This window comes from Cellulomonas sp. P4_A2 (genome assembly GCF_056402515.1).
Map to the genome: position 1 here is coordinate 1 of NZ_JBFUHG010000014.1, position 56,942 is coordinate 56,942.

Sequence of the window (56,942 nt, forward strand, 5' to 3'; positions counted from 1 at the left end):
TCGCGGCCACGCCCGCGCCGGTCCCGGCGACGCCCGCCCCGGCGCCCGCACCTGCGGCCGCGCCCCAGGCGTCCGGCAGCTACCTCACCCCGCTCGTCCGCAAGCTCGCGGCCGAGAAGGGCGTCGACGTCTCGACCCTCACGGGCACCGGCGTCGGCGGGCGCATCCGCAAGGAGGACGTCCTCGAGGCGGCCGCCAAGGCGGAGGAGGCCGCGAAGGCCGCCGCCGCTCCGGCGCCTGCCGCGGCTCCGGCCGCCGCACCGAAGACGGCCGCCGCGACGGTCTCGCCGCTGCGCGGGACCACGGAGAAGGCCAGCCGACTGCGCCAGATCATCGCCGAGCGCATGGTCGACGCCCTTCACTCGCAGGCGCAGCTGACCACGGTCGTCGAGGTGGACGTCACCAGGATCGCGCGCCTGCGGGCGAAGGCGAAGGCCGACTTCTCGGCGCGCGAGGGCGTCAACCTCACGTTCCTTCCGTTCTTCGTTCTCGCGGCGATCGAGGGCCTCAAGGCGTACCCGAAGATCAACGGGGTGCTCGAGGGCAACACGATCACGTACCACGGCGAGGAGAACGTCGGCATCGCGGTCGACACCGAGCGCGGCCTGCTGGTGCCGGTCATCCGTGACGCGGGCGACCTGAACCTCGCCGGCATCTCGCGCAAGATCGTCGACCTGGCCGGTCGCACGCGCCAGAACAAGGTCACGCCCGACGAGCTGTCGGGCGCGACGTTCACGGTGACCAACACGGGGTCCGGCGGCGCGATCATCGACACCCCGATCGTCCCCGGCGGCACCTCCGCCATCCTCGGCACCGGCGCGATCGTCAAGCGTCCGGTCGTCATCCAGGACGCGGACGGCGCCGAGGTCATCGCGATCCGGTCGATGTGCTACCTGTCGCTCTCCTACGACCACCGCCTGGTCGACGGAGCGGACGCCTCGCGCTACCTCAGTGCGCTCAAGGCCCGCCTCGAGGAGGGTGCGTTCGAGTCCGAGGTCGGTCTCTGACGCTCCGCGCAGCCTGACCGCGGCCCGGTTCCCCTCGTGGGAGCCGGGCCGCTGTACGTCGTCGGCACGACTCCCGCCGGAGTGATCCGGCGCCTCTTGTGACGCCTGGTGCTGATGGGACGGACGAGACACCTCACCGATCCCAGCAGTCGCTCCCGGCCCAGGTGGCGCTAGGTCGATGCGTCCGCCGTCGTCCCACCGGCCGCGCGACGCCGGCTCACCGGGCCGCGACGGCGACCCGAACGTAGGGTGAGCGCCATGCAGGTGGTGGTGGCGGGGTCGCACGGGTTCATCGGTGGCGCGCTCGTCCCCCAGCTGCGTCGCGACGGGCACCTGGTGCGCACCCTGGTGCGCGGCGAGACCCGCAGTCCCGACGAGATCCGCTGGGACCCGGACGCGCGGCAGCTCGACCCAACGGCCCTGGAATGGGCCGACGCCGTGATCAACCTCGCGGGCGTGAACCCCGGCACGCGGCCCCTCACACAGGCGCGCAAGCGGCTCGTGGTGTCGTCGCGGGTCAACACCACCCGGTTGCTGGCCCGGACGCTCGCGGGTCTCGGCGACCGACCGCGCGTGCTGCTCCAGGCGTCAGGGATCGGCGCGTACGGCTCCCGGGGCGACGACGTCCTCGACGAGGACGAGCCGATCGGCACCACCTTCTTCGCGACCGTCGTGCGGCAGTGGGAGGCGGCCACGGCTCCCGCGCGCGAGGCCGGCGTCCGGGTGGTCCACCTGCGCACGGGCGTCGTGCTCAGCTCGCACGGTGGAGCGCTCGGCCGGCTGCTCCCTCTGATCAAGCTCGGCGTCGGTGGTCGGTTCGGCGACGGGCGCCAGTTCTGGCCGTGGATCACGCTCACCGACGAGGTCCGGGCGATCGAGCACCTGCTGACCTCGCAGGTCGAGGGGCCGGTCAACCTGGTGACCGCGGCGGACCGCAACGCCGACGTGGTCGCCGCGCTCGCCAAGGCGGCGCACCGACCGGCCGTCGTGCCCGTCCCCGCGTTCGCGCTGCGAGCCGTGCTCGGCGACTTCTCCTCGGAGGTGCTGGGCTCCAACCGTGCGGTGCCCGCAGTCCTGGACGCGGACGGCTTCGTCCCGACCCACCCGGACCTGGCGAGGGCCGCGGCCTGGGTGGCGGCGGGCGGCTGAGGCGGTCAGCCCGCGGGCTCGGTGACGTCCCAGACGCGCCACCCCTCGTCGGTCCAGCGCAGGCCGAGCACGACCGTCCGCGTCGCCGACCTACCGGAGGCCGTCGACATGGCGGCCGTCACGGCCACGTCCGTCGTGGACGGTCGGGACCCGTCGACGAGCCAGGCGTCCTGCACGTCGACGGTCAGCCCCGCCGACGGGGAGGCCGACTCGAGCAGCGCCGCGTCCGCGGTGTGCGCGGGGCCGTCGGCAACCTCGACGTCGCCGAGCCGCGAGACGTCCGCCTCCCCCACGACCGCCGCCCGGATCCGGCTCAGCTCGACCGCCGCGGCCACGGGGTCGTGCGCATCGGTGAGCGCGTCCTGCGGCGGCGCCGAGAGCAGCCGCCAGCCGACCGCGCCGAACCCCACGACCGCGACGCAGGCGAGCGCGACGAGCCGACCGGGGAATCTGCGCCGGGTCGAGCGGCGGGTGGGCGTCGGCGGCGCGTGCCGGGCGCTCGAGAGGAGCGCCGACGAGGCGAGCGACCCGGCGTCGGGAAGCTGGACCGGCTCCGGCTCGGCGGCCCGGAAGCACGCGTCGGCCAGCCGGGCCGCGTCGACGTTCGGGCCGCCGAGCACGTCGACGAGCGCGTCCCTCAGGACGAGCCCTCCCGCCAGCAGGTGCACGTCGTCGTTCGGCAGCTGAGCGATGACGGCCGCCGCCAGCGCGGTCAGGTCCTCGGTCGGCCCGGCCGCTCCGACGACGACCCCACTCAGGTCGCGCAGGATCGGGCGACCGTCGGGCCGCACCAGGATCGTGGACGCGTCCACCGCGCCGTGCGCCAGGAGGGCATCGTGCAGGGCACCCAGTGCACCGGCGACCGGGATGGCGACCGTCGCGGCCTCGCCGTCGGTCAGGGGCGACCGCGCGGCCCGGACCTGCGCGAGGGAGAGCCCCTCTGCGTGCTCGACGAGCAGCCCGATCCGGCCCGGCGTGAGCTCGGTGGCGTCGAGCAGCCGCGTCAGGTGGTCGTGCCGGACGCCGCGCAGCCGGGCCACCCGGGCGACGAGGGTGTCGTCCTGGACGTCCGCGTCCATCGCGTGGAGCTCGATCCGGTGGCCGGTCCCGTCGAGCGTGACCGCGAGCCAACGGTCGCGGCCGAGCAGGGTCGTCGCCCGGAACCCGAGGCGGGCGAGCGCGTTCTCGATGTCTGCGGGCACCGCCGTCGCGTCCATCCCGCCATCCAAGCGAGGTCGCGACGGACGCGTCGGCGGTCGTCCACAGGTCAGGGCATGCGTACGGTGCGGCCCTCGTCGGCGGACACGCGCGCGGCGTCGAGCACCTGGGCGGTCCGGGCGGCGTCGTACGGGTCGACCGGTGCCGGTCCTCCGTCGACGACCCAGGAGACGACCGCGCGGTAGAGGTCGACGTGCCCTCCGCCGGCGCGAGGCACGGGCACCCGCTCCGAACCGTGGACCAGCCAGCCCTCGTGCTCCGGCTCACCCGGCCGACGGGTCTCCTCGTAGGCGTCGTCGAGGGCCGTGAACGGTGACGCCTCGCCCTCGAAGCTCGTCACGAGATAGGCGCCCCCGTCGCCGAGCACGCGGGTCCGGGGCCCAGGGGCCCCGACGACGGCTCCGGCCTGCAGGTGGCTGATCACCCCGGAGGTGTGGGTCAGCGCCAGGAAGACGTCGTCGACCGCGGGCGTCGAGCGCGCGTGCAGCTCGGCGTAGACGGACGTGACGGGACCGAACAGCTGCGTCGCGGAGTCGACCAGGTGCGCCCCGAGGTCCAGCAGCAGGCCGCCGGAGAGCGGGTCGTTCTCCTTCCACCGGTCCTGGGGCACCGGCCGGAACCTCTCCCAGCGCCGCTCGAAGCGGTGCACGGTCCCGAGCGACCCTGAGGCGAGCAGTGCCTGCAGAGTGAGCTGCTCGGTGTCCCAGCGCCGGTTCTGGAAGACGGTGAGGCGACCGTCGCCGTGGGAGGCCAGCAGCTCCGCGTCGTCGGCGGTCGTGGCCAGGGGCTTGTCGACGATGACGTGCAGGCCGGCGTCGAGCACGGCCAGGGTGTGCTCGACGTGGTCGCCGGACGGGCTGGCGACCACGACCAGGTCGAGGTCGGCGGCGTGCGACAGCAGACCCGCCACGTCGGGCTCCACGACGGCGCCGGGCCAGTCGGCCTCGACCTGCTCGGCGCGGTTGCGCGTGACCACGGCGGTGACCTGCTGGCCAGCCTCCCGCAAGAGCCGGGCGTGGATGCCCCGACCCGCTCCGCCGTACCCGACAAGGCCCACACGCAGCGCACTCATGGCGCTCACTCTAGGTCGGCGTGGTGGGCCTGCTCGTGGGGGCGCGAGAGGGCGCTGGGCCACCACGTCCGCCGGTCCAGGTCGTGCACGAGGGCCGGTACGAGCAGGCTGCGCACGACGAGCGTGTCGAGCAGCACCCCGAACGCCACGATGAAGGCGATCTGGGCGAGGAACAGCAGCGGGATGATGCCGAGCGCCGCGAACGTCGTCGCGAGGACCACACCTGCGGACGTGATGACCCCGCCCGTCACCGCGAGGGCACGGACGACTCCGGCTCGGGTGCCGACGACGACCGACTCCTCCCGGACGCGCGTCATCAGGAAGATCGAGTAGTCGACCCCGAGCGCGACGAGGAACACGAACGCGTAGAGCGGCACGACCGGGTCCGCGCCCGGGAAGCCGAGGACGTGGTTGAAGACGAGGGCGGCCACCCCCAGCGCGGCCGCGAACGACAGGACGTTGGCGACGAGCAGCAGGGCCGCCGCCGCGACCGAGCGCAGCAGGAGCATGAGGATCAACCCGATCACCAGCAGCACGACGGGGACGATCACCCGCAGGTCGCGCTCGCTCGCCCTCTGCGTGTCCAGCGTCTCGGCCGCCGCCCCACCGACCACGGCCGTCGGGCTCGCCGCGTGCACGGCCGTGCGCAGGTCGTCGACGACCGCCACGGCGGCCTGGGAGTCCGACGAGGCCTCGGTCGTCACGTCGAGGCGCACGCGCCCGTCCACGACAACCGGCGGCGCGTCCTGCGACCCCGGGGCACCGCCGGTGTACGGCGCGACGGACGACACACCGTCGACACCCTCGGCAGCCGACGTCACGGCGTCGACGTCGGCCTCGTCGACGATCACGATCGCGGGCTGGACCGCACCGGCCGGGAAGTGGTCGACGAGCACCGCCTCGCCGGAGACGGCGTCCACGTCGGTGAGGAAGACGTCGACCTGGCTCGTGCCCGACGCCTTGAAGGTCGGCAGGAACGCGGCACCGACGCACAGGACCAGGGCGGTGAGGATCCACACGGGTCGCGCCCGCCGGCCGACGAAGCGGGCGAGCCGTGCCCAGAGGCCCGGACCGTCCGCCGGGTCGGGCTCGGCCGTGGGGTCCACGTGCGCGTGCGCCACGTCGGGCACGGTCGCCGCCTCGGACGGTCGCGGCGCGCGCGGCCAGAACAGGAACCGGGACCGACGCCCGCCGATCAGCAGCATGGCCGGCAGGAGGGTCAGGGCACCGAGCATCGCCGACGCGATGCCGATCGCCGCCACGGGCCCCAGCGAACGGTTGGACCCCAGGTCCGAGAGGAGCAGGCAGAGCACGCCGGCGATCACGGTGCCGGCGCTCGCGACGATCGGCTCGACGCAGGCGCGCAGGGCCTGGCGCATCGCGTCGGCCGGGTGCTCGACGCGCGCGAGCTCCTCCCGGTACCGCGCGACGAGGAGCAGCGCATAGTCCACGGACGCGCCGACGACGAGGATCGAGAGGATCCCCTGCGACTGCCCGTTGAGCACGAGCGTGCCGTTCTTCGCCAGGTGGTAGACGACGAGCCCGGCCAGGCAGAGGGCGAACACGGCCGTGAAGATGACCACGAAGGGCAGGAACGGCGAGCGGTAGACGAGCACGAGGATGAGGAGCACGGCGCCGAGCGCCACCAGCAGCAGGACACCGTCGATACCGCCGAACGCGGTCACCAGGTCGGCGACGAACCCTGCCGGTCCGGTGACCCACGCCCGCAGGCCCAGCTCCCCGGCGGAGGTGGCGGTGGCGCCGAGCGACTCGTCGAGGGAGGCCCGCAGCGCGAGGACGAACGAGTCCGTCACGCCCTCGTCGTCGGCCAGCAGCTCCTCGGCCTTGTCCGCGTCGAGCGAGAACGCGACGAGGAGAGCCTGCCCGTCCTCGGACGGGACGACCGCGACCTGCCCGACGAGGTAGTCGGACCAGGTCCCGTCGTTGCCGGCGGGCAGAGCCTGGTCCGGCACGGCCGCCGCCCAGTCCTGCACCGCACCGAGCTGTTCGGGCGTGACGTCGCCGCCGTCCTGGGGCTCGAGGACCACCAGCGCCGGTAGGGTCGGCGTGTCGACGAAGGCCTTGCTCTCGGCGGCGGCCCGGGTGGACTCGGCCGACGCGGGCAGGAAGGCGGCGGCGTCGTTCGTCTGGACCTGCGAGAGCTTGCCCTGAGCCATGCCGCCCAGTGAGCCGATGCCGAGCCAGACGACCAGCGCGACGCCGACGAGGACAGCGCGGACCACGGTCCGACGACGATTACTCAGCATGCTGAGTATCATTGACGTGAATGCTCCGCACGGCAAATTGGAGGCATCGTATGGAGCAGGAGCCCGACCCTGCTTCGACGGACCCCGCGGACTGGCCCGCCGGACGGCTGCTGTCCGCGGCCGCGCGCCGGGTGGAGCGCGACTGGAACGCCCACCTGGCCGCGTGGGACCTCAACCACGCGAGCCTGCCGGTGCTCGTCCACCTGGCCATCGGCCCCCTCTCGCAGCGTCAGCTGGCCGCCGCGTGCGGGGTCACCGAGCAGACGACCAGCCGCGTGGTCGCGCGCATGGAGCGCACCGGCTACGTGACGCGCACCCCGCACGCCCAGGACCGACGCCGGCTCGTCCTGTCGATCACCGACTCCGGTCGCGCCGCGCTGGCCGTGGCATCCGACCGCGAGCCCGCGGAGGCGATGGTGACCCGCGGGCTGACGGCCGACGAGGTCACCGAGCTGCGCCGCCTCCTCACGCTCGTCGCCCGGCCGGAGCAGCCCGCCGAGGATCCCGGGTTAGCCTGACGGCATGCGGTTCGACGAGCTCGACCTCGGCACGCGCCTGCTCCCCTACGAGCCGACGTGGCAGCTGCAGCGCGAGGTGCACGCGGCGGTCGCGGACGGGACGCGCGAGGACGTCGTCCTGCTCTGCGAGCACGAGAGCGTCTACACGGCGGGCAAGCGCACGGCGAAGGCCGACCGGCCGGTCGACGGCACCCCCGTGGTCGACGTCGACCGCGGCGGACGCATCACCTGGCACGGCCCGGGCCAGCTCGTCGGCTACCCGATCGTGCGGCTGGCCGCGCCCATCGACGTCGTCCGCTACGTGCGCGCGCTCGAGGAGGCACTGATCCGCACGTGCGCCGACCTGGGCCTGGAGACCATCCGCGTGGAGGGCCGCAGCGGCGTCTGGTTCGCCGCGACCGCGACGCAGCGGGAGCGCAAGGTCGCCGCGATCGGCGTCCGCGTCTCGCGCAGCGTGACCATGCACGGGTTCGCGTTCAACTGCGAGCCGGACCTGTCCGTCTACGACCGCATCGTGCCGTGCGGCATCCCGGACGCCGACGTGACGTCCCTGTCCGCAGAGGCCGGCCGACGCGTGACGATCGCCGAGGTCACACCCCTCGTCCGCGGTCACCTCGCGAACGCCCTCGAACCCCTGCTCGACGCCGTACCGGCAGTGTGACGTCCCTGTGACGTCCAACTCCCTGGGCCGCCGGGCCGCCGTCTGCGGGTTAGTCTGACCGGCGTGACGATCGCAGCCGATGGCCGACGCATGCTCCGCATCGAGGCGCGCAACGCCGAGACCCCCATCGAGCGCAAGCCCGAGTGGATCCGGACCCGCGCGACGATGGGCCCCGAGTACACCGAGCTCAAGGGCCTGGTGAAGCGCGAGGGCCTGAACACGGTCTGCGAAGAGGCCGGCTGTCCCAACATCTTCGAGTGCTGGGAGGACCGCGAGGCCACGTTCCTCATCGGCGGCGACCAGTGCACCCGACGCTGCGACTTCTGCCAGATCGACACCGGCAAGCCCGCAGCGTTCGACGCCGACGAGCCGCGCCGCGTGGCAGCGTCCGTGCAGGCGATGGGCCTGAAGTACTCGACCGTGACCGGCGTGGCCCGCGACGACCTGCCCGACGGCGGCGCGTGGCTGTACGCCGAGACCGTCCGCCAGATCCACGCCGTGAACCCCGGCACCGGCGTCGAGCTGCTCATCCCGGACTTCAACGCCACGCCCGAGCTTCTCGACGAGGTCAACTCGTCGGCGCCCGAGGTCCTCGCGCACAACCTCGAGACGGTCCCCCGCATCTTCAAGACGATCCGCCCGGGCTTCCGCTACGACCGGTCCCTGTCGGTCATCACGCGGGCGCACGAGGCAGGTCTGGTCACCAAGTCGAACCTGATCCTCGGCATGGGCGAGACCACGCAGGAGGTCGTCGAGGCGCTCGCCCAGCTGCGCGAGGCCGGCTGCGACCTCATCACGATCACCCAGTACCTGCGCCCGTCCGTGCGCCACCACCCCGTGGACCGCTGGGTGCGTCCGGAGGAGTTCGTCGAGCTCTCCGCCGAGGCCGAGCGGCTCGGGTTCCTCGGCGTGATGTCCGGTCCGCTGGTCCGCTCGTCGTACCGTGCCGGCCGCCTCTGGGGCCAGGCGATGCGCCGCTACGGCCGGCCGATCCCGGAGGCCCTCGCCCACCTGAGCGAGCCGACGACGTCCCGCCAGGAGGCGGCGAGCCTGCTCGCCCGCTGACGTCCGGAGCACCTCCGCTCGTCGGTAGACTTCCGACCCATGGCCCGCGACAACTCCTCCACAGCAGCGCCCGTCAAGAAGCAGCGCTGGTACCACCAGCTGTGGCAGGTCTTCCAGATGACCCGGAAGTCCGACCCGGCGATCACCTGGATCCTCCTGGCGATCTTCGTCGGGATCATCGCGATCGGCGTCGCCGTCGGCCTCGCGCTGAACGCCCTTTTCTTCTGGCTGCTGCTGAGCATCCCGTTCGCCGCGCTCGCCGCGATGTTCGTGCTCTCGCGACGAGTCGAGAAGGCCGCGTTCGCGCAGATCGAGGGCCAGCCGGGCGCCACGCTCTCCGCGCTGCGCAGCATCCGCCGCGGCTGGAACTTCCCCGAGGAGCCGGCCGCGTTCGACCCCAAGACCCAGGACCTCGTGTTCCGCGGTGTGGGTCGGCCGGGCGTCGTGCTGGTCGGCGAGGGCCCCGCCCCGAGGATCAACAAGCTGCTCGAGGCCGAGCGCAAGCGCACCGCGCGCGTCGTCGGCGGCGCGCCGATCATCCTGATGCAGATGGGCGAGGGCGAGGGCCAGATCCCCCTGCGCAAGATCCCGCGCTCCGTGCAGAAGCTGCGCAACAAGCTGACCAAGGCGGAGGTCGCGGAGGTCAACAAGCGGCTCACCGCGCTCGGCGGCGCCCGGCTCCCGATGCCCAAGGGCGTCGACCCGAACCGCGCGCGCCCGGACCGCAAGGGCATGCGCGGTCGCTGAGCCGCTCACAGGACGGACGCCCGAGGAAGTGGCCCGCGACCCGTTCTGGAACCACAACACGCACTATCACCCGCTCGCGCTGCGGCATGCGCGGTCGTCGGCCACCGCGCTGGACGTGGGGTGCGGCGAGGGACTGCTCGTGCGACGCCTGCGCGAGGCCGGCGTGCCGCGCGTCACCGGGCTCGACCTCGACCCTGCCGAGGTCGCTCGGGCCGTCGGCGGACCGGGCATCTCCTACCAGGCCGGCGACGTGCTGGACGGCCCGGCGGAAACCTTCGACCTCGTCACGTGCTTCGCGACGCTCCACCACCTGGACCTCGAGGCAGGCCTGAGGAGGCTGGCAGCGCTGACCGCGCCCGGCGGCCGCCTCGTCGTCGTCGGCCTGGCCGCCGTGCGCACACCCGTGGACGCCGCGACGAGCCTGGCCGCGGTCCCGGTCGCGTGGGCCGTCGACCGCGCCCGGGGCACGTGGGAGCACGGCTCGCCGATGGCGGACCCGGTCGACGGCTACGGCGACGTCCGACGAGCGGCCCGCGCGATCCTGCCCAGGGTGCGCTGGCGTCGTCGGCTCTACTGGCGGTACAGCCTCGAGTGGCAGCGGCCCGGCTGACGGTCAGCGCCGGACGATGGCCGTCCCGGCGACCCGGTCGTGCATCCCGCGCCCGTCCGCGTCCCAGATGACCGCCGGGATGACCAGGCAGAGCAGCAGGGTGCGGGTCAGCGCGCTGAGGAAGCCGGGCGCGCCGGTCTCCCAGGCGCGGTCGGCGGCGGCGGGCGAGTCCGCCGGGAAGACACGACGCACGCGCAGGCCGAGCAGGCGGTGCCCGAGCGTGTTGCCGATCGAGCCGACGAGCAGCACGTTCTCGAGCGCGAAGATGCCGAGCGTCGCGAGCGAGCTTCCTCGCGTCAGGTAGAACCCCTCGGTCGTGACCGGGAAGAACACCGCCGAGATGGCGAGGCACGCGAACCAGTCGATGACGAGCGCGCCGACCCGGCGACCGAGCCGGGCGAGCGACCCGGTGCCCTCCGACGGCAGTCCGAGGCGGTGCCCGCGGCGGTCGGCGGGGTCGCCCCCGGCCGGTTCGCCTTCGAGCCACGAGCTGAGGTCACGCCGATCTGCCACCCGAGCAGGGTACGTGCCTCTACCACTCACGGGAGCGCAGAGCGAGACGGACATCCGCCCGAAACATCCCGGGTACCCGGCGTTCGTAGGTTGTGCCCACTCGCTCCGCTGAAGACACCGGAGTGCCGAGTCGTGCCTGAGGGGTACCAATGAGCGGAAACGCCGTGCGTCGCGAGGCCATCTGGAACGTCGAGGCCTATGTTCCCCCCGCCGTGAGCTTCAACGGGGACGAGACCCCCGGGGAGATCTTCGGTGCGAACGTCTTCAGCAAGACGGTCATGCAGAAGCGCCTGCCGAAGTCGGTCTACAAGTCCGTCATGGCCACGATCGAGCACGGAGCGATGCTCGACCCCGCGATCGCGGACTCCGTCGCCTCGGCGATGAAGGACTGGGCCCTCGAGAAGGGCGCCACCCACTACGCCCACGTCTTCTACCCGCTCACCGGGCTGACCGCCGAGAAGCACGACAGCTTCTTCGAGCCGGTCGGCGACGGCACGTCGCTCGCCGAGTTCGCGGGAAAGACGCTCGTGCAGGGCGAGCCGGACGCCTCGAGCTTTCCCAACGGCGGCCTGCGCAACACGTTCGAGGCCCGCGGCTACACGGGCTGGGACGTCACCAGCCCGGCGTACATCCTCGAGAACCCCAACGGGAACACGCTGTGCATCCCCACGGTCTTCGTCTCGATGACGGGCGAGGCCCTGGACCACAAGACCCCGCTCCTGCGCTCGCAGCAGGCCATGGGCGAGCACGCCGCGCGCATCCTGACGCTCTTCGGGCACGAGAACCAGAAGGTCGTCGCGTTCTGCGGTCCCGAGCAGGAGTACTTCCTCGTCGACCGGCACTTCTTCCTGGCACGCCCCGACCTGCTCAACGCCGGCCGCACCCTGTTCGGGACGAAGCCGCCCAAGGGCCAGGAGTTCGACGACCACTACTTCGGCGCCATCCCGGACCGTGTGCTCGGCTTCATGATGGACACCGAGCGTGAGCTCTTCAAGCTCGGCATCCCGGCCAAGACCCGCCACAACGAGGTCGCCCCGGGACAGTTCGAGATCGCCCCGATGTTCGAGCGCGGGAACATCGCGGCCGACCACCAGCAGCTGCTCATGACGACGTTCAAGACGATCGCCAAGAAGCACGGCATGGAGTGCCTGTTCCACGAGAAGCCCTTCGCCGGCGTCAACGGCTCCGGCAAGCACGTGAACTTCTCGCTCGGCAACAACGACCTCGGCTCGCTGCTCGTCCCGGGCGACACCCCGCACGAGAACGCCCAGTTCCTCGTCTTCTGCGCCGCGGTCATCCGTGCCGTGCACAAGTACGCGGGTCTGCTGCGCGCGTCGGTCGCGTCGGCGACGAACGACCACCGCCTCGGCGCCAACGAGGCTCCCCCGGCGATCATCTCGATCTTCCTCGGCGACCAGCTCGCCGACGTGTTCGAGCAGATCGCCAAGGGCGCCGCCACCTCGTCCAAGGGCAAGGGCGTCATGCACATCGGCGTCGACACGCTGCCCGTCCTGCCGACCGACCCGGGCGACCGCAACCGCACCAGCCCGTTCGCCTTCACGGGCAACCGCTTCGAGTTCCGCGCGCCGGGCTCGATGCAGACGGTGGCCGGCCCGATGACGACGATCAACACGATCATGGCCGACTCGCTGGACTTCTGCGCCACCGAGCTCGAGGCCGCGATCTCCGCGGGCACCGACTTCGACCAGGCCGTCCAGACGCTCCTGACCGAGATCATCACCGACCACGGGAACGTCGTGTTCAACGGCGACGGCTACTCCTCGGAGTGGCCCATCGAGGCGGAGCAGCGCGGCCTGGCCAACCTCAAGACGACGATGGACGCCCTGCCCGAGCTCATCACCGAGTCGGCGATGGAGCTGTTCGAGCGGTACGGCGTCTTCAACCACCGCGAGATGCACAGCCGCTACGAGATCGGGCTCGAGCAGTACGCCCTGACGATCGGCGTCGAGGCACGCATCGCGCTCGAGATCGGCACCACGGCGATCCTGCCCGCGGCCGTCAAGCACCAGACCGACATCGCGCTGAACATCGGAGCGCTCAAGGCCGCGGGTGCGGAGCCGGACCTCGCGCCGCTCGACGAGGTCAGCGTCCCGCTCGCCGCGCTGCGCGCCGGCCTGGCCACGCTCCGCGCCGCGCTCAAGGCCGACGTCGGGCACTCGGCGCTCGCCGAGGCCGAGCACGCCCGCGACGCCCTGCTGCCGGCCATGGCCGACGTCCGGGCCGCGGCCGACGCCCTCGAGGAGCTCGTCGCCGACGAGCTCTGGCCGCTGCCGACCTACCAGGAGATGCTCTTCATCCTCTAGCAGCACACGTTCTTTCGACGAGCGAGTGGGCCGCCCGGCCTCGTGGATCGGGCGGCGCACACTCCTCGGACACCGGCCTCCCGCCTCTGGGAACCGGGCATAGGGTCAGGCCGTGGTAACACGGAGCGGACTTCCGTAACGCTGTCGAAACATTCAATACACGACAGAGAAACGGCCCGCTCGTACCCTGCCTGTGCCCGACCTGATGGGAACCCCCGACCGAGGAGCAGCGGATGTTCAGCAAGCCAGAGGAAGTCCTGGCGTTCATCAAGAGCGAGGACGTGAAGTTCGTCGACGTCCGCTTCTGTGATCTGCCCGGCACGATGCAGCACTTCAACGTCCCGGCCGCCTCCCTGGACGCCTCGTTCTTCACCGAGGGTCAGATGTTCGACGGCTCCTCGATCCGTGGCTTCCAGGCGATCCACGAGTCCGACATGAAGCTCATCCCGGACGTGACGTCGGCCTACATCGACCCCTTCCGGGTCGAGAAGACGCTGAACATCAACATGCACATCGTCGACCCGTACACCGACGAGCCCTACAGCCGCGACCCGCGTCAGGTCGCCGCCAAGGCCGAGGCGTACCTCGCGTCGACCGGCATCGCCGACACGGCCTTCTTCGCCCCCGAGGCCGAGTTCTACATCTTCGACGACGTGCGCTTCAAGACGGCGCAGAACGAGTCGTTCTACAAGATCGACTCGTTCGAGGCGGCCTGGAACACCGGCCGCGAGGAGGAGGGTGGCAACCTCGGCCACAAGATCCCCTACAAGGGTGGCTACTTCCCCGTCCCGCCGGTCGACGGCTTCGCCGACATCCGCGACGAGATCAGCCTCCAGCTGGACGCCCTGGGCCTCGGTGTCGAGCGTGCCCACCACGAGGTCGGCACCGCCGGCCAGCAGGAGATCAACTACCGCTTCGACAAGCTGGCGATCTCCGGCGACAAGGTCATGCTCTTCAAGTACGTCGTGAAGAACGTGGCCCACAACAACGGCAAGTCGGCAACCTTCATGCCGAAGCCGCTGTTCGGTGACAACGGCTCGGGCATGCACGTCCACCAGTCCCTGTGGAAGAACGGCGAGCCGCTGTTCTTCGACGAGAAGGGCTACGGCGGCCTGTCCGACCTCGCCCGCTGGTACATCGGCGGCCTGCTCAAGCACGCGCCGTCGCTGCTGGCGTTCACGAACCCGACGGTGAACTCCTACCACCGCCTGGTCCCCGGCTTCGAGGCCCCCGTCAACCTGGTCTACTCGGCCCGCAACCGCTCCGCGTGCATCCGCATCCCGGTCACCGGTTCCAACCCGAAGGCCAAGCGCATCGAGTTCCGCGTGCCGGACCCGTCGTCGAACCCGTACCTCGCGTTCGCCGCCATGCTCATGGCCGGCATCGACGGCATCCAGAACCGCATCGAGCCGCCCGAGCCGGTCGACAAGGACCTGTACGAGCTGCCCCCCGAGGAGCACGCCCTCATCCAGCAGGTCCCGGGTTCGCTCGGCGAGGTGCTGGACTCCCTCGAGGCCGACCACGACTTCCTCACGGCGGGCAACGTCTTCACGCCCGACCTGATCTCGACGTGGATCGACTACAAGCGCAACGCCGAGGTGGACCCGATCCGCCTGCGCCCGCACCCGCACGAGTTCGAGCTCTACTACGACGTGTGACGGTCGGAGGGCCTCTGACCTGCGGTAACGCGTTCACGAGGTCCGCCTAGTCCGCAGAGAGTCCGCACGCGCCGCCATCGCTGCTCCGACGGTGGCGCGTGTGGACTCTTCTGTGTCCGGCCACAGGTGCGTGTATGTGTTCAGGGTCGTCGTCGCGGACGCGTGCCGCAGCCGAGCCTGAACGACCTTCACGTCGGCCCCGTCAGCGATGAGCAGCGAGGCGTAGTAGTGGCGGCAATCGTGGAAGCGGAACCCGGCTGGTAGCCCCGCGGCGGCGCGGGTCGCACGGATGGCACGGTCGATCTGCCACGGCCCCACCTGCTCACCCAGCAGCGTCTCGACGACCCACGTGCGATCGTCAGCGCCAGCTGCGAGCTCGAGCGCCAGCGACGACGGGATGGGCACAGGCGTCCTCGAGGTCTCGGACTTCAGCGGCTCCGCCGGCCACTGCTGCGTCGGATTCACGATCCCCCGCATGAAGTCGACGTCGACCACGCGCAGACCGCACACCTCGGCCGTCCTGAGGCCCGCGAACGCACCCAGGAGGACCGCGCCGCGCATGTGCTCGGGCAAGGCGTCATACAGGGCCCAGATCTGCTCCGTCGTGGCCACGTAGGGCCGCTGCTTGCCCGCTCCCGGCGACGTCTTGCGAGAGCACGGGTTCCGGGCGATCACACCGTCGTGCACCGCGTCAGACATGATCTGCGACAGCCGCCCGTGGAGCGCGTAGACGTAGGAGTCCGCTGCTCCCCCGGTCTTGAGCTTCGCGCACCACGCCTTGACTGCAGAAGGCTTCACGTCCGCCAGACGCATGGGCCCGAACTGCCCGACGATCTTGGCGACGTGAACCTCGGCCTGCCGGACCGTCGAAGCGCGACGCGTGCCGTAGCCCTCAAGCCACGACGTGCACCACGCCTCGACGGTCGTCCGCGCCGTCTGCGGGTCGACGTAGTCGCCGCGGACCACGCTCGCCGTGACGGTGTTGAGCCACTGCTGACCGTCGATCTTCCGATCGAAGGTCCGCGTGTGCTCCTTGCCGGCGGCGTCTCGGTAGCGAGCCATCCAGCGACCGCTCGGACGCTTCGCGATGCTGCTCATGATTCGGCTCCTTCTGCTCGCTTGCGCGCTCGCCAGGCGGCCTGGTTGCGGCGCTTCTGCTCTCGCTTGCACGACGGCTTGGTGCAGTAGACGGGCTCTCCGGGCTGCGGGGGTCGCACGCGCTCAACTTCCACCGAGCACACCGAGCATCGATAGGTGCGGTCTTCGCCAGCTGCGATCTCTCGCGTCAGCCAGTCGGCAAGCAGACCCATCAGCCCGTCTGCCTCATAGGTGATCGAGAGTCGCTTGTCCCAGGTGATGAGCCTCTGACCGCCCGCCTCGCGATTCAGCCGCGTGAGATACCAAGCGATCTGCTCGCGCTCGGTTGCGTCTCCAAAGCGCGGGATCCCGGACAACAGCGACTGGATGTCCATGCCCACATCGGGTCGCTTCAGACCGAGGCGGGCAGTTCTCCCCCAGTCGGCGAGCGCGAGAAACGCACGGGCCGCTGCCCGAACGTGTCGCACCTTGACGCCGGGTCGGCCATCTACATCTAGCGGCGCGCACCAGCCACCCTCTGTCTCCTGATCGTGCCCGTCGATGTAGCCGTGCGCGCAGATGCTCAGAAGGCCGTATCGCTCGATGAACGCTCCCATGTCGGGCGGGTCGGCCGCGGCGAGCGCCTTGAAGTCAGCTAGCACCACGTCGAGGTCGTCGAACGGGACGAGATCGGCGTCCTCGATCTCGAGCCGGTGCTTTACGCCCGACCACGTGATCACCGAGTCGGTGACTCGCACGTCAAGCGGCAGGAGCAGCTTCGCGTGAGCTAGTCGTGTAGACACCACTGTAGTTAACACCCTCGTTGCGTAGAGCGCAAGCAACCGGGACCCTGTAGTTAACGGAAGCCACGGCGGAGCACCGCTGAGCACCGGGACCGAGAGGGGAACGACATGGCGAGGTACCTGACGACCGCGGAGGCGGCAGAGCTGTGCCGCGCGACGCCCGAGACGCTCCGCGGCTGGAGATACGAGAGGAAGGGTCCTGCGTGGTTCCGGCCCGAGGGATCGCGCCGTGTCCTCTACGCCGCGGACGACGTTCTGTCGTGGCTCGAGGCCGCTCGCGCCCAGCAGACCGCCTGACTCGCGATCGTGGGAGCCGCCAACGTGTCAGCCGCGTTCGTCGCGATGCAGGGCAGCTCTGTGCCTGCGCCGGCGAAGCTCGTGCTGCTGCGGATGGCGCACACCGCCCGCGACGCCGATCGGCCGCCTCAGTACTGGTACGGCTGGGAGGCCCTCGCCCTGTCGATCGGCTACACGCCCGAGGAGATCGACGGAACGGCCCGCGACAGCATCCGGCGCCACGTCCGCCGTCTGGTCAAGGCGCTGCACGACGACCGGCTGCTCGAGCGAGTCGACGAGCAGGGCAACCCGATCGCTGGTGGCAGCAACGCTCGCATCGGCCATCGCCAGATCTACGCGCTTCGCATCTACGAGGCACGGCAGGGGGTCATCTCAGACCCCCCACCCCCGGACACCTCAGACCCCCCAGGTGGGGGGTCCAGGACGTCCGCAGTGGGGGACATCTCAGACCCCCCCAAGGACTACTCAGGAGAACTCCGAGGAAGAGCTCCAGGGCAACTGCCTTCAGTAGATGCCTCGTCTCACCAGCGCGCTGGCGAAGACGGCGATGCCGAATACGAAGCGGCCCATGGGGTGATCGAGCGCGCAGACCCCGAGCGAGCACAACTCGCACGGGAGGTCGTCCATGCGCTTCATCGCAACCTCAACCCCCGTCAAGCGGTCGTCCTGACCGCTCGCCAACTTCAAGGAGGCGCCGCATGAGCGACACCCGTCCCGAGCTCGTCGACGTGCACGGCCTCGTCCATCGCCACGGATGCACAACACCAGGGAGCCAGGTCGGCACCGTCGGCCCCACGGGATGGGTGCTACGGGGATGCCCTGAGTGCAAGTCGACCGCGCTCACGCGACTCGACGAGTGGAAAAACGGCGTGTGTGAAAACGGCCTGACTGCGAGGTCAGGGGCACCGGGAGCACCAAAGAACCAGGGCGGTGCAGGGCGATGACCACGACGGATCGCGGCTACGGCTGGCAGCACCAGAAGCTCCGGGCCGAGTACGTCAAGCAGATGAAGCAGGACGGCTACCTCGTCTGCGCTCGGTGCGGGGAGGTCATCACACCCGAGATGCCGTTCGACCTCGGCCACGACGACTACGACCGCAGCGTCTACACGGGGCCGGAGCATGCAAACGAGTGCAACCGCGCTGCCGGCGCCCGCAAGGGCAATCGGATGCGCGCGGAGCGAACGAGGCCCGAGGTCGGCTACGAGTGGTTCTGACCTCGGAGTCAGCCATCTTTTTGGATGGCCAGGCGACCTCCTGACCTCGGAGTCAGGCGAAATCCCCCCGAGCTTTTCCACGGCCACCGAGACCTCCAGATCCCCCAGACCCGTACACACCCTTTCGTTCTGACTGCGAGGTCAGGACGGCGGCACACCACAAGAAAGCAGGCAGCCATGAGCAAGCCAGCCAACGAACTGTTCGACTCCGCCGTCCGCCTGGACCCCAACGTCCGCCAGCAGCTGCTAGCCCTGTTCGCCTCGCACCGCGACGCTGCCGGCTTCGATGGCGGCGAGCTCGAGGACTTCTATGCCTGCGTCGTCGACGTGCTGCACGAGGCCGGCATGACGGCGGCGAAGAAGCGTCAGAAGCTCAGCACGGACTTCGCCCGAGTCATCGGCGTCGTGGCGATCCCGGACCCCGACACGGCGGCGGGCGAGTTCGGATGAGCCACATTGTGTCAGTGCCGACTGGTACAATCGACGTAGAGCTAGGACGGCACGGGCCGTGCGCCACACACCCGGTCGTCAGTGGCACTGGTGAACGGCCGGGCGACACCCACCGCGATCCGGGATACGGAGCAGGACAGAGAGAAGCCGCCGGCAGCGCGCAACGCACCGGCCCCAGGCGCCCCACGTAGGGCGTGGCGTCCCATCCCCTCCGGTTGACCCCCTCTTCGTTCAGGTGCGTGCTTGCGCCCGCTGGGTCTGCTTCCGCACCGTTCACCGAAAGGCCACCACCATGGCTAGCTCTCTCAAGACCGACCTCACGGAGCGTCGGCAGAAGGTCTGGGACCAGGCCAAGCAGATCCTCGCCCGCGCCGAGCGGGAGAACCGCGACCTCACCGGCGCGGAGACGATCGAGTACGACACCCTCAACGACCAGCTGACGGGTCTCCGGCAGCGAATCGACGGGCTCGAGGACGAGGAGCGCTCGAATGCCTCCGCGGCCGAGCAGCTCGGCCGTCTCCTGGGCACCTCGCGCCGCTCGACCTCCCCCCAGGACCGTGAGGCGACAGAGGCGATCCGCTCGCTGGCCCTGGGGCGTCGGACCAACGTCGGTGACGGCTTCGTCCTCGAGGATCCCGAACCCCGCCACCAGTCGAACCCGGGCGTCGAGGCACGTGCGCTGTCGAAGACCTCGCCGGCGAACTTCTCGCCGGTCACCTTCTACAGCCAGATCGTCGAGTCCCTCGTGGCGTCGAGCTCGGTCCTGTCGGCCGGCGCGACGGTCATCACGACGTCGACCGGTGAGGAGTTCCGCGTGCCGCGCGCCACCGCGCTCAGCACGGCGGCGATCGTCACCGAGGGCAGCGCGATCTCCTCGTCCGACCCGACGCTGTCCGCGGTCGTGCTGGGCGCCTACAAGTACGGCGTGCTCATCACGGTGAGCCGTGAGGCGCTCGAGGACGCCGGCACGGACCTGCAGGCCTACCTCGCTCGAGAGACGGGCACCGCACTCGGGCTCGCGCTCGGCAACCACCTGATCAACGGCACCGGCACCACGCAGCCGCGTGGGGTGCTCCTGGACGCCTCGCTCGGCATCACCGGGCCGGTCGGCACCACAACCTCGTTCGGCACGCAGGCGACCGCGGGAATGGGCACGGACCTGATGAACAGCCTCTACGCCTCCGTGGCCGAGGGGTACACCACGAGCCCCGCTGCAGGGTTCCTGGCCCGCGGCGCGACCATTGCCGCTCTGCGGAACCTCAAGGCGTCCACGGGCGAGCTGGTGGGCCTGCAGTACCTCAACCAGGCACCGGCGCCCTTCTACCCGGACGCCTACGTGCCGACCATGGCGGCCAACGCCAAGTCGGTCCTGTTCGGGGACTGGTCGCGGTACTTCGTCCGCATCGTCAACGGCATCCGGTTCGAGCGCAGCGACGAGTACGCGTTCAACACCGACCAGGTCACCTTCCGCGCGATCCTTCGCGCAGACGGCGCCCTGATCGACCCCTCGGCCATCAAGTGGTTCGCGAACAGCGCCACCTAAGAGCAGGGCGTCAACGTCACCCCGGCCCGGGGTTCGCTCATGGCCGGCCGGGGATCGATGGCTGGACGGGTTGGGGCATCTCCTGATGCCTCTGTCGCACCCTCCGCCAGCGCCCGCGCCAGCGGGGCCAGGCCGCACACCTGCGCCGGCCCCGCTGGCCACCACCGGTCCCATATGTCCCAGGGTGACCATAGATCGCGGTCCGTTTCACCCGTCGTCCGCAGGATGCGCACAGGATTCTGTCACGGACCTCAGAGAACCCTGCTAACGTCTATCGCGTAACGCCCCAGGACTATTCGGCCTCACGGCCGGACTCCTGGGGCATCAGCATTTCTGGGGGTCAGCGTGGATCCGTCTAGCTTGTCAGGTCTGCGCACGCTCCTCGGCGAGGCGCGGTTCAGTAGCTACCTGGCGCACTACAAGGGCAACGAGCGGATGGCGCTTCGGCTGTACTCGTGGAACATCGCGGCGTCTACGGCCCTGTGGGGGCCTCTCGGCGTCCTCGAGGTCACGGTCCGCAATGCCATCCACCGCCAGATGTGTGAGCGGGCGGGCCGTGACGACTGGTGGGAGAGCCCGACTACCTACCTCATGGACCGCGAACGTCGGATGATCGACTCGACGATCGAGAAGCTCCAATGGCGAGGCAACACGAATCCATCAGCGGACGACGTGGTCGCCGGTACCAGCTTTGGGCTGTGGACCGGCCTGACTTCGGAGGGCCTCCCGCGGCACGCGACCCTGAGCTACGAGACGACGTACTGGCAGCCGCGGCTCCACCGGGCGTTTCCGCACTACGGCGCCGGCAAGCGCAAGGTCCTGCATCGTCAGGTTGATGACATCCGACAGATCCGAAACCGGATCGCTCATCATGAGCCCATCTTCAAGACCGACCTCTCAAAGGTCTGCACTGAGATCACGTCCGTCGCTGGCTACGTTGACCCTGCTGCGGCGGACTACATCACGGGGAGCCATCGGCTCGACGACGTGATCACCGCCCAGCAGGCCTTCATCACCGATGGGGACTGCTGCTTCTTCTGAGCGATGTTTACCGTTGGTAAACCCCGCAACGGCCACGACGCCTAGCCTCCGAAGTAGCTGTCCCGGACCTGGATCCCGCCGCCCCCGTGTCCGTCGAGAGTCCTCGAGCCCAGGACTCCTGTGTCACCCAGGAGCTCCGCTGCACGGCTCGCGATCCGAGTCAGTTCCAACGTTGCGTCGCGCACGTTGATGTTGCTCCCGCCGAACGTCAGGACCTCGCCATTGGGGTCCCAGAAGATGAACAGTGTCGTATTCGGCATCACCATGGTGGGATCCCCAAAGTTGCGTACGGCGAGGCTGTGCTCGGCGTTGTCCAGCCAGAACTCTTCGTACCGCTCGTCGAGGTGCATCACGCTGTTGCGGATGTCCCGCAGACCGCCGAATGGGCTCGCCTCGTCGAGGCCGAAGTGCTCGCGTAGGTCGGCACCGCGGTCAGGGAAGGCCACCGTGAGTCGCTTGGATCTGCTGGCCGGTGGCCAGAAGAAGCTAGACGTGAGTGCTCCGTAGTGCACGAACGTCTCGGACAGCCCCCAGTAGTCCTTCCGGGGCGCCGAATCGACGAGCTGCGCGCCCTGGCGAGCGCCCTGGATGGCCGTGAACTCGATCTCCTGCACCATGAGTCTCAGAAGGCGATGCGGCGTCTTTGGCATGACCGATAGTCGTCCCGTAGACGCCGCCGGCGCCATCACTCGTTCGAGACCGGTTCTAGGCGGCGGCTGAATGGCGAAGCCCCGGCCTCAAGAGACCGGGGCTTGGCTTTGCTGGTGGACCTGAGGGGATTCGAACCCCCACCCCAACGTTTTGCTGATCACCGCACCGCCTCGCTCGCCCCTGAGCGACCGGCCGGAAGGAGACGTGGATGCTGCCGCTACAACACAGGCCCGTGAGTGTGAACGTCACCGTCTCCGGATCTATTCCCACGCGACCGCGACCGGGGCCGGATTCACCCGACGGGCATCTGGCGGGCGCCTTCGCGACCGGAGGATCGTCCGCTAGATGGATGGTGGTGGGCCTCTTTGGCACTACGCCGCGATCTTCGGCGTTCCGATCACCTGCGCTGCCCTTGCGCTCTGGCTGGGGTTCGGTGGCTTCGGCGCAACCGTCGTGATGGTCGTCTCTGGACTCGCGACAGCGTGGTTCTTGGGGAACCGCGAGGACCACTGGTGATCCTCGGCACCCCCGGCGGGCCGCACGGATGCGCGSCCCGCGGGAGGTGTTGCCTTACTCCGTGGCGCGGGAGAGCAAGTCCCACGCGGTCATTCCGAGCCCTTTCGCGATGAGATCGATGTCGTCCATGTCGAACGGCACCTTGCCGGTCATCCGGTGCGACAGCTCGTTGGTGCCGATGCCGGTGTCGATCGCGAGCTCGTACTGCTTGATGTCGCGCTCGCGGCACGTGTCCCGGATCGCTGATGCGATGAGTTCGCCGGCATTCACAGCTACACCCCGCGAGCGTCGTCGAGAACGTCAGCAGCCTCGAGCAGCGCCCGGGCGATCCGGCGGGCGTCGGCGGACGTGAAGAAGAGGGTGTTCACGACGTTGCAGCCGAACTGGATGGCTGGGACCGGCATGTCGTCGGTCTTCAGGATCTCCACGTCGTCGTCGGAGCCGAAGCGGTGGATCGGCCAACCCCAGGTCGGGCTCAGGGGGTCGCCGGCGTTGTACCACTCGGCCGCCCAGTCGGGCAGGTTGTGCTCGGCGCGCGCGACCGCATCGGTGGCCTCCACGAGAGCGGCTGCCAGTTCGCGGGCGTTCTCCGGGTCGATGGTGCCGTGTTCGTCGACGAAGGCGGTCGACACGTAGATCACCGGCGCTGACTCGTCGGGACCACCCTCCAGGCGGACGTCCTGGCCGCGGATCTGCCGGATAGGTCCTCCGCGGTCATCGGCGTCGGACTCGTCGTACTCCCACTCGGACGCCCACGTGGGGAGGTTGTCGGGGGTGTACTTCTCTTCGTGCGTCATGCTCTTGCTCACGGGAGTGCTCCTTCTAGGTAGGGGTGCTTCCTAGGCCCTCGTCGATCTGAACCATCGGCGGGGGCCGCTTGCATGTTCACCTTCTCGTGAGGCTCCGACATGGAGCCCCAGTCCGCAGCCAGTCCGCAACACGGTCAGCGGACGTCCACGGTTGCCAACGCTCGGCCTCTGCGAATGCGCAGGTCAGAGCTCCTATCCCCCGCTAGCCCACGGTTGCCAACTGTGCGGGACGAGTTCGAGCTCTACTACGACGTCTGATCGTCCACGGCTGCTCCCGTGAGCGTCTGACCCGTCGTACCGGCACCCCAGTCACCCTCGGTGGCTGGGGTGCCGTCTTCTCCCGACGACGCACGACGGCGTCCCGGCCAACCCCCTGCACCGGCCGGGACACCGTCGCGCTGCCGCGCCCTCCCCCGTCCTCACACCATGCACTGGGTCCAGGGCCGGCAGATCGGCAGGCGGTGGGACACCTGCGCATGACTCATGACGGGCTCGCCGCCCGACGTTGCCTGGTGCGCGCCCGCGCTGCAGGAGCAGAGCCCTGCGGCCAACGCGACGGTGACGAGGATGCCGAAGCCCTTCTTCATGGTGCCCTCCGAGGTGATGGGCGCCGCCGGGGGGCGGCGCTGGTGACCGGTATGGACCCCGCCGGTATCGCAACGGACCCGGCCCGGTATCACCGCGGTATCGCGACCGTTGACGGTCCCCGGAACGGGGCGGACAGTTCGGGAGATGGGCATACAGGTGCTCGGACCTCTGACCGTCGGCGGCTCGGACGGGTACGGGCTGCGCGATCGCGTGGTCCTGGAGGTGCTGGTCGTCCGGGTCAACGAGACGGTCGACACCGAGGTCCTGGCCGATGCCGTCTGGCCCGAGACCCCGCCCGCCAGCTGGTCCAAGGTGGTCCAGGGGTGCATCAGCCGGCTGCGCAAGCGCCTGGGCCCGGACGCCATCGAGACCACCTCGTACGGCGGCTACGTGCTGCGGCTGAACGACGACCAGATCGACAGCCGCCGGTTCGAGCGCCTGGTGGGACGGGCGCGTGACCATCTCGCCGACCACGACCCGGACAGGGCCTCGTTCGCGCTGGACGAGGCGCTGGCGATGTGGCGGGGCCGCGCGCTGGCCGACCTCGACGAGTGGGAGCCGGGCCGGACCGAGGCCGAGCGGCTGGACGGGCTGCGGATGGACGCCCAGGAGCTGCGCGTCGAGGCCGAGATCGCCGCGGGGCGCGCCCGGGCGACGCTCGAGGACGCCCGCGCGCTCGTCCGGGAGGCGCCGTTCCGGGAACGTCGCTGGGCGCTGTACGCCCGCGCGCTCTACCAGTCGGGCCGGCAGACCGATGCGCTCGACGTCCTGGGTCAGGCCCGGCGGATGCTGCGGGAGGAGCTCGGTCTGGATCCCGGTACGGAGCTGTTGGCTCTCGAGGACGCGATCCGTCGCCAGGACCCCGAGCTCGAGCGGCCGGAGTCGCTGACGGTCAGCCTGGTCTGTCCCTATCGGGGCCTGCTGCCGTACGAGAGCGACGACGCGGAGACGTTCTTCGGCCGCGAGGCGGACCTGGAGTCCTGCCTGGCGCGGTTGCGTGCCCAGGGCGTCCTGGCGGTCGTCGGTCCCTCGGGCACGGGCAAGTCGTCGCTGGTACGCGCGGGGGTCGTCGCCACCCTGCTCGACGAGGGCGTCCAGGTCGTGGTGACGAGCCCGGGCGGCCGCCCGCTCGACACCCTGGGCGGCCTGCCGTCGCGACCGCCGTTCCCCGTGCTGGTGGTCGACCAGTGCGAGGAGGCGGTCACCCTCTGCGACGACCGGGCCGAACGGATGGCGTATCTCGACCGCGTCGCGACGTACGAGGGCTCGGTCGTCCTCGCGCTGCGGGCGGACCGGCTCGGCGAGCTCTCGACGAGTCCCGGCTTCGCGCGGCTCGTCGAACGCGGTCTGTACCTGCTGTCACCGATGAGCGAGGTGAACCTGCGCGCCGCGATCGAGGGACCGGCGCGCCAGTCGGGTCTGCGGCTGCAGCCCGGTCTCGTCGACCTGCTCGTTCGTGAGGTGGAGGGCGAGCCCGGCGCGCTGCCGATGCTGTCGCACGTCCTGCGGCAGACCTGGGAGCGACGCGAGGGTCCGACACTGACGGTCGACGGCTATCGGGAGACCGGCGGGATCCGGGACGCCGTGGCCCAGTCCGCGGAGAACCTCTACACCGGGTTCGACGAGCTGCAGCAGACCCAGGTGCGGGCGATGTTCCTGCGGCTCGTGGCGCCCAGCGACGACGGCGCGCCGCCGGTTCGTGCGCGCGTGCCGCGGCAGACGCTCGCGCTCGACGATGCTCACGAGCGCCTCATCGACCTCCTCGCCGCCGCCCGGCTGGTCAGCAGCGACGAGGGCGACGTCCAGATCGCGCACGAGGCGCTGGCCCGCGAGTGGCCGCGGCTGCGCGGGTGGCTGGAGGACGACGTCGAGGGTCAACGCGTCTTCCGGCACCTGGCCACGTCGGCAGAGGGCTGGGAGTTCATGCAGCGGCCCGACAGCGAGCTGTACCGCGGCGTCCGGCTCGCCGGGGCGACCGAGTGGGCGGACCGGCACCACGGCGAGCTGACCGAGACCGAGCAGTCGTTCCTCGACGCGTCCGCGCGGAACGCCGAGCACGAGCTCCGGGCGAAGGCGCGGACCAACCGTCGGCTGTGGCTGGCCCTGGCCGGTGTGGGGACGATGCTCCTTGTCGCACTCGCGGCCGGTCTCGTGGCCGCTCAGGCGGCGCGGAGCTCCGACGAGCAGGCGATGGTTGCGGAGGAACAGGCGCAGCGGGCCGACGACCAGGCACGGATCGCCGACGCCCGTCGACTCTCGGCCGAGGCCCTGACGACGACCGAACCCGACCTCGCCGTCCTGCTCGGCGTGCAGGCCGTCCAGCTCGACGACTCGTTCGCCGCACGCTCGTCGTTGTACGACGTGCTCGAGCGAACCGGTGACCTCGTCGCCATCGCTCACGGCGCTGGCGACTACGTGGACGTCAGCCCCGACGGTCGAAGCGTTGCTGTGACCAGCGAGTTCGGTACCGATGCGCGAGGCCAGGCGATCTTCGACGCCGACGATCTGACCCGGACAGGCGGACGGACCGACCTGCGGGCGGTCTCGCTCACCTACACCCCGGACGGCACCGGCCTCGCCGTCGCGGTCGTCGGCACCGATGCGTCCGCGACGAACATCGACGTCCCTGACCCGCACCCCTTGCGCATCCTGGACGCCCGGACGCTCGAGGATGTGGCGCTCTACGGCGGCTTCGCCGAGGGTACCTGGATCGACCGCGACGCCCTGTCCTTCGACGCGGACGGCTCCCGCATCGCGGTCGTCACCTGGCGCAACGGCTGGACGGACGAGGCCCTGGTCTGGGACACCGCCCGACCCGCCGAGCCGATCCTGCGCGTCCCGATGCCGCACATCTACGGCCGGGTCCTGCTCAGCCCCGACGGCAAGACGGTCTACGTCGCCCAACGGTCCGGCGGCGACAGCCTCCGCGCGATCGACGTCGACACGGGCAGCCTGCTGCTCGCCACCACTCCCGAGTACCGGGGCGAACGGGAGGCGATCATCGCCCTGAGCCCGGACGGCCGGACCCTGGTGCACTCCGACGTCACCGGTGTGGTGGTGCTCGATACGGCGACGTTCGAGCCGCGGTTCACGCTCGTCGACGAGTCGGAAGGCGTGAACGCCCTGGAGTTCGGCCCGGACGGCCGCCAGCTCGCGGCCGGCTACGCCGACGGGAAGATCGTCGTCTGGGACCTCGCCACCCGAGGTCAGGTGCATGCCTTCCGCGGTCACAGGACGGAGGTGACCGACATGGCGTTCAACCCCGACGGCAGCACCCTGTACTCCGTCGCGCCGGACCGGATGCTCCTCGCCTGGGACCTGGACGGGACGAGTGGGTTCCCGGGCTGGCGATCGTTCCCCGCTGCGCCCGAGGGCACCGACATGGGGCGCGCGATCCCGTCGCCCGACGGCACCACGATCCTGTACCAGTCCTACGGCAGCGGCGACGAACCTCCGTCGATGCAGTTCCGCGACGTCGCGACGGGCAGCCTGACGCCGCTGGTCCCCGTGCGCAGCGTCCTGCCCTTCATGTTCGCCTGGAGCCCCGACTCGAGCATGGTGGTCGCCGTTGGTACCGACCCGGAGACGAAAGTCCGCTGGCTGGAGTCCTGGGACCCCGGCACGGGTGCGACGATCCGGAGGGTCGACCGCACCCCGGTGACCTTCCTGACATTCGCGCAGGACGGGACGATCGTGGCGGTGGACGCCGCGACGGCGGTCTGGCAGATCGACCCGACGACGCTCGAGATCGAGGCACCGCCGATCGCGCTCCCCGAGCTGAACGCCGACGAGTGGGACTACCCCGTCCTCAGTCCCGACGACGACACCCTGCTGGTCCGACGATGGAGCACCAACAAGACGCTCGCCGTGGTCGACATGGAGACCGGGACGGTCCGCGACGTTCTCTTCGACGGCTTCCCGACCACGATGGCCTACTCCCCCGACGGACGCGAGCTCGCCGTCTACTACACGGATCTCGGCACGTGGGCGGTCGTCGACGTCGCGGCGCTGCGCGAGGGCAGGCTCGAGTACCTCGTCGACGAGCGGCCGTTCCCCCGGAACAACGTGTGGGAGATGACCTACACCTCCGACGGGTCGCAGCTGATCACCACCGGCAACGGGGTCGTCGACCTCTGGGACGCGCAGACGCTCGACCAGCTGGGCAGCCTCGCGGCCGGCAGTCAGGACGACGTCGCGACGGCCCGACCACTGGGCGGGCACACGCTCCTGATCGCCGAGCCACGCGGCAAGGTCCTCACCTGGGACACCCGCAAGCAGCACCCGATCGACCTCGCCTGCCGGCTGGCCGGTCGCAACCTCACGCCCGAGGAGTGGGAGGTGTTCGTCGAGAACCGCGAGTACGAGCTCACCTGCCCCGAGCTCGGCTAGTACACGTCGCGCACGTACCGCTTCTCCTTGGCCAGCTGCTTGAGGTAGCCGGTCGCGTCCTCGTCGGAGAGGTGCCCGTGGGTCTGGGCGATCTCGTGCAGGGTCTTGTCGACGTCCTTGGCCATGCGGCTCGCATCGCCGCAGACGTAGAAGTGCCCGCCCTCCTGCAGCCACGACCACACCCGTGAGCCGTTCTCGCGCAGCCGGTCCTGGACGTAGATCTTCTGCCGCTGGTCGCGGGAGAACGCCAGCGTCAGGTGCGTCAGGTGGCCGTCGTCCCGCCACGCCTGCATCTCGTCCTGGTAGTAGAAGTCCTTCTCGGAGTTGCGCTCGCCGAAGAACAGCCAGTTCCGGCCGCGGTGCCCGAGCGCCTGGCGCTCCTGCAGGAAGCCGCGGAACGGCGCGATCCCGGTGCCGGGGCCGACCATGATCATCGGGGCGCTCGCGTCGGTCGGTGGCCGGAAGTGGTTCGTCGGCTGGACGAACACGGGCACGTCGGCCGTGTCGCTGTGGTCGGCCAGGAAGGTCGAGCAGACCCCGTGCCGGGCCTGACCCTGGTGCTCGTACCGGACCGCGGAGACCGTCAGGTGCACCTGGGTCGGTTCGACCAGCGGGCTCGACGAGATCGAGTAGAGACGCGGCTGGAGCCGCTTGAGCACGGCGAGCCACTCGGACACGGGGGCGACGACCGGGTACTCCGCAAGAACGTCGATCGCCTGCCTCCCCCACAGCCACTGCTGCAGGCTGGTCCGGTTCCCCGAGCGCAGGAGGGTCGCCAGCTGACGGCCCGGGTGGTGCTCGTTGACGAACTTCAGCAGGTCGGGCGTGACGTTGACGATCTCCAGGTGGTTCCGGCACGCGTCGCGCAACGAGACGCTCCCGACGTCAGTCAGGTCGACCGCCGTCTCCCCGTCCAGCCGGGTCGCAGCCAGCCAGGCCTCCACTGCGGCGGGGCTGTTGACCGGGCGGACGCTGAGCGCGTCGCCCGCGCGGTAGGTGAGGTCCGGGTCGATGTCGAGCCCGAACTGGCGCACGTCCTTGGTCGACCCGGCGGCGCCGAGCCGGACGTTGCGGGTCACGCGCGTCACGAGCGGCGCGTGCCGGGAGTAGCGGGCGAGCGTGCCGGCCGACGACGAGACGACGGCGGCCGTGGCAGAGGGCGCGAGCAGGGCGGAGACCCGCAGGAACCACGCCCGCGCGGGCTCGCTGTCACCGGGCTCGCAGTCGGCACGGTCGGTGAGACGTTCGGCGCCGAGCTCGCTCATCCGGGCGTCGAGCCGCCGGCCGTGGCCGCAGAAGTCGCCGTAGCTCGAGTCGCCGAACGCCAGGACGGCGTAGCGGACGCCGGCGAGGCTCGGCGCCTCGTCGGCGGCCAGCGCGCTCCAGAACGTCTCCCCGTTGTCCGGGGAGTCTCCGTCGCCGAAGGTGCTGCTGACCAGGAGGACGGGGTCACCGCCGGGCAGACCCGCCACGTCGTAGTCGTCCATGGCGACGAGCGCGACGTCGATGCCGGACGCACGCAGCCGGTCGGCGAACTCGACCGCGTGCTCCTCGGCGTTCCCCGTCTGCGACGCCCAGAGCACCCGGACGCGTGCTCGGGCCGGGGCACCGGCCGACGGACGAGGCCCTCCCCGGTGGAATCCCGCCAGCATCCCGTTGATCCAGGCGCGGGCGTTCTCGTCGAACGGCGCCGAGTCCGGCAGCACCGCGGGCTCGGAGACCGGGAGCTGGTCGTGCGCCCACAGCAGGCCCTGCAGGTAGCTCTCCTGCTCCCGCGACAGGTCCGGCGGGCCGCTGGGGGTGCTGCCCAGGCCGGTGAGGATCAGGCCCGTCGGCGAGGGGGCCGCGACGGCCGGCGCTGCGGTCGGGGTGGCGGGCGCCGCGGCGGCCAGCTTCGTGAGGGCGACGGCCGAGACCTTGAACTCCGGCTGGAACGAGAGCGGGTCGACGGCGTCGTTGGTGACCGCGTTCACCGCGAGGTACTCGCCGTAGGTGTCGTTCCAGTGGAACGGTGCGAACAGGTTCCCGGGCAGCACGCGATCGGACACCGAGGCGGGGAGCACGGCGCGGCCGCGGCGCGAGGCGATCTCCAGGGAGTCGCCGTCGGCGATGGACAGGCGTGCGGCGTCGTCGGGGTGGAGCTCGACGAACGGCCCGGGGTCGAGCTTGTTGAGCTTGTCGACCTTGCCGGTCTTGGTGAGCGTGTGCCACTGGTGCTGCAGCCGGCCGGTGTTCAGGATGAACGGGAAGTCGTCGTCGGGCATCTCGCGGGCGTCCATGTGCGGGCGGGGGAAGAAGACCGCCCGGCCGTTCTTCGTCGCGAAGGCGAGCCGAGGGCGGCTGCCGTCCGCGCGCTCCAGCAGGTGCTGGCTGACACCGTCGTTCAGGTACCGGATCGGGTTGCGGCCGTCGTCGTCGGGACGCGTCGCGTCCTGCGGCGGGCTCGGCCACTGCACCGGCGTGCGCTCCAGCCGCTCGTACGTCACACCGCGCAGGTCGTACCCGGTCCGCGGGTTCCAGAACTGCGTGATCTCCTCGAAGACCTCCTCGGCCGACGCGTACGTGAACGCGTCCTCGAACCCCAGGGCGCACGCGACCTCGGCGATGATCTGCCAGTCGGGCATCGCCTCACCGACGGGGTCCGCCGCCTGCTGCAGGAGCGTCAGGTTCCGCTCGGAGTTGATCGTCACGTACGTCGACTCGGCCCACAGCGCGCCGGGCAGCAGGATGTCCGCGTACTCGTTGGTCTCCGTGTCCACGAACACGTCCTGCGCGATCACGAGCTCGCAGCTCTCGAGCCCCTGGATCACCGTGGTGCGGTTGCTCACCGAGGCGACGGGGTTCGTGCAGATGATCCAGCAGGCCTTGATGCTGCCGTCGACCATCCGCTGGTACATGTCGATCGTGCCGGTGCCCACCTCGGTGCGCAGGGTTCCGTCGGGCAGACCCCACGCCGTCTCGACGAACGCGCGGTCCTCGGGGTCGAGGACGCTGCGCTGGCCCGGGAGGCCCGGCCCCATGTAGCCCATCTCGCGGCCACCCATGGCGTTCGGCTGCCCCGTCAGCGAGAACGGGCCGCTGCCGAGCCGGCAGATCGCGCCGGTCGCGAGGTGGAGGTTGACCAGCGCGTTGGTGTTCCAGGTGCCGTGGGTGCTCTGGTTGAGGCCCATCGTCCAGCAGGACATCCAGTTGTCGGACTCGCCGATCCACCGGGCGGCGGTGCGCAGGTCCGCCTCGCGGATGCCGGTGAGCCCGGCGACCGTCTCCGGCGGGTAGTCCGCGACGAACGAGGGCATCTGGTCCCAGCCCTCGGTGGCCTCGGCGATGAACTCCTCGTCGATGTGCCCGTCGGCGACCAGCAGGTGCAGGAGCCCGTTGAGCAGGGCGAGGTCGGTCCCGGGCTTCACCTGGAGGAACAGGTCGGCCTTGTCGGCGGTGGCGCTGCGGCGCGGGTCGACGACGATGAGCTTCGCCCCGGCCCTGACCCGGTCCATCATCCGCAGGAAGAGGATCGGGTGGCAGTCGGCCATGTTGGAGCCGATGACGAGGAACACGTCGGCGTGGTCGAAGTCCTGGTAGGACCCCGGAGGCCCGTCGGAACCCAGCGAGAGCTTGTAGCCGGTCCCGGCGCTGGCCATGCAGAGCCGGGAGTTGGACTCGATCTGGTTGGTGCCGACGAAGCCCTTCGCGAGCTTGTTGGACAGGTACTGGGCCTCCAGCGACATCTGCCCCGAGACATAGAACGCGACCGCCTCAGGCCCGTGCTCGTCGATCACGGCACGCAGCCGTCGCGCCGCCTCCTGGATCGCGTCCGCCGTCGGGCGCGGTTCGAGCGGTGCCCCTCGCTCGGGTCGGACCATCGCCTGCTCGAGGCGCCCGCCGGCCGCGAGCATCTCGGCGCTCGTCGCCCCCTTGGTGCACAGCCGGCCGCGGTTGGCCGGGTGCTCCTTGTCGCCCGACGCCTTCGCGACGCGCCGCCGACCGGTCGCCGGGTCGACGGCGATCTCGAGCACCATGCCGCAGCCCACTCCGCAGTAGGAGCAGGACGACTTCACGGTCGTGGTGGCGGGCGTGGTCACGTGCCGGCAGCTCCCTGTGTCGATCGGACACCACCGACGATGCCTGGAGCGGATTGCCAGGAGGGCGCGATCCCGTGGCGCGGGCGTCAACAACTGCGCACAACGGCGCCGCGGCACCTGTGAGAGGTCCCGGACCGAGCAGTCCTCAGTCGGACGTTGCCGGCTCCGCGGAGTCTGCGGCCGAGAGGCGGCGACGGTGCGGGTCCCGGACCACGCGGTCGGCCGTGCGGCAGGGCTCCCCCGGTGCCGCACCGCAGCGCGGGCAAGCTCGGGCAAGGACGGGATCGACCGGGTCAGTGCTCATCTTCGCCTCGCAGCGGGATCGTCGATCGATCGGCCGGCACCGACCGGTCACCACTGGTCGGCGTGCTCCCGAGCCTGACGGACTGGACGGCCGTCCGTCAACGGGTCGACCATCGAATCTGCACGTCAGCGCACGGAACGTGCACGCGACCCCCTCCGAAGTCCGGTACAGGGAACGCACAGGATTCGTACGGTGACGGCATGACCGATGCGAGCCTTCCCGCCCCCGTCTGGCAGCAGCGTCCGGTGTACGGACCGCCCGAGAGGCCCGGCCGCCTCGCGACCGTCCTGGCCCCGTTCTGGGCCGCCCGCAGCCGCCCGATCGCCGCCGTCACGCTGGCGACGTGCCTCGTCGTCGGCGTGCTGAGCGCCGTGGCGCTCGTCGGCCACCAGCCCGGGCTCGGCGCCGCGCTCGCCGGGACGATGGTCTGGGTGGCAGCCGTCCCGGCGCTCTGGCGCCGTCGGTCGGTGACGGACCTCGTCACGGCCGCGCTGTCGGTCGCGCTCGTGTCCGTCGTCGCCGTCCGCGCCGCCGGGTGGGTGGCCGGGCTCTGCGCCGTGGTCGCCGCCTGGGCGGCCGCGTCGGCCGTCACCGGCGCACGGTCGGCGCCGGCCTACCTGCTCGCGCCGGTCTCATGGGCCGCGGGTGCAGCCCGCGCAGTGCCGTGGCTCGGGTCGGGTCTCGGGCGGACGGCAGGGTCGCGACGAGGACAGCTGCTCGTGGCGCTGCGCAGCGTGGGGATCACGGTGGGGCTGCTGCTGGTGTTCGGGCTGCTGTTCACCAGCGCCGACAGCGTGTTCGCGAGCTACGTCCCGACCGTCGACGCGAAGTGGCTGCCCGCGCAGCTCGTCGTCGGCGCCGTCGTGGCGGTCGTCGCGGCGACGTTCGCGCAGCTCGCGCTGCACCCGCCGGGATGGTCCGACGCCCGCCTCTCCCCCGCCCCGGCGGCCCGTCGCGGCGAGTGGCTGCTGCCGGTCGTCGCGCTCGACGTGCTCGTGGTCGCGTTCGTCCTCGTGCAGGTCGACACGCTCGTCGGCGGGCGGCTCGGCGACGTCACCTACGCCCAGTACGCCCGGCAGGGGTTCTGGCAGCTCGTCGTCGCGACCGCCCTGACCCTCGTCGTCGTGGCCGTCGCCGCACGACGCGCACCCGACCGCCTGACGGCACGGGTCGCCCTCGGCGTGCTGTGCGTCGGCACGCTCGGCGTCGTCGCCTCGGCGCTGCGTCGGATGGACCTGTATGTCGACATGTATGGACTCACGCGGCTCCGGCTGCTCGTGGCGGTCGCGGAGGTGGTCCTCGGGGTCGTCCTGGTCCTCGTGCTCGTCGCCGGTGTGCGGTGGAAGGGCGGCTGGCTCCCGGGGGCGGTCGTGCAGGTGGTCGCCGTGGCGATGCTCGGGCTGGCCCTGGTGAACCCCGACGCGCAGATCCTGCGGCACAACACCTCTGCCGCCGCGACGGGCGACCTCGACATCGTCTACCTGCAGGACCTGTCCTCCGACGCGGTGCCGGCGATGGACGCGCTCAGCGAACCCCTGCGCTCGTGCGTGCTCAGCGGGGCGGACACGTCACCGACCTGGGGCGGGCCGCTGGCCTGGAACCTCGGGCGCAGCCGCGCAGCCGGCGTCGGCCCCGAGGAGGGCGACGCCGGCTGCGCGTTGGTCAGGACGTCGCGACAGGCTCCATAGCGGGCTCGTCGTGGGCCGGACGCGCCAGGAGCGTGAGCACGCCCAGGATCAGGAGCGCGACGACGGCCACCACGAAGACGGTCTTGCCGGTGATCCCGTCGGCCAGCACGAGGACCAGGACCGCGATGCCGGTCACGACGACGCGGATGAGGGTGCGCTGCTCGTAGAGCCAGACTCCGAAGGCCCCGGTCCCGACGCCGTGCCGGTCGCCGAGTCCCCGAACCCACGCGACGCCCTTGCCGGACGTCTCGCGCACCGACCTCGCGGCCGGCGTGCCGCCCGCGAAGAACGCGACGATCGCGACGATCAGGCCCAGGACGAGCCCGACCCGCAGCTCGATCCGCAGCAGCGAGACGAACTGGTCGTAGAGCGTGACGGCCACGTCGGGACGCTGGACGCTCGGCGGCAGCGAGTTCGAGTAGAACCATCTGCCGATCGCGAGCCCGACGGCCAGGAGCGCCATCGCCACGGCCAGCGAGAGCCCGGCGATGACGAGCGCGCGCGACCGCTTCTGGGCGAACAGCACGCCCGCGGCGAGGAGCAGCAGCGAGATCCACGGAAGCACGGCACCGATCACGTCGATCGCGCGGTACGCGTTCTGCAGCCGGACCAGGTCGGAGCTGGACGCGACCGGGAACGTCACCTTGATCGTCGGGATCCGGCCGGCCAGCGTGAACCCGGCGTCGACGAGCGCCGTCTTGACCTGCTCGATGATCGGCGTGATGTCGATGACGAGCTGGCCCGAGTCGCTGATCTGCGCGAGCGCGTCGGGGTCGCCCCGCAGCGTCGCGACGATCTGCTCGTGGGCCGTTCGGTTGGCCTCGGTCCACGTCGCGGCGAAGGCGTCGGACGTGACGATCTTGTCCACCTGCTTGCGGACGAAGCCCGTGACCGCGTCCTGCAGCGGCCCCTTCAGCGACGCGAGTCCGGTCGTGACGATCGGCGGCAGGTTCAGGCCGGCGATCGCGTCGGTCGCCTGCGTCGTCAGCTCGTCGAGGTTCAGCGCGTCGACCACCGCGTTGGTGACGCGGTTGGTGACCGCGGCCTGCACCCCGGGGTCGCTGGCGATCGGCGCGATCGTGTCGACGTAGGCGTCCGTGTCGACGACGAGGTCGCGGGCCCAGTTGCCGACGACGGCGATCGGCGCCAGGAGCGCCCCGAGCAGGATGAGCACGATCGCCGCGGTGGTGCGCCCCGGCTTGCGCTTGCGTCGGACGGCGGGCGCCGTCACCGTGGCCGCGCGCAGGGCTGCGTTCTCGGCCTCGAGGGCCGCCAGACGCGCCTCCAGGGCTGCCGGGGTCTCGGGCTCCTCCGCCGTCGCGACGACGATCGGCACCGTGTCGTTCAGGGTGTCGGGCTCGAGGACCTCGGCCGTCGTGCCGACCACGATCGGCTCCGTGTCGTTCGCGGCGGGCTCCGCCTCCTCGAGCACGGGCTCGGCCGTCTCGTCGGCCGCGATGTCCTCGGCGACGTTCGCCGCGGGCTCCTCGACGACGACCTCGGCCGCGGGCGTCTCCTCGACCGGCGTCTCGACGGCGGGCGTCTCGGTGCCCGTCGCAGGAGCGCCGGCCTCGAGCGTCTCGTCGACTGGCGGCGTCACCGGCTCGGTCTTCGGAGCGGTCGTCCGGGGTGTCCGCTTTGCGGCCGGCGTCCTCGGCTTTCGAGGCGGCGGAGTGTTCTCGACCACGGGCCCTCCCGGCACACGTTGAACTGTTCGCACCATTTGCACGATGTCTGGTCGAGCATGGCAGTTCCGCTGGTCAGAGCGCGAGCAGGTTCATGGAATGCCGGAGGTTCAGCCGTAGAACACGCGCTCGACCACCGTCCGAGCCCGCCTCGCGGTCCGCAGGTAGTCCTGCTCGAGCTCGCCGCCGGAGCCCGCGGGATAGCCGACCACCCGCGCGAGGCCGGCCAGGGCCTGTCGATCGTGCGGCAGGAGGTCGGCGTGCGCTCCGCCGCGACCGGTCCACAGGACGTTTGCGTCCCGCAGCCGCGACGCGAGCTGCCACGCCTCGGTGAGGACCCGCGCGTCGTCGGCGTCGAGCAGCCCTGCCGAGGCCGCGGCGTCGAGGGCCTCGAGCGTCTCGGTCGTCCGCAGGGCGGGCACCTCGTGCGCGTGCTGGAGCTGCAGCAGCTGCGCGGTCCACTCGACGTCCGAGATCCCCCCGCGGCCGAGCTTGAGGTGGCGCGCCGGCTCGACACCCCGGGGCAGGCGCTCCGACTCGACGCGCGCCTTGATCCTGCGGATCTCGCGCTCGTCGGACGGGTCGATGCCGCCCTGTGGGTAGCGCAGCGGCGCGACGAGCTCGACGAACCGCTCCCCCAGGCCCGGGTCGCCGGCCACCGGACGGGCGCGCAGGAGCGCCTGGCTCTCCCACGGCGACGACCAGCGGTCGTAGTACTCGGCGTAGGAGTCGAACGAGCGGACCATCGGACCGTTGCGACCCTCGGGACGCAGGTCGGCGTCGACCTCGAGCGTCGGCTCCGGCCCGACCGTGCCGAGCAGCATGCGCAGGGTCGTCGTGACCGAGAGCGCGAACTCCTGCGCGAGCACGTGGTCCACGCCGGGCACGGGCTCGTGCACGAACAGCACGTCGGCGTCCGAGGAGTAGCCCATCTCCCGGCCGCCCCAGCGGCCCATGGCCACGACGAGCATCCGCGTCGGGTTCTCATCCAGCCCGCGCTGCGAACGCGCCTCCCACTCGGCGACGCGCAGGGCCCCGACCAGCACGATGTCGGCCGCCACGCTCAGGCTGCGCGATGCTCGCGTCCCGGTGAGCGTCCCCGTGACGTCCGCGGCGGCGGTCCGGGCGAGCTCGCGTCGACGCAGGCCACGCAACGACGTGACCGCCTTCACCGGCTCGTCGGACCGCGTCAGGATCGCGTCCGCCTCCGCCGTCAGCCGCTCGTACGTCCGCGGCTCCAGGTCGGCGTCGTCGGCCAGCCACGTGACCGACTCGGGCGAGCGGGTCAGCGCGTCGGCGACGTAGCGGCTCGTCGAGAGCACCCGCGCGAGGCGTCGGGCGGCCGTGCCGGAGTCGCGGAGCAGCTTGAGGTACCAGTGCGTCGCGCCCAGCTCGTCGGAGAGCCGACGGAACGCCAGCAGCCCACCGTCGGGATCGGCGCCGTCCGCGAACCAGCCGAGCATCACGGGCAGCAGCTGCCGCTGGATCGCGGCACGCCGCGACAGCCCCTCGGTGAGCGCGGCGATGTGCCGCATGGCGCCCGCGGGGTCGAGGTAGCCGATCGCCGCGAGGCGGGCGCGGGCCTCGTCGGGAGACAGGCTCGCCTCCTCCGTCGACAGCTGGGCCGTCGCCGGCAGCAGCGGCCGGTAGAACAGCTCCTCGTGCAGGCGCCGGACGTCGCGCTTGGCCGCCTTCCAGCGCTCGACGAGCCCGTCGGCGCCCTCGGACCGCATCCCCACCGACCGGGCGAGCCGGCGCAGGTCCGGCTCCGCGGTCGGCATGAGGTGCGTCCGGCGCAGGCGGTGCAGCTGGATGCGGTGCTCGAGCGCCCGCATGAGCCGGTAGCAGACGGCCAGCTGCGCGGCGTGCGACCGGCCCACGTACCCACCGGCGGCGAGCGCGGCCAGCGCGGTCAGGGTGCTGGGGCTGCGGATCGACTCGTCGGCGCGCCCGTGCACGAGCTGCAGGAGCTGGACCGTGAACTCGACGTCCCGGAGCCCGCCGACCCCCAGCTTGATCTGCCGGTCGGCCTCGGCGGCCGGCACGTAGCTCTCGACGCGGCGGCGCATGGCCTGGGAGTCCTCGACGAAGTGCTCGCGGGTGACGGCCCCCCAGACGAACGGCTGCGTCATCTCGACGTACTCCTGGCCGAGCGCGCGGTCCCCGGCGAGCGGCCGGGCCTTGAGCAGCGCCTGGAACTCCCACGTCTTGGCCCAGCGCTCGTAGTACGCCTTGTGGCTGGCGATCGTGCGGACCAGCGGACCGTTCTTGCCCTCCGGGCGCAGCGCCGCGTCCACGGGCCACAGCGCGGGCTCCACCGACGGGGTGGAGCACGCCCGCGCCAGCCCGGCCGCGAGCCGGGCGCCGGTGGACAGGGCCTCGGCCTCGTCGACACCGTCCATCGGCTCGGCGACGTAGATGACGTCGACGTCGCTGACGTAGTTGAGCTCCCGGCCGCCGCACTTGCCCATGCCGATGACCGACAGCCGCACGCCGAGCCCGTGGTCGTCGAGGTCGGCGCGCGCGATCGCGAGCGAGGCCTCCAGCGCCGCTGCGGCGAGATCGGCGAGCGCCGCCGCGACGCCCGGCAGGCGACTGAGCGGCTCGGTGCTGGTCAGGTCGGTCGCGGCGATGCGCAGGAGCCGGAACCGGTACGCCTTGCGCATCGCATCGATCCCGGCGGACCCGGCGAGCGCGGCGACAGGGACGTCCGCCGAGGGGTCCGCCCCGACGGCCTCGAGGAGCTCCGCGCGCACGGCGTCGACCGCGACGCCGGTGCCGGGGGTGTCGTCGAGAAGGATCGTCAGGGCCTCGGGGTGCGCGACCAGCGTGTCGCCGAGCGCGATCGAGGCGCCGACGACGGCGAGCAGCCGTGCGCGGGCCGGGCCGTCCTCCAGCAGGATCCCGCGCAGGACCTCCGGGTCGTCGCCGACCGCGCCGGCCAGCTTCGCCAGCGCGAGCAGCGCCTGGTCGGGGTCGGCGACCTCGGTCAGCGCCCCGACGAGCAGGTCTGCCGGGTCGTCGACGATCGCGACCAGCGCCGCGTCCGCGAGCAGCCGCTGGGCGCGCGTCGGGTCGGAGACGCCCGCCCGCGTCAGCCGCCCGGCGAGCGTCGATCCCCGGCCGGAGGACGAGACCGTCACAGGACCGGCAGGAACCGCCGCAGCTCGTACGGGGTGACCTGTGCGGCGTAGGCGTCCCACTCCTGGCGCTTGTTGCGCAGGAAGTAGTCGAACACGTGCTCGCCGAGGGTCTCGGCCACGAGCTCGGACTTCTCCATGATCGAGATCGCGGCGTCCAGCGACGTGGGCAGCGGCTCGATGCCGAGCGCGCGGCGCTCCGCGTCGGTGAGCTCCCAGACGTCGTCCTCGGCGCCCTCGGGCAGCTCGTACCCCTCCTCGATGCCCTTGAGGCCCGCGTTCAGCAGGACCGCGAACGCGAGGTACGGGTTGGTGGCCGAGTCGACGGCGCGGTACTCGATGCGGCTCGAGTTGCCCTTGCCGGGCTTGTACATGGGCACGCGGACCAGGGCGGACCGGTTGTTGTGACCCCAGCAGATGTAGCTGGGCGCCTCGGCGCCGCCCCACAGCCGCTTGTAGGAGTTCACGAACTGGTTGGTGACCGCAGTGATCTCGGCGGCGTGCTTGAGCAGGCCGGCGATGAACGACCGGGCCGTCTTGGACAGCTCCAGGTGGCCGCCGGCCTCGTGGAACGCGTTCGCGTCGCCCTGGAACAGCGACAGGTGCGTGTGCATGCCGGAACCGGGCTGGTCGGCCAGCGGCTTGGGCATGAAGGAGGCGAACACGCCCTGCTCGAGCGCGACCTCCTTGACCACGGTGCGGAAGGTCATGATGTTGTCGGCCGTCGTCAGCGCGTCGGCGTACCGCAGGTCGATCTCGTTCTGGCCCGGGCCGGCCTCGTGGTGGGAGAACTCCACCGAGATGCCCATCGACTCGAGCATCGTGATCGCGGCACGTCGGAAGTCGTGCGCGGTCCCGCGCGGCACGTGGTCGAAGTAGCCGCCCTGGTCCACGGGGACCAGCGGCTGCGTCGGGTCGGCCGGCGCGTCGAAGAGGTAGAACTCGACCTCGGGGTGCGTGTAGAAGGTGAACCCCTGGTCGGCGGCCCGCGACAGCGCGCGCTTGAGCACGTTGCGGGAGTCGGCCAGCGACGGCTCCCCGTTGGGCGTCAGCAGGTCGCAGAACATGCGGGCGGTGCCGTGCCGCTCACCGCGCCAGGGCAGGACCTGGAACGTCGACGGGTCCGGGCGGGCGATCATGTCCGCCTCGTACACGCGCGTCAGGCCCTCGATCGCGCTCCCGTCGAACCCGATCCCCTCCGAGAACGCGGCCTCGAGCTCAGCCGGGGCGACCGCCACCGACTTGAGGATCCCGAGCACGTCGGTGAACCAGAGGCGGATGAAGCGGATGTCCCGCTCCTCGACTGTGCGGAGCACGAACTCCTGCTGCCTGTCCATGCGGTACATCCTGCCTGATGAACCACGGTTCCGAGCGTCAGTGTCCGGGGCGGGTCTTGGGCGTGAGTCGCGCCACGCGAGAACGTGCTGCGCCGACCGGGTGGTTAGGCTCGGACACATGCCTCACGCCCGCGTCGCCCTGGCGCAGATCGACACGCGAGTGGGTGACGTCGCGGCCAACGCCCAGGCGGTGCTGGCCTGGGCCCGCAAGGCTGCGGACGCCGGCGCCGACCTCGTGGTGTTCCCCGAGATGACGCTCACCGGGTACCCGATCGAGGACCTCGCGCTGCGGGCGTCGTTCCGACGAGGGGCCGAGGCGGCCCTGCAGGAGACGGCGGCGGCGCTGGCCGACGCGGGTCTCGGGGACCTCGCGGTGCTCGTCGGGACGGTCGGCGAGCGGTCGGTGACCCCCGTGCACGAGCCCAAGGCCCCGGAGGGACCGCGCCGGCCCACCAACCAGGCCGTGCTGCTTCAGCACGGGAAGGTCCAGGAGCGGTACAACAAGCACCACCTGCCCAACTACGGCGTGTTCGACGAGTACCGGATCTTCGCGCCCGGCGACGACGTGCTGGTCATCGACGTCGTGGGCCGACGAGTAGGCGTCGTGATCTGCGAGGACATCTGGCAGGACGGCGGCCCGGTCTCCCAGATGGACGAGGCCGAGGTCTCGCTGCTCGTCGTGCTGAACGCCTCGCCGTACGAGGAGGGCAAGGGCCACCAGCGCGTCGAGCTCGCGGCCCGTCGCGCGCACGAGGTGGAGGCGCCCGTCGCGTACGTGAACCTCGTCGGCGCGCAGGACGACCTCGTCTTCGACGGCGGCTCGTTCGTGATCGCCACCGACGGCCGCGTGCTGACCAGCGCTCCGCAGTTCGAGGAGCACCTGCTCGTCTGGGACCTGCTCGGCGACGACGACGCACCGTCGGAGGGCCCGAAGGCCCGCACGCTCGACCCCGACGAGGAGGTCTACCAGGCCCTCGTCGCCGGACTGCGCGGGTACGTGCGCAAGAACGGGTTCCGGTCCGTGCTGCTCGGGCTGTCCGGCGGCATCGACTCGGCGCTCGTCGCGGCGATCGCGGCCGACGCGATCGGCGGCGAGAACGTCGTCGGGGTCTCCATGCCGTCCGTGTACTCCTCCGAGCACAGCAAGGACGACGCGCAGGACCTGGCCAAGCGGATCGGCGCGGACTACCGCGTGCAGCCCATCAAGGCGATGGTCGACGCGTTCGAGGGCGAGATCCCGCTCGAGGGCGTGGCCGCGGAGAACCTGCAGGCCCGCGTCCGCGGCGTGATCCTCATGGCGATCTCCAACCGCGAGGGCCACCTCGTGATCGCGCCGGGCAACAAGTCCGAGCTCGCGACGGGCTACACGACGATCTACGACGCCGGCAGCATCGGCGGCTTCGCGCCCATCAAGGACGTCGACAAGTCCCGCGTCTGGAAGCTGGCCCGCTGGCGCAACAACGCGGCGGTCGACGCGGGCGAGCTGCCGCCGATCCCCGAGTCGTCGATCACCAAGCCGCCGAGCGCCGAGCTCCGTCCCGGCCAGGTGGACCTGGACTCGCTGCCGCCGTACGAGCTGCTCGACGAGGTGCTGGACGCCTACGTGGAGCACGCCGAGGGGCGACCTGAGCTGCTCGCGCGGGGGTTCGACCCGGCCGTCGTCGACAAGGTCCTCGCGCTCGTCGACCGGGCCGAGTGGAAGCGTCGGCAGTACCCGCTGGGCACCAAGGTGACGGCGCTGGCGTTCGGTCGCGACCGACGGCTGCCCATCACGACGGCCTGGCGCGAAGCGTGATTCTCAGAGACAACAGGAGCACCGAACGATGAGCCAGACCCCGAAGCGCGTGCGCGTGCACCACCTGCGCGAGGCGAAGGAGCGCGGTGAGCGGCTGACCATGCTCACCGCGTACGACGCCGTGACGGCGCACATCTTCGACGCGGCGGGCATCGACATGCTCCTGGTCGGCGACTCGATCGGGAACACGATGCACGGGCACACGACGACGCTGCCGGTGACCGTGGATGACCTCATCCCGCCTGCTCGTGCCGTCGCCCGGGCCGCCCAGCGCGCGTTCGTCGTCGCGGACCTGCCGTTCGGGTCGTACGAGGCCGGCCCCGAGCAGGCGCTGGCCACGGCCGTCCGGATGATGAAGGAGACCGGCGTCGCCGCCGTGAAGTTCGAGGGCGGCAAGCGCGTGGTCCCGCAGATCAAGGCGCTGACCGACGCGGGCATCCCCGTCGTCGCGCACCTCGGGTACACGCCGCAGTCCGAGAACCTGCTGGGCGGTCCGCGGGTGCAGGGCCGGGGCGACCACGCCGCCGAGGTGCTCTGCGAGGACGCCGTCGCGGTCGCGGCCGCGGGCGCCGTCGCCGTGGTGCTGGAGATGGTGCCGGCTCCCGTCGCCGCCCGGATCACCGAGATCGTGCACATCCCCACGATCGGCATCGGCGCGGGCGCCGGCTGCGACGGCCAGGTGCTCGTGTGGGTCGACATGGCCGGCATGACCGACTGGTCGCCGAGGTTCGCCAAGCGGTTCGGCGAGGTGGGCGCCGCCCTCTCGGCGGCCGCGACCGCCTATGCCGACGAGGTCCGCAACGGCACGTTCCCCGACGCCGGTCACCAGTTCGACTCATGACGGCACGCCGCGCGGTCCTCGTCGTCGGGATCGTCGTCGGCGCTGTCCTCGTGGCCCTTGCCCTGCCTGTCGCCTCGGGCGTGTACCCGGTCGCGCAGCTCGTGTCGTTCCGGGCGGTCCTCGGTCTGGGCGCGCTCGGCACGGCCGCGCTGCTCGCGGTGCTCCTCGCGCTTCCCGGACCTCGTCGGACGCTGCTCCCGCTCGTCATCGCCTTCGCCGTCGGCGCGGCGGCGCAGGGTGCGGTCCTCGGCTGGCGGAGCGTGCCGCACGAGCCGGCGGCCGCGGCGGACTCCGACGACGTCGTCGTCCTGTCGTTCAACACCTTGGACGTGGTCACCCCGGCCGAGCTGTTCACGCTGGTCGACGAGCACCACGCGGACGTCGTCGTCCTGCCGGAGACGTCGTACCGCACCGGCAAGAAGGTCGCCGCTCTGATGGCGCAGACGGGCCACCCGATGCTGGTCTACACGGCCGACGGCACGATGCCCGAGGTGGTCGGCACGACCCTGCTCGTCGGTGAGCGGCTGGGCGCCTACGGCCCGGAGCGTGAGCTGCCCACCCGGTTCGGCTCGATGCGCGTCGGACCGCTCGACCCGTCCTCCCCGGTGCTCGTCGCGGCGCACCCGATCTCCCCGGGCGAGCGCTCGACGATGGCCGCCTGGCGCGAGGACACCACGCTCGTCGCGACGCAGTGCGCGAGCACCCCGGGGGCGATCGTCGCGGGCGACCTCAACGCCACCCTCGACCACCCCGGCCTGCGCGACCTGGGTCCGTGCGTCGACGCGGCCCGCGAGGTCGGCGAGGCGTCGCACGGCACCTGGCCGTCGTCGGCACCCAGCCTGCTCGCGGCGCCGATCGACCACGTGCTCGTCGACGGACGCGCCTGGCGCGTGGTCGACTTCGCCGTCCTGCCCGCGACGGGCGGCAGCGACCACCGACCGATCCTCGCGACGCTCGAACGGCGCTGACTCAGCCCTTCTCGTCCTGCTCGTCCCACGCCTGGTTGCGTCGCCGCGCGGTCTCGAGCGCCTGCGTCGCCGCCTCCCGCGTCGGGTACGGGCCCATGAGCTTCGTGTAGTCGCTCTGCCGTCCCTCCTCCACCTGGTGGGTCTCGAGGTTGTAGTAGTACCCGTCGGCCATCGCGCTCTCCCTCCGTACGGGCACCCACCCGGCTTCGATGCCCTCTCTTCCGTAGACTGCCAGGTATGTCGTCCGTGCACGCGCCACGAAGCGCCCTGGTCCCCGGCACGGTCAGCCCTCGCCGCTCCGTCCCGTCCTCGATCGCCCGCCCCGAGTACGTCGGTCACCCGGGCCCGGCCCGCTGGACGGGCCCGAACGTGCTGGACGACGAGATGATCGGCCGCATCCGCGTCGCGGCGCGCATCGCGGCGCAGGCGCTCGCCCTGGTCGGGGAGCACGTCGAACCCGGTGTCACCACGGACCGGCTCGACGCGATCGGCCACGAGTTCCTGCTCGACCACGGCGCCTACCCCTCGACGCTCGGCTACCGCGGCTTCCCCAAGTCGCTGTGCACGTCGTTGAACGAGGTCATCTGCCACGGCATCCCCGACTCGACGGTCGTCGAGGACGGCGACATCGTGAACATCGACGTGACGGCCTACATCGGGGGCGTGCACGGGGACAACAACGCGACGTTCCTGGCCGGCGACGTCGACGAGGAGTCCCGGCTGCTGGTCGAGCGCACGCAGGAAGCACTGGCCCGGGCGATCAAGGCCGTCGTCCCCGGGCGCGAGGTCAACGTCATCGGCCGCGTGATCGAGAAGTACGCAGCCCGGTTCGGGTACGGCGTGGTCCGCGACTACACCGGGCACGGCGTCGGTCCGGCGTTCCACACCGGGCTCGTGATCCCGCACTACGACGCGGCGCCGGCGTACGACACCCTCATCGAGCCGGGGATGGTGTTCACCATCGAGCCGATGCTGAACCTCGGCACCCCGGACTGGGTCATGTGGGACGACGACTGGACGGTCCTGACGGCCGACGGCCGCCGCAGCGCGCAGTTCGAGCACACCTTGCTCGTCACCGAATCCGGAGCGGAGATCCTGACCCTGCCATGAGCGACGACAAGAAGCACGCGAAGAAGGCCAGCACGGCGTTCGGCATCGACATCGGCGGCAGCGGGATCAAGGGCGCACCCGTCGACCTCCGCGACGGCGAGTTCGCGGCCGACCGCGTGCGCATCCCCACCCCCCAGCCGTCGACGCCCGACGCGGTCGCGCAGACCGTGGCCGAGGTCGTCGACTCGTTCGACCTCGACAAGAACGTCCCGATCGGCGTCACGTTCCCGGCGGTGATCCTGCACGGCGTCGCGCAGTCGGCCGCCAACGTCGACAAGTCGTGGATCGGCACCAACGTCGAGAAGGTGGTCCAGACCGCGTCGGGTCGCCAGGTCCTGGCGGTCAACGACGCCGACGCCGCCGGCTATGCCGAGGTGCTGTACGGCGCCGCCAAGGGCGTGAACGGGGTCGTGCTCGTCGTGACGCTGGGCACGGGCATCGGGTCCGCCCTGATCGTCGACGGGCACCTGGTGCCGAACACCGAGCTGGGGCACCTCGAGATCGACGGGCACGACGCCGAGTCACGGGCCGCCGAGAGTGCGCGCGACCGGGACGACCTGTCCTGGGAGGCGTGGGCCGAGCGGCTGCAGCGCTACTTCACCGTCGTCGAGAACCTCTTCTGGCCGGACCTGATCGTGGTCGGCGGCGGCGTCAGCAAGCACGACGAGAAGTTCCTGCCGCTGCTCGACCTCCGCACCAAGATCGTCCCGGCCCAGCTCCGCAACGCCGCCGGGATCATCGGCGCAGCCGCGCTCGCCGCCGACTACCGCGGCTGACGTTGCCCGTCCTCACCGAGGTCGCCGAGGGCGTCCACGTCGCGACGAGCGCGGTGTACCTGACGACGTCCACGGTGCTCGTCGCGAACGACCGCACGTGCCTCGTCGTCGACCCGGGCGTGACCGCGCACGAGATCGACGTCCTGTCGTCGGCGATCCGCCAGCACGGCTGGACCCCGATCGCCGTGTGGTCGACGCACGGCCACTGGGACCACCTGCTCGACGGCGGGATCTTCACCGGGCTGCCGCGCTGGTCCGGCGGCTGGCCCGTCGACGTCGAGACGTTGATGAACGAGCGCGACGAGGACGAGGAGCTGGCCCGCGTCCTGCTCGCGTCGCCGGGCGACTCCCCCGCGTCCGTCGTCGTCACGCCGCCCGTGCCCTTCCCGTCGGTCGGGGACCTGCTCGACTGGTCCGGACCACCCGTGCGGGTGGTCACGCACGGCGCCCACGCACCCGGCAGCACCTCGCTGGTGGTGCCATCCGCCGACGTGCTCGTCGCCGGCGACCTGTTGTCCGACGTCGAGATCCCGCTGCTCGACCTCTCCTCGCCCGACCCGGTCGGCTCCTACCGCGAGGCGCTCACGCAGCTCGCCGGATCGGCGTCCCTCGTCGTCCCCGGGCACGGCCATGTCGGCACGCTCGCCCCGCGCGTCGCGGCCGACCTCGCCTATCTGGACGGCTCGTCGGCTGACGATCCCCGCCTGCACGACCCGTGGCTCGCGGCCGTCCACGAGTCCCAGGCGGACGCTCTGGCCGGCTGACACCGTGCGACGATGGGCCGATGGTCTGGGTCATCGTCGGCGGCGTCGTGCTCGTCTCGCTGCTGCTCTGGGCCGTCGACCGGATGGTCGCGCACGGATGGTTCGACCGCCGAGCGCCGCGGGAGCGGCCGGCCGCGGCCGCCGGGACCGGGAGCGGGTTCCTGGGCGACCTCATCGACGTGTTCCAGCCCAACCACGTGCACCTGACCGCCGAGCAGGAGCGCCAGCAGGCCGACATCCAGCACGCCGAGGACGCCGCACCGCCCGTCGACCTCGAGTCGGGCCGCGTCCGGATCGATCCCCGGTAGCGGGCGTCGGCGCCCGCCTCTAGCCTGCGTCGCATGGCTTCCGTGATCTCCCAGCTCGTCATCGACTCGGCCGACCCGCACGCCCTCGCCGCCTGGTGGCGCGAGGTCCTGGACTGGACGTACCCGTGGGAGGCGGCCGACGACGACGTCGAGGTCGAGATCGGTCCGTCCGACGGCTCCGCGGCCAACATGCTGTTCCTCAAGGTCCCCGAGCTGAAGACCGCCAAGAACCGGATCCATCTCGACGTCCGCCCGCCGAACGGCTCGAACCAGGCCGCCGAGCTCGACCGCCTCCTGGCCCTCGGAGCGACCCGCGCCGACATCGGCCAGGGCGACGACGTCCCCTGGCACGTCCTGGCCGACCCCGAGGGCAACGAGTTCTGCCTGCTGCGGAGCACCCCCGAGGAGGCCGCGGCCCGCCTGGCCGCCGAGACCGCGGAGGCTGCGGGCTGACCTACCGGGCGGTCGGCAGCTCGGCGTGCCGGTCGTCCACCGGGGCGACCGCCTCGGCCGGGACCGCCGTCCCGCGCCGGACCAGGGCGATCCCCGCGACGACGAGCACCATGCCGGCCAGCTGCGTCGGCAGMGGCGCCKCGCCGACGAGCACCCAGGCCAGCAGGACGGCGACGAGCACCTCGGAGAGGGCAAGGAACGACGCGAGCCGCTCACCGAGGAGCCGCACCGACAGCGCGCTGACGCCGTAGGCGAAGGCGGTCGGCACGGTCGCGACGATGAGCAGCGGCACGATCCAGTGCACCTGGGCGCCGAGGAGGTCGACGCTCACGTCGGGAGCCGCCATCGGCAGGATCCCGACCGCGGCGACGAGCCCGATCGTCACCGCGCCGACCACCATGCCGGCCCCGGCGAGGCTGATCGCGGGGAGCTCGGTCGGGCGCCCGGTGAATGCGAAGTAGGCGGCGTTGCCCACGGCGGCGAGCAGCGCGAAGGCCAGCCCGAGCGGGTCGAGCTCGAGCGACCCGGTCAGGTCGAGGACCAGGACCAGTCCGCCGGTCGCCAGGGCCGCGCCGGCCAGCGTCGCGCGCTCGGGCGCCTTGCGCTCCCGTGCCCAGCGCCATGCGACGAGCAGCAGCGGCCCCATGTACTCGACGAGGAGCGCCACGGCGACGGGCAGCCGGTCGACGGCGAGGAAGTACATCGTCGAGGCCGTGGCCACGCCGAGGACCCCGAACCCCAGCACGGTCCTCCACTCGACCCGGAGCAGGTACCAGCGGCCGTGCAGCGCCCACGCGGCGGGTCCGGCGAGCAGCAGGGCCGCGACGGACAGCCGGACCAGGATCGCCGACCCGGGCGACCAGCCGGCGACGAGCAGCGGCTTGACCACCGGGCCGCTGGTCGCGAACGCCATCGCCGCGACCAGACCTGCGACGATGCCGACGGAGCGGTCCCGTGCGGCGGTCGTGGGCATGGCGTGGCTCCAGGCTTGTCATGAGTGAAAGGGCGCTACGCTCATGACAGTAGCGCGAATCCGACAGGAGTCAACGTGGTATTTGCCCATGACACCGAGGCGAACCTCGCCGCCGCGGCCGAGCTCGTGAACAGCGCGCGCCGTCGCGACGGGCACGACGCCATGGCGACGACCGACGACGTGAGCGAGTTCTACACGCGCTGGGGCTACTCGGTGCGGCACGACGGCGACGGCACCGAGCTGGCCGCGGTCCGCGACGCCCGCGACCAGATCGCCGAGCTGTGGGAGGTCGACCGCGACACCGCGGCACCGCTCCTCAACGCGATGCTCGCGCGCGGGGGCGCCGTCCCGTTCCTGGTGCGCCACGACGAGCTCGACTGGCACCTGCACGGCACTGAGCCCGACGCGCCACTCGGCACGGTCATGCTCGTCGAGACCGCGATGGCGATGATCGACGTGGTGCGCAGCAACGAGTACGACCGCCTGCAGCACTGCGCGGCCGACGACTGCGACGCGGTTCTCGTCGACCTCTCCCGCAACCGCTCCCGCCGCTTCTGCGACGTCAACGGCTGCGCCAACCGAGCGCACGTGGCCGCGTACCGGTCTCGGCGCGCGCACGGCACCGAGAGCGGATGAGCCTGCCGGCGGGACCGCCTGACGCCTGACGTGTATCCGCTCCGACCCTTCGCACCCTGGTGTTCATCGGAACCAGGGAGGCGACGAGATGTCCACCACCATGAACGGCTACGCGCGCATCGACACGATCGATGATCGCTTGACCCTGGCCACGGTCGCCGGGCACAGCACACGTCTGCTGGGCGGCCCCGTGGCGACGGTCCTCTGCGAGGTCGGGCGACGTTTCCACACAGACGTCGAGCCCGTCACCACCTTCAACGGATGGCGCAGCGCCGCCTTGAACAAGAGCTCCGGTGGTATCACGAGCTCCAACCACCTCTCGGGGACCGCCGTCGACGTCAACGGCGGCAAGCACCGCAGGTTCGAGCACGGCACCTTCACCGACGCCCAGGTCTCCGCGATCCGACAGATCCTCGTGGACCTCGGCGGGGTCGTGCGCTGGGGTGGCGACTGGAACGGCGACGGCCGCCTGACGGAAGGCGATGCGGACGAGATGCACTTCGAGGTCGTCTCCAACATCGCCACCCTCACCCCGGTCGCGAACCGCATCGCCGACCCTCTGCACCCGGACGGGGTGCCCTTGAACAACCTGACCGCACACCTGGAGGACGACATGGTCACCGACATCATCGAGCTGTACACGCGGATCCTGGGTCGCGGACCCTCGACCGACGACATCTGCGCGCGGCTCGTCCAGACACCGACGCAGGTCGTGGACGACCTGCTGAACGCATCGCCGACCAACGAGCCGAGCTCGGTCGACGCCGCCTACCGCGACTACCTGAACCGGGCACCTGACCCGATCGGTCGGGCCTCGTGGGGAGCGCAGCCCACGATCCGCGCGATGCGCGCCGGGCTCAAGGCGGCAGCCGCCGACGGCGCGACCTGATCCGGGGCGCCCGCGAACGGCGGGCGCCCTGAGAGCGGATGAGTCAGTCGATACGCCGGGTTCTGTCCTCGCGCGCGGTTGCCCGCAGCTGCGCGAGTGGCGGCCATCCCTCTACGACGTACGTTGCCGCACGCCTCCAGCGGCCTACCCGGGAGCTCGGGCGAGCAGCCCTCGAACACTCCCTGTCTGGCCTTGCTCCGGGTGGGGTTTACCGAGCCGCACCGGTCACCCGGCACGCTGGTGGTCTCTTACACCACCGTTTCACCCTTACCGGCCCAGCGAGCTGAGCCGGCGGTCTGTTCTCTGTGGCACTTTCCCGCGGGTCACCCCGGGTGGGCGTTACCCACCACCCTGCTCTGCGGAGCCCGGACGTTCCTCGGCAGGCCCGAGGGCCTGACGCGGCCGCCTGACTGACTCATCCGCGCCGACAGCCTAGCGGCCACCTTCACCGTCCCGTGCACGTGCCCGTGACGGTGAAGGTGGTCTCGGCGCCGGTGCCGGAGAGCCGGACGTCGCCGGAGTCGCTGATCACGAAGTCGGTGATCGTCCCCTCGAAGCTGTGGTCGCCCTCCGCCGAGACCGTGCCCGTCCCGAGGGCGAGCGTGACGGTCACGGTCGTGGCGTCGTCGGCGAAGACGAGGTCGAGGGTGCCCTCGTCGGGGTTCACGCAGCTGCTGGCGGGACCGGTGACCTCCACCGTGCCGTCCGCGGTCGCGAGCGTGAAGCCGTCGCCGGGCACGGCCGGGTCCGAGGTCGTGGGTTCCGACGAAGGAGACGACGAAGGGGACGACGACGTCGACGACGAGGACGAGGCAGCCGGGGACGGGGACGCCGCGTCGTCGGCGGTGCCGCAGGCACCCAGTCCGAGCACGACGACCGAGGCGAGCAGAAGACCCGACAGAAACGTGCGACGACGCATGGCGACTCCCCCGGCTGGACGATGCGAGCAACCCCGACGGTAGTCGGCTTGCACCTCGGCCGGAGGCTCAGGGCGAGATCGCGCCCATCCACCAGCCGCTCCGCACCGAACCCAGGGCATGGACACCACACCGCCCCTGACCCAGCGAGAGCGCGTGATCCTCGCGCACCTCGCTCTCCCCCTGACGCTCGGCGAGATCGCCGCGTCGCTGTTCGTCACCCGGAACACCGTGAAGTCGCAGGTCCGCTCCATCTACATGAAGCTCGGCGTCGCGGATCGAGAGAGCGCCCTGCACGCCGGCCGGGCCTGGGGCCTCGTGCCCGAAGGTCTGGGCAGCATGGACGGCGACGACGAGGCCGACCACGTCCGACCGAACCGGGCCGACGTGCCGAGGCCGTCGGTTCAGACGTCGACGCGGTAGTCCAGCGACAGCTCGTCGCCCGAGACCCCGCGGATCCCCCAGTTCTCCGGCGGGCTCTCGATGATGATCACCTCGAGGTCCTCGACGGACAGGCCGAGGGTGGGTGCGACGTCGTCGTAGAACGCGGCGATCAGGGCACGCCTGGCCGACCGGGACCTCCCCGTGAAGCAGAGGATCTCGATCACCAGGTACTCCTTGGACCTCGGCGCCACCAGGTCGTCGGCGTCGAGCAGGAAGAACCGGTGGAACCGCTTCTCGGGCGGGAGACCCCAGGTCCCGACGATCGCGCGGTGCACCGCGTCCGACAGCGAACCGCGTCGGTCCTGCCAGACGTCGCGCCGGCCGTAGATCTTCACGTGCGCCATGCGGGCCTCCTCGGGACTCCTCGCGTGGTTTCGTCGCGCGGAGCCTACAGTTCAGGCGTGCTCGTGCTCCTGCCACCCTCCGAGGGCAAGACGCCGCCGCGCGCCCGCGGCCCTCTGCTCGACCTCGATGCACTGACCGCACCCGGCCTGACGCCGTTGCGCGAGAAGGTGCTGGACGCGCTCGCGCAGGTCAGTGCATCGCCGGACGCCGTCGCCGCGCTGGGCGTCGGTCCCAGCCTTACCGACGAGGTCGCACGGAACGTCCACCTGCGCACCGCCCCGACGGCACCGGCCAAGAAGGTCTACACAGGCGTCCTCTACGGGGCGGCCGGGCTCGACCGGCTCACACCCACGGCTCGGTCGCGTGCCGCCGAGTCGGTCCGGATCGTCTCCGGGCTGTGGGGCCTGGTCAGCCCCGACGACCACATCCCCGCCTACCGGCTGTCGATGGGCACCGACCTGCCCGGCATCGGACCGCTGGCCGGCGCGTGGAAGGCGTCGCTGGGCGTCGAGCTGCAGGAGCGCGCCGAGGGCGAGCTGGTCGTCGACTGCCGCTCGGCCACCTACCTGGCCGCCTGGCACCCGCCGACGAGCGCCGACTGGGTGGCCGTGCGCGTGCTGCGCCAGGAGCCCGACGGCTCCCGCTCGGTCGTCTCGCACAGCGCGAAGCACACGCGCGGCGTGCTGACGCGGCACCTGCTCACGCGCCGCGGGAAGGCTCCGCAGGATGCGAGGAGCCTCGCGCGCGTGGCCGGCGAGCTCGTCGGGACGGAGCTTCTCGCCGTCGAGCTCGGTCCACCGGGCCGCGGTGCGCGCACGCTGTCGCTCGTCGTCGCGTGAGGCGTATCCCCTGGTGGCTGGTCGCGGTCCTGGTGACCGTGCTCGTCGTCGTGACCGGCTGGCTGCCGCACGACGACGCGATCGAGCTGGCCGAGCGCACGCTGCCGATCCTCGTCTTCGTCGCGGGCCTGACGGTCGTCGCGGAGATGTGCGCGGGCGCCGGGTTGTTCGAGCAGGCCGCCGGGCTCGCCGCGCGGGTCGCCGGGAACCGGCGGTGGGCGCTGTGGGCGCTCGTCGTGCTGCTCGCCGTCCTCAGCACGGCGGTCCTCTCGCTCGACACCACCGCGGTGCTGCTCACGCCTGTCGTCATCGCGCTCGCCCGGCGCACGCACACGCCACCGCTGCCCTTCGCGCTGGCCGTGCTCGCGCTGGCCAACACCGCGTCGCTGGTGCTCCCGGTGTCCAACCTGACCAACCTGCTGGCGGACCACACGCTCGAGGTGGGCTACCTCGGCCTGATGTGGGCGCCCGCGGTCGCGGCCATCGTCGTGACGGTCGTGATCCTCGCGATCCGCGACCGCCGCGTGCTGCGCGGCGCGTTCGACCCGAACCTGCCGCGCCCGCCCCGGGACGTGCCGCTGCTGGTGGTCACGGCCGTGACCGTGGGGGTCCTCGGAGTGGCGTTCGCCCTCGGCGCGCCGACCGCCCCGACGGCCGTCGCAGCGGCCGTCCTGCTCCTCGTCATGACCCTCGCCCGGCACCAGAAGCTGCCCGTGAAGGCCCGTGACCTGGTGCCGTGGCGCACCTTGCTCGTGGTGCTCGGGCTGTTCGCCATCGTCGAGACCCTGCACTCCCACGGCCTCGGGGCGCTCCTCGCCGACGCGTCGGGCACCGGCACGGGTCCCGTGGACCTCCTGCGGGTGGCGGGCGTCGGCGCGCTCGCGGCCAACGGGCTGAACAACCTGCCCGCCTACCTCGCGCTGGAGCCCGCGATGGGCGGCGACGCCCTGCGGATCGCGGCGCTGCTGATCGGGACCGGTGTCGGTCCGCTGATCACGCCCTGGGGATCGCTCGCGACGGTCCTGTGGTGGCAGCGGTGCCGCGCGGTCCTGCTGGACGTGCCGACCCGGACGATCGTGGGCCAAGGCCTGCTGCTGGCCCCCGTGGCGGTGGTCGTCTCGACGCTGGCGCTGGTCGCCGCCCACTAGGCTGGCAGCGCGGCCCGGCGTAAGAGGGACGCAGTCCGATGGATCGGGCGCCTCGCCCTGTGCGGGCCAGGTGCCCGATCTGCCCGCGTCAGGGCCGGCCGCCCCACCCCTCGCTCGGCGCACCGACCACCGCGACCTCGTTGCGGCGGTCCTCGAACCACCGGACGATGCTCACCGACGCCGGCGCGACCCGCAGCTGGCTCCACGACGACGGCTGCGCGCCCATGGTGACGCCGAGCGCCGCCCGGATCGAGACGGCGTGGCTGACCACGACGACCGTGCGGTCCACCCCCTCGGCCAGCAGCGCCTCGAGCCCGCCGCGCAACCGGATCCCGACGTCCTCGATCGACTCCCCGCCCGGCGGCCGCACGTTGGCCTCGGTGTGCCACGGCTCGAGCTGACCGGGCCAGCGCTCCTCGATCTGCTCGGAGGTCAGGCCCTGCCAGTCGCCGAAGTTCGCCTCCTGGAAGGTGGCGTCCGTGCGCACCGGGAGGCCGAGCCGCTCGGCGATGATCCCGCCGGTCATCTGCGTGCGGACCATCGGCGACGCGATCACGAGGCTCGGGTACGGGATGTCGCCCCAGAGGTCACGGCCGACGCGGTCGACGAGGTCGGCGGCGGCGTGCGCCTGCCCGATCCCCGTCTCGTCGAGCGGCGGACCCGGCTCGCCCGAGCCCGAGTAGCCCCGGGCGACGGTCATGGTCGTCTGCCCGTGCCGGACCAGGACCACCGTGACCGGCTCATCCTCGTCGAAACGGACGCCGGCGCCCGAGGGGCGCGGGGCTCGGCCCAGTGGTGCGGCGACGTCGCTCACGTGGGCAGTCTTGCGGTCCATCGCCAGGTTGGCGAGCCGGTCGGCCGCGCCGTTCTGGGCGCGAGGCACCCAGGTCCACGTCACGCGGGCGGGATCGACGACGGAGCGCGCCTCGGCGGCGAGCCGGCGCATGTCCTCGTGCTTGATCTGCCAGGCGCCGCTCATCTGCTCGATGACGAGCCGCGAGTCCATCCGGACCTCGATCGATGCGTCCGCGTCGATCGCGACCGCCGCCTTCAGCCCCGCGACCAGGCCGGAGTACTCGGCCACGTTGTTGGAGACGACCCCGAGGTAGTCCGCCCGCTCGGCGAGCACGGCACCCGTGGCGGCGTCACGCACGAGCGCGCCGTAGCCGGCCGGACCCGGGTTCCCCCGCGATCCGCCGTCGGCCTCGACGACGAGCCGGCGCGCCACGGTCAGCCCCGCGCGGGCTCGGGCAGCCGCACGAGGATGCGCCCGCACTCCTCGCAGCGCACGACCTGGTCCTCGGGCGCCTTGCGGATGGCCTCGACGTCCAGCGGGTTCAGCTCGAGCCGGCAGCTCTCGCACCGTGCACCGCGCAGCGCACCGGCACCGCGGCCACCCAGCTGGGCCCGAAGCTTCTCGTAGAGGGTGACCAGCGCGGCGTCCAGACCTTCGACGGCGACCGCACGCTCGGCGCGGACCTTCTCGGCGTCGGCGTCGAGCGCCGCGAACGCGGCATCCCGCTCGGCCTCGACGTCGGCCCGCCGGGACGCCAGCGAGTCGTGCGCGGTGGTGACCTCGGCGAGCGCGGTCTCGTGGGCCTCGAGCCGCTCCATGACGTCCAGCTCGACCTCCTCGAGGTCGGACTGGCGACGACCGAGCGCGACGAGCTCGCTCTGCAGCGCCTGCAGGTCCTTCGGGCTGCCCTGTCCGGAGTCGAGCCGGGCCTGGTCGCGCGCAGCCCGCACGCGGACCTGCTCGACGTCGCCCTCGGCCTTGGTCAGCTCGCGCTTGAGGTCACCGACCGCAGTCCGGCTGGTGACCAGCGCGGTGTGCAGGTCTCCCACCTGGGAGTCGAGCTCGACCAGCCGCGCCAGCTCCGGCAGGGTCCGCCGCTTGTGCGCGATCTGGTCCAGCCGCGTGTCGAGCTCCTGGACGTCGAGCAGTCGGCGCTGGTCCGCTGCGGGGGCTGTGGTCACGGGTGTCCTTCGGTCGTGGCGTGTGGTGCGGTCCGCTCGGGGCTCGCGACGCGACCCGTCCACGGGTCGGTGCTCAACGTGCTGACGCGCGTCTCCACCGTAGTCCCCGCGGCGGCGGCATCCTGCTCCAGCGCCCGCGCCGCGTGGGCGAGCCACGGCCACTCGGACGCGAAGTGGGCGACGTCGACGAGGTACGGGGTGCCGTCCTCGTGGTCCGCGCGCTCGCGCAGCTCCGAGGCGGGGTGGTGGCGCAGGTCCGCGGTCACGTACGCATCGACGCCGGCGCGACGGACGGCGTCGAACAGGGAGTCGCCCGACCCGCCGACGACGGCGACGCGCTCGACGCGCCCGTCGGGGTCACCGGCGAACCGGATGCCCTGCGCGGTGGCCGGCAGGGCGTTCGCGACGACGGCCGCGAACTCCCGCAGCGTCGTCGGCACGGGCAGGCGCCCCACTCGGCCGATGCCCGTCGACCCAGCCCACGACGCGAGCTCGAGGACGTCGAACGCGGGCTCCTCGTACGGGTGCGCGACCCTCATCGCGGCGACGACGGCGGAGCGCATGCGCCGGGGCGCGACCATCTCGACGCGTGCCTCGACGACCCTCGACGCCACGCCGGCGGACCCGATCGTCGGGTTCGCGTCCTGCGACGGCGTGAAGGTGCCCTCGCCGGTCGAGGTCCACGCGCACCGCGTGTACTCCCCGATCGCACCGGCACCCGCGGCCGCGAGCGCGTCGACGAGCTGCTCGGCGGAGCCGACCGGGACGAAGACCACGTGCTTGTCGAGCGCCTCGGCGGGCGCGGCGTCGAGCGGCGCCGTGTCGACCAGTCCCAGTGCGGAGGCGAGCGCGTCCGCGACTCCCCCGGTCGCCGCGTCGGCGTTGGTGTGCGCCGTGTAGAGGCCGATCCCGCCGAGCACCAGCCGGTGCAGCAGCGCGCCCTTGAAGGTGGTCGCGGCGATCGACTGGACCGGCTTGAGCAGCAGCGGGTGGTGGGTCACGACGAGGTCGGCACCCCACGCGGCGGCCTCGTCGACGACCGCCGCGACGGGGTCGACCGCGAACAGGACGCGCGCGACGGTCTGCGACGCGTCGCCTGTCACCAGCCCGACCGCGTCCCAGGACTCGGCGGTGGCCGGCGGGTAGCGCCGCTCGAGCAGCCGGACGACGTCGGCCAGGGTCGCTGCGCTCACGCCTGCACGTTACCCAACGTGGACCTCGTCGCCGACGGAGATCGCCCCGGACCGCACCGGCACCATCTGGATCCCGAACCACACCTCGCCGTCCCAGCGCCGGTGCTTGGCCAGCGTGCGCAGCGGCTCGCGCCCGACCTGCTG

General features: G+C 71.6%; 52 protein-coding genes, 1 tRNA gene and 1 other RNA gene (1 of these 54 running past the window's edge). 30 read left to right on the forward strand and 24 right to left on the reverse strand.

From position 1 onward, the window contains the following. On the forward strand, positions 1-1,007 hold a 1,007-nt coding region (sucB, locus tag AC1DUE_RS13890), incomplete at its 5' end, for a 2-oxoglutarate dehydrogenase, E2 component, dihydrolipoamide succinyltransferase (RefSeq protein ID WP_477040021.1). A 258-nt stretch (positions 1,008-1,265) separates the two neighbouring features. Next, positions 1,266-2,156: a TIGR01777 family oxidoreductase gene (locus tag AC1DUE_RS13895; protein WP_477040022.1), complete on the forward strand. Its 891-nt coding sequence runs from the start codon at positions 1,266-1,268 to the stop codon at positions 2,154-2,156. A gap of 5 nt (positions 2,157-2,161) precedes the next feature. Here AC1DUE_RS13895 and AC1DUE_RS13900 read toward each other — a convergent pair whose 3' ends face one another. The 3 genes from AC1DUE_RS13900 to AC1DUE_RS13910 are packed head-to-tail and all read right to left on the reverse strand — an operon-like array spanning position 2,162 to position 6,725. Then, positions 2,162-3,373: a serine/threonine-protein kinase gene (locus AC1DUE_RS13900; protein ID WP_477040023.1), complete on the reverse strand. Its 1,212-nt coding sequence runs from the start codon at positions 3,371-3,373 to the stop codon at positions 2,162-2,164. Positions 3,374-3,423: 50 nt separating this feature from the next. After that, positions 3,424-4,446 carry a Gfo/Idh/MocA family protein gene (locus tag AC1DUE_RS13905; protein WP_477040024.1) on the reverse strand — a complete coding sequence of 341 codons (1,023 nt, stop codon included), beginning with the start codon at positions 4,444-4,446 and terminating at the stop codon, positions 3,424-3,426. Between the two features lie 5 nt (positions 4,447-4,451). Beyond that, complete coding sequence (locus AC1DUE_RS13910; protein ID WP_477040025.1) at positions 4,452-6,725, reverse strand: MMPL family transporter; 2,274 nt, start codon at positions 6,723-6,725, stop codon at positions 4,452-4,454. Positions 6,726-6,763: 38 nt separating this feature from the next. On the opposite strand from AC1DUE_RS13910, the gene AC1DUE_RS13915 reads away from it, so the two are divergent. The 5 genes from AC1DUE_RS13915 (at position 6,764) to AC1DUE_RS13935 (ending at position 10,314) form a co-directional block, all read left to right on the forward strand. Further along, on the forward strand, positions 6,764-7,231 hold the full coding sequence (locus AC1DUE_RS13915; RefSeq protein WP_477040026.1) for a MarR family winged helix-turn-helix transcriptional regulator: 468 nt from the start codon (positions 6,764-6,766) through the stop codon (positions 7,229-7,231). A 4-nt stretch (positions 7,232-7,235) separates the two neighbouring features. Continuing rightward, positions 7,236-7,892 (forward strand): lipoyl(octanoyl) transferase LipB, encoded by a 657-nt coding sequence (gene lipB, locus AC1DUE_RS13920; protein ID WP_477040027.1) that lies wholly within the window; start codon positions 7,236-7,238, stop codon positions 7,890-7,892. Positions 7,893-7,955: 63 nt separating this feature from the next. Next, complete coding sequence (gene lipA / locus AC1DUE_RS13925; RefSeq protein ID WP_477040028.1) at positions 7,956-8,957, forward strand: lipoyl synthase; 1,002 nt, start codon at positions 7,956-7,958, stop codon at positions 8,955-8,957. Between the two features lie 39 nt (positions 8,958-8,996). Further along, the gene (locus tag AC1DUE_RS13930) at positions 8,997-9,704 is read left to right on the forward strand and encodes a DUF4191 domain-containing protein (RefSeq protein ID WP_477040029.1); all 708 of its coding nucleotides are present in this window, start codon (positions 8,997-8,999) and stop codon (positions 9,702-9,704) included. A 28-nt stretch (positions 9,705-9,732) separates the two neighbouring features. After that, entirely contained in the window at positions 9,733-10,314 is a 582-nt protein-coding gene (locus AC1DUE_RS13935; protein WP_477040030.1) for a class I SAM-dependent methyltransferase, read from the forward strand. 3 nt (positions 10,315-10,317) lie between these two features. On the opposite strand, the gene AC1DUE_RS13940 is transcribed toward AC1DUE_RS13935, so the two are convergent. Then, on the reverse strand, positions 10,318-10,827 hold the full coding sequence (locus tag AC1DUE_RS13940) for an RDD family protein (protein ID WP_477040031.1): 510 nt from the start codon (positions 10,825-10,827) through the stop codon (positions 10,318-10,320). A gap of 149 nt (positions 10,828-10,976) precedes the next feature. Here AC1DUE_RS13940 and AC1DUE_RS13945 point away from each other — a divergent pair, with 149 nt between their 5' ends. Then, entirely contained in the window at positions 10,977-13,151 is a 2,175-nt protein-coding gene (locus AC1DUE_RS13945; RefSeq protein ID WP_477040032.1) for a glutamine synthetase III family protein, read from the forward strand. Between the two features lie 233 nt (positions 13,152-13,384). Continuing rightward, positions 13,385-14,809: a type I glutamate--ammonia ligase gene (glnA, locus tag AC1DUE_RS13950; RefSeq protein ID WP_477040033.1), complete on the forward strand. Its 1,425-nt coding sequence runs from the start codon at positions 13,385-13,387 to the stop codon at positions 14,807-14,809. 33 nt (positions 14,810-14,842) lie between these two features. Here glnA (AC1DUE_RS13950) and AC1DUE_RS13955 read toward each other — a convergent pair whose 3' ends face one another. Both AC1DUE_RS13955 and AC1DUE_RS13960 read right to left on the reverse strand, forming a co-directional pair. Next, positions 14,843-15,907, reverse strand: coding sequence for a tyrosine-type recombinase/integrase (locus AC1DUE_RS13955; RefSeq protein WP_477040034.1), 1,065 nt, complete (start codon positions 15,905-15,907; stop codon positions 14,843-14,845). After that, positions 15,904-16,644: a hypothetical protein gene (locus tag AC1DUE_RS13960; protein WP_477040035.1), complete on the reverse strand. Its 741-nt coding sequence runs from the start codon at positions 16,642-16,644 to the stop codon at positions 15,904-15,906. The genes AC1DUE_RS13955 and AC1DUE_RS13960 overlap by 4 nt, the downstream gene beginning before the upstream one ends. Before the next feature lie 153 nt (positions 16,645-16,797). Here AC1DUE_RS13960 and AC1DUE_RS13965 point away from each other — a divergent pair, with 153 nt between their 5' ends. The 6 genes from AC1DUE_RS13965 (at position 16,798) to AC1DUE_RS13990 (ending at position 21,236) form a co-directional block, all read left to right on the forward strand. Beyond that, entirely contained in the window at positions 16,798-16,986 is a 189-nt protein-coding gene (locus tag AC1DUE_RS13965; protein WP_477040036.1) for a helix-turn-helix transcriptional regulator, read from the forward strand. 24 nt (positions 16,987-17,010) lie between these two features. Next, a complete protein-coding gene (locus AC1DUE_RS13970; protein ID WP_477040037.1) occupies positions 17,011-17,688 on the forward strand; it encodes a hypothetical protein in 678 nt (225 codons plus the stop codon). A gap of 238 nt (positions 17,689-17,926) precedes the next feature. Next, positions 17,927-18,202 carry a hypothetical protein gene (locus tag AC1DUE_RS13975; protein WP_477040038.1) on the forward strand — a complete coding sequence of 92 codons (276 nt, stop codon included), beginning with the start codon at positions 17,927-17,929 and terminating at the stop codon, positions 18,200-18,202. Positions 18,203-18,379: 177 nt separating this feature from the next. Further along, a complete protein-coding gene (locus AC1DUE_RS13980) occupies positions 18,380-18,652 on the forward strand; it encodes a hypothetical protein (RefSeq protein WP_477040039.1) in 273 nt (90 codons plus the stop codon). A gap of 292 nt (positions 18,653-18,944) precedes the next feature. Continuing rightward, complete coding sequence (locus AC1DUE_RS13985; protein ID WP_477040040.1) at positions 18,945-20,195, forward strand: phage major capsid protein; 1,251 nt, start codon at positions 18,945-18,947, stop codon at positions 20,193-20,195. Between the two features lie 345 nt (positions 20,196-20,540). Further along, entirely contained in the window at positions 20,541-21,236 is a 696-nt protein-coding gene (locus tag AC1DUE_RS13990; RefSeq protein ID WP_477040041.1) for a hypothetical protein, read from the forward strand. A gap of 41 nt (positions 21,237-21,277) precedes the next feature. Here the strand turns inward: AC1DUE_RS13990 and AC1DUE_RS13995 are convergent, their stop codons facing one another. The 5 genes from AC1DUE_RS13995 to AC1DUE_RS14015 all read right to left on the reverse strand — a co-directional run bounded on the left by AC1DUE_RS13995 (position 21,278) and on the right by AC1DUE_RS14015 (position 23,799). Further along, positions 21,278-21,853: a hypothetical protein gene (locus tag AC1DUE_RS13995; protein WP_477040042.1), complete on the reverse strand. Its 576-nt coding sequence runs from the start codon at positions 21,851-21,853 to the stop codon at positions 21,278-21,280. Between the two features lie 145 nt (positions 21,854-21,998). Further along, positions 21,999-22,119, reverse strand: a tRNA-OTHER gene (locus AC1DUE_RS14000). Between the two features lie 338 nt (positions 22,120-22,457). After that, positions 22,458-22,673, reverse strand: a complete 216-nt coding sequence (locus tag AC1DUE_RS14005; protein ID WP_477040043.1) for a helix-turn-helix domain-containing protein — start codon at positions 22,671-22,673, stop codon at positions 22,458-22,460. Positions 22,674-22,675: 2 nt separating this feature from the next. Continuing rightward, positions 22,676-23,212 carry a hypothetical protein gene (locus tag AC1DUE_RS14010; protein WP_477040044.1) on the reverse strand — a complete coding sequence of 179 codons (537 nt, stop codon included), beginning with the start codon at positions 23,210-23,212 and terminating at the stop codon, positions 22,676-22,678. A 419-nt stretch (positions 23,213-23,631) separates the two neighbouring features. Beyond that, positions 23,632-23,799: a hypothetical protein gene (locus AC1DUE_RS14015; RefSeq protein WP_477040045.1), complete on the reverse strand. Its 168-nt coding sequence runs from the start codon at positions 23,797-23,799 to the stop codon at positions 23,632-23,634. 145 nt (positions 23,800-23,944) lie between these two features. Here AC1DUE_RS14015 and AC1DUE_RS14020 point away from each other — a divergent pair, with 145 nt between their 5' ends. Beyond that, positions 23,945-28,189, forward strand: a complete 4,245-nt coding sequence (locus AC1DUE_RS14020; protein WP_477040046.1) for an nSTAND1 domain-containing NTPase — start codon at positions 23,945-23,947, stop codon at positions 28,187-28,189. On the opposite strand, the gene AC1DUE_RS14025 is transcribed toward AC1DUE_RS14020, so the two are convergent. Continuing rightward, complete coding sequence (locus AC1DUE_RS14025; protein ID WP_477040047.1) at positions 28,186-32,268, reverse strand: molybdopterin-dependent oxidoreductase; 4,083 nt, start codon at positions 32,266-32,268, stop codon at positions 28,186-28,188. The two genes, AC1DUE_RS14020 and AC1DUE_RS14025, sit on opposite strands and share 4 nt — an antisense overlap. A 504-nt stretch (positions 32,269-32,772) precedes the next feature. Between AC1DUE_RS14025 and AC1DUE_RS14030 the strand changes: the two genes are divergently transcribed. After that, complete coding sequence (locus tag AC1DUE_RS14030) at positions 32,773-34,260, forward strand: DUF4153 domain-containing protein (RefSeq protein WP_477040048.1); 1,488 nt, start codon at positions 32,773-32,775, stop codon at positions 34,258-34,260. Here the strand turns inward: AC1DUE_RS14030 and AC1DUE_RS14035 are convergent. From AC1DUE_RS14035 to glnA (AC1DUE_RS14045), 3 genes are all read right to left on the reverse strand, one after another. Then, the gene (locus AC1DUE_RS14035) at positions 34,235-35,860 is read right to left on the reverse strand and encodes a hypothetical protein (RefSeq protein WP_477040049.1); all 1,626 of its coding nucleotides are present in this window, start codon (positions 35,858-35,860) and stop codon (positions 34,235-34,237) included. The two genes, AC1DUE_RS14030 and AC1DUE_RS14035, sit on opposite strands and share 26 nt — an antisense overlap. 195 nt (positions 35,861-36,055) lie before the next feature. Next, positions 36,056-39,088 carry a bifunctional [glutamine synthetase] adenylyltransferase/[glutamine synthetase]-adenylyl-L-tyrosine phosphorylase gene (locus AC1DUE_RS14040; RefSeq protein WP_477040050.1) on the reverse strand — a complete coding sequence of 1,011 codons (3,033 nt, stop codon included), beginning with the start codon at positions 39,086-39,088 and terminating at the stop codon, positions 36,056-36,058. Next, positions 39,085-40,422 carry a type I glutamate--ammonia ligase gene (gene glnA, locus AC1DUE_RS14045; protein ID WP_477040051.1) on the reverse strand — a complete coding sequence of 446 codons (1,338 nt, stop codon included), beginning with the start codon at positions 40,420-40,422 and terminating at the stop codon, positions 39,085-39,087. The genes AC1DUE_RS14040 and glnA (AC1DUE_RS14045) overlap by 4 nt, the downstream gene beginning before the upstream one ends. 118 nt (positions 40,423-40,540) lie before the next feature. Here glnA (AC1DUE_RS14045) and AC1DUE_RS14050 point away from each other — a divergent pair, with 118 nt between their 5' ends. From AC1DUE_RS14050 to AC1DUE_RS14060, 3 genes are read left to right on the forward strand one after another with little or no spacing between them, the layout of a single operon-like run. Beyond that, on the forward strand, positions 40,541-42,217 hold the full coding sequence (locus AC1DUE_RS14050) for an NAD+ synthase (RefSeq protein ID WP_477040052.1): 1,677 nt from the start codon (positions 40,541-40,543) through the stop codon (positions 42,215-42,217). Between the two features lie 28 nt (positions 42,218-42,245). Continuing rightward, positions 42,246-43,058, forward strand: coding sequence for a 3-methyl-2-oxobutanoate hydroxymethyltransferase (gene panB / locus AC1DUE_RS14055; RefSeq protein WP_477040053.1), 813 nt, complete (start codon positions 42,246-42,248; stop codon positions 43,056-43,058). Further along, the gene (locus AC1DUE_RS14060) at positions 43,055-44,026 is read left to right on the forward strand and encodes an endonuclease/exonuclease/phosphatase family protein (RefSeq protein WP_477040054.1); all 972 of its coding nucleotides are present in this window, start codon (positions 43,055-43,057) and stop codon (positions 44,024-44,026) included. Before panB ends, AC1DUE_RS14060 begins: the two co-directional genes overlap by 4 nt. A 1-nt stretch (position 44,027) precedes the next feature. Here the strand turns inward: AC1DUE_RS14060 and AC1DUE_RS14065 are convergent, their stop codons facing one another. Continuing rightward, positions 44,028-44,198 (reverse strand): SPOR domain-containing protein, encoded by a 171-nt coding sequence (locus AC1DUE_RS14065; RefSeq protein ID WP_477040055.1) that lies wholly within the window; start codon positions 44,196-44,198, stop codon positions 44,028-44,030. A 65-nt stretch (positions 44,199-44,263) separates the two neighbouring features. Here AC1DUE_RS14065 and map point away from each other — a divergent pair, with 65 nt between their 5' ends. The 5 genes from map to AC1DUE_RS14090 are packed head-to-tail and all read left to right on the forward strand — an operon-like array spanning position 44,264 to position 47,437. Then, positions 44,264-45,136, forward strand: a complete 873-nt coding sequence (gene map / locus AC1DUE_RS14070) for a type I methionyl aminopeptidase (RefSeq protein WP_477040056.1) — start codon at positions 44,264-44,266, stop codon at positions 45,134-45,136. Then, a complete protein-coding gene (gene ppgK / locus AC1DUE_RS14075; protein WP_477040057.1) occupies positions 45,133-45,912 on the forward strand; it encodes a polyphosphate--glucose phosphotransferase in 780 nt (259 codons plus the stop codon). Before map ends, ppgK begins: the two co-directional genes overlap by 4 nt. A gap of 2 nt (positions 45,913-45,914) precedes the next feature. Then, a complete protein-coding gene (locus tag AC1DUE_RS14080; protein ID WP_477040058.1) occupies positions 45,915-46,676 on the forward strand; it encodes an MBL fold metallo-hydrolase in 762 nt (253 codons plus the stop codon). Positions 46,677-46,696: 20 nt separating this feature from the next. After that, entirely contained in the window at positions 46,697-46,984 is a 288-nt protein-coding gene (locus AC1DUE_RS14085; protein ID WP_477040059.1) for a DUF6191 domain-containing protein, read from the forward strand. A gap of 33 nt (positions 46,985-47,017) precedes the next feature. Further along, positions 47,018-47,437, forward strand: a complete 420-nt coding sequence (locus tag AC1DUE_RS14090; RefSeq protein WP_477040060.1) for a VOC family protein — start codon at positions 47,018-47,020, stop codon at positions 47,435-47,437. Position 47,438: 1 nt separating this feature from the next. On the opposite strand, the gene AC1DUE_RS14095 is transcribed toward AC1DUE_RS14090, so the two are convergent. Beyond that, positions 47,439-48,410 (reverse strand): EamA family transporter, encoded by a 972-nt coding sequence (locus AC1DUE_RS14095; RefSeq protein ID WP_477040061.1) that lies wholly within the window; start codon positions 48,408-48,410, stop codon positions 47,439-47,441. 75 nt (positions 48,411-48,485) lie between these two features. Between AC1DUE_RS14095 and AC1DUE_RS14100 the strand changes: the two genes are divergently transcribed. Beyond that, a complete protein-coding gene (locus AC1DUE_RS14100) occupies positions 48,486-49,046 on the forward strand; it encodes a CGNR zinc finger domain-containing protein (protein ID WP_477040062.1) in 561 nt (186 codons plus the stop codon). Positions 49,047-49,134: 88 nt separating this feature from the next. Beyond that, positions 49,135-49,935, forward strand: coding sequence for a M15 family metallopeptidase (locus tag AC1DUE_RS14105; protein ID WP_477040063.1), 801 nt, complete (start codon positions 49,135-49,137; stop codon positions 49,933-49,935). Positions 49,936-49,970: 35 nt separating this feature from the next. On the opposite strand, the gene rnpB is transcribed toward AC1DUE_RS14105, so the two are convergent. After that, positions 49,971-50,353, reverse strand: an RNA gene (gene rnpB, locus AC1DUE_RS14110) — RNase P RNA component class A. Positions 50,354-50,380: 27 nt separating this feature from the next. Continuing rightward, positions 50,381-50,854 (reverse strand): hypothetical protein, encoded by a 474-nt coding sequence (locus AC1DUE_RS14115; RefSeq protein WP_477040064.1) that lies wholly within the window; start codon positions 50,852-50,854, stop codon positions 50,381-50,383. A 118-nt stretch (positions 50,855-50,972) separates the two neighbouring features. On the opposite strand from AC1DUE_RS14115, the gene AC1DUE_RS14120 reads away from it, so the two are divergent. Further along, entirely contained in the window at positions 50,973-51,275 is a 303-nt protein-coding gene (locus AC1DUE_RS14120) for a LuxR C-terminal-related transcriptional regulator (RefSeq protein ID WP_477040065.1), read from the forward strand. Here AC1DUE_RS14120 and AC1DUE_RS14125 read toward each other — a convergent pair. After that, positions 51,257-51,640, reverse strand: coding sequence for a tautomerase family protein (locus AC1DUE_RS14125; RefSeq protein ID WP_477040066.1), 384 nt, complete (start codon positions 51,638-51,640; stop codon positions 51,257-51,259). The two genes, AC1DUE_RS14120 and AC1DUE_RS14125, sit on opposite strands and share 19 nt — an antisense overlap. 57 nt (positions 51,641-51,697) lie before the next feature. On the opposite strand from AC1DUE_RS14125, the gene AC1DUE_RS14130 reads away from it, so the two are divergent. Then, positions 51,698-52,480, forward strand: coding sequence for a YaaA family protein (locus AC1DUE_RS14130; protein WP_477040067.1), 783 nt, complete (start codon positions 51,698-51,700; stop codon positions 52,478-52,480). Beyond that, complete coding sequence (locus tag AC1DUE_RS14135; protein WP_477040068.1) at positions 52,477-53,628, forward strand: SLC13 family permease; 1,152 nt, start codon at positions 52,477-52,479, stop codon at positions 53,626-53,628. The genes AC1DUE_RS14130 and AC1DUE_RS14135 overlap by 4 nt, the downstream gene beginning before the upstream one ends. Positions 53,629-53,716: 88 nt before the next feature. Here AC1DUE_RS14135 and AC1DUE_RS14140 read toward each other — a convergent pair whose 3' ends face one another. The 4 genes in view from AC1DUE_RS14140 to AC1DUE_RS14155 are tightly spaced (at most 9 nt apart) and all read right to left on the reverse strand, a layout consistent with a single transcriptional unit that may run on beyond the window. Then, positions 53,717-54,856 (reverse strand): bifunctional RNase H/acid phosphatase, encoded by a 1,140-nt coding sequence (locus AC1DUE_RS14140; RefSeq protein WP_477040069.1) that lies wholly within the window; start codon positions 54,854-54,856, stop codon positions 53,717-53,719. A 2-nt stretch (positions 54,857-54,858) separates the two neighbouring features. Then, positions 54,859-55,605: a zinc ribbon domain-containing protein gene (locus AC1DUE_RS14145; protein WP_477040070.1), complete on the reverse strand. Its 747-nt coding sequence runs from the start codon at positions 55,603-55,605 to the stop codon at positions 54,859-54,861. Continuing rightward, positions 55,602-56,798, reverse strand: coding sequence for a Nif3-like dinuclear metal center hexameric protein (locus tag AC1DUE_RS14150; RefSeq protein WP_477040071.1), 1,197 nt, complete (start codon positions 56,796-56,798; stop codon positions 55,602-55,604). The genes AC1DUE_RS14145 and AC1DUE_RS14150 overlap by 4 nt, the downstream gene beginning before the upstream one ends. Before the next feature lie 9 nt (positions 56,799-56,807). Continuing rightward, on the reverse strand, positions 56,808-56,942 hold the 3' end of the coding sequence (locus AC1DUE_RS14155; RefSeq protein ID WP_477040072.1) for an MOSC domain-containing protein. The gene runs 720 nt beyond the window's last position; only the last 135 of its 855 coding nucleotides appear in the window; its start codon lies beyond the right edge, outside the window; it ends in the stop codon at positions 56,808-56,810.

Excerpts from the sequence above, each read along its gene's own strand:
- AC1DUE_RS13895 (WP_477040022.1), top strand. The coding sequence starts at position 1,266 with ATGCAGGTGGTGGTGGCGGGGTCGCACGGGTTCATCGGTGGCGCGCTC.
- AC1DUE_RS13900 (WP_477040023.1), bottom strand. The coding sequence starts at position 3,373 with ATGGACGCGACGGCGGTGCCCGCAGACATCGAGAACGCGCTCGCCCGC.
- AC1DUE_RS13905 (WP_477040024.1), bottom strand. The coding sequence starts at position 4,446 with ATGAGTGCGCTGCGTGTGGGCCTTGTCGGGTACGGCGGAGCGGGTCGG.
- AC1DUE_RS13910 (WP_477040025.1), bottom strand. The coding sequence starts at position 6,725 with ATGATACTCAGCATGCTGAGTAATCGTCGTCGGACCGTGGTCCGCGCT.
- AC1DUE_RS13915 (WP_477040026.1), top strand. The coding sequence starts at position 6,764 with ATGGAGCAGGAGCCCGACCCTGCTTCGACGGACCCCGCGGACTGGCCC.
- lipB (WP_477040027.1), top strand. The coding sequence starts at position 7,236 with ATGCGGTTCGACGAGCTCGACCTCGGCACGCGCCTGCTCCCCTACGAG.
- AC1DUE_RS13930 (WP_477040029.1), top strand. The coding sequence starts at position 8,997 with ATGGCCCGCGACAACTCCTCCACAGCAGCGCCCGTCAAGAAGCAGCGC.
- AC1DUE_RS13945 (WP_477040032.1), top strand. The coding sequence starts at position 10,977 with ATGAGCGGAAACGCCGTGCGTCGCGAGGCCATCTGGAACGTCGAGGCC.
- glnA (WP_477040033.1), top strand. The coding sequence starts at position 13,385 with ATGTTCAGCAAGCCAGAGGAAGTCCTGGCGTTCATCAAGAGCGAGGAC.
- AC1DUE_RS13955 (WP_477040034.1), bottom strand. The coding sequence starts at position 15,907 with ATGAGCAGCATCGCGAAGCGTCCGAGCGGTCGCTGGATGGCTCGCTAC.
- AC1DUE_RS13965 (WP_477040036.1), top strand. The coding sequence starts at position 16,798 with ATGGCGAGGTACCTGACGACCGCGGAGGCGGCAGAGCTGTGCCGCGCG.
- AC1DUE_RS13975 (WP_477040038.1), top strand. The coding sequence starts at position 17,927 with ATGACCACGACGGATCGCGGCTACGGCTGGCAGCACCAGAAGCTCCGG.
- AC1DUE_RS13980 (WP_477040039.1), top strand. The coding sequence starts at position 18,380 with ATGAGCAAGCCAGCCAACGAACTGTTCGACTCCGCCGTCCGCCTGGAC.
- AC1DUE_RS13985 (WP_477040040.1), top strand. The coding sequence starts at position 18,945 with ATGGCTAGCTCTCTCAAGACCGACCTCACGGAGCGTCGGCAGAAGGTC.
- AC1DUE_RS13995 (WP_477040042.1), bottom strand. The coding sequence starts at position 21,853 with ATGGTGCAGGAGATCGAGTTCACGGCCATCCAGGGCGCTCGCCAGGGC.
- AC1DUE_RS14015 (WP_477040045.1), bottom strand. The coding sequence starts at position 23,799 with ATGAAGAAGGGCTTCGGCATCCTCGTCACCGTCGCGTTGGCCGCAGGG.
- AC1DUE_RS14020 (WP_477040046.1), top strand. The coding sequence starts at position 23,945 with ATGGGCATACAGGTGCTCGGACCTCTGACCGTCGGCGGCTCGGACGGG.
- AC1DUE_RS14030 (WP_477040048.1), top strand. The coding sequence starts at position 32,773 with ATGACCGATGCGAGCCTTCCCGCCCCCGTCTGGCAGCAGCGTCCGGTG.
- glnA (WP_477040051.1), bottom strand. The coding sequence starts at position 40,422 with ATGGACAGGCAGCAGGAGTTCGTGCTCCGCACAGTCGAGGAGCGGGAC.
- AC1DUE_RS14050 (WP_477040052.1), top strand. The coding sequence starts at position 40,541 with ATGCCTCACGCCCGCGTCGCCCTGGCGCAGATCGACACGCGAGTGGGT.
- panB (WP_477040053.1), top strand. The coding sequence starts at position 42,246 with ATGAGCCAGACCCCGAAGCGCGTGCGCGTGCACCACCTGCGCGAGGCG.
- AC1DUE_RS14060 (WP_477040054.1), top strand. The coding sequence starts at position 43,055 with ATGACGGCACGCCGCGCGGTCCTCGTCGTCGGGATCGTCGTCGGCGCT.
- AC1DUE_RS14065 (WP_477040055.1), bottom strand. The coding sequence starts at position 44,198 with ATGGCCGACGGGTACTACTACAACCTCGAGACCCACCAGGTGGAGGAG.
- map (WP_477040056.1), top strand. The coding sequence starts at position 44,264 with ATGTCGTCCGTGCACGCGCCACGAAGCGCCCTGGTCCCCGGCACGGTC.
- ppgK (WP_477040057.1), top strand. The coding sequence starts at position 45,133 with ATGAGCGACGACAAGAAGCACGCGAAGAAGGCCAGCACGGCGTTCGGC.
- AC1DUE_RS14085 (WP_477040059.1), top strand. The coding sequence starts at position 46,697 with ATGGTCTGGGTCATCGTCGGCGGCGTCGTGCTCGTCTCGCTGCTGCTC.
- AC1DUE_RS14090 (WP_477040060.1), top strand. The coding sequence starts at position 47,018 with ATGGCTTCCGTGATCTCCCAGCTCGTCATCGACTCGGCCGACCCGCAC.
- AC1DUE_RS14105 (WP_477040063.1), top strand. The coding sequence starts at position 49,135 with ATGTCCACCACCATGAACGGCTACGCGCGCATCGACACGATCGATGAT.
- AC1DUE_RS14115 (WP_477040064.1), bottom strand. The coding sequence starts at position 50,854 with ATGCGTCGTCGCACGTTTCTGTCGGGTCTTCTGCTCGCCTCGGTCGTC.
- AC1DUE_RS14120 (WP_477040065.1), top strand. The coding sequence starts at position 50,973 with ATGGACACCACACCGCCCCTGACCCAGCGAGAGCGCGTGATCCTCGCG.
- AC1DUE_RS14125 (WP_477040066.1), bottom strand. The coding sequence starts at position 51,640 with ATGGCGCACGTGAAGATCTACGGCCGGCGCGACGTCTGGCAGGACCGA.